The organism is Catellatospora bangladeshensis, from assembly GCF_016862575.1.
GTDB classification, from domain to species: Bacteria; Actinomycetota; Actinomycetes; order Mycobacteriales; family Micromonosporaceae; genus Catellatospora; species Catellatospora bangladeshensis.
On sequence record NZ_BONF01000008.1, the window covers coordinates 112,907 to 170,577 of the forward strand.

At 72.8% G+C, this 57,671-nt stretch carries 44 protein-coding genes (2 of these 44 running past the window's edge); 22 read left to right on the forward strand and 22 right to left on the reverse strand.

Features of this window, described 5'->3' with window-relative positions; all coding sequences use genetic code 11:
* A protein-coding gene (locus tag Cba03nite_RS05670) for a helix-turn-helix transcriptional regulator (RefSeq protein WP_203742747.1) crosses the window boundary here: on the forward strand, positions 1-48 show its end. The gene continues 900 nt to the left of window position 1, outside the view; the window shows 48 of its 948 coding nt (coding positions 901-948); its start codon lies off the left edge, out of view; the stop codon is at positions 46-48.
* 116 nt (positions 49-164) lie between these two features.
* On the opposite strand, the gene Cba03nite_RS05675 is transcribed toward Cba03nite_RS05670, so the two are convergent.
* Positions 165-575: an ester cyclase gene (locus Cba03nite_RS05675; protein ID WP_203742749.1), complete on the reverse strand. Its 411-nt coding sequence runs from the start codon at positions 573-575 to the stop codon at positions 165-167.
* 18 nt (positions 576-593) lie between these two features.
* A complete protein-coding gene (locus tag Cba03nite_RS05680) occupies positions 594-1,487 on the reverse strand; it encodes an NAD-dependent epimerase/dehydratase family protein (protein ID WP_203742751.1) in 894 nt (297 codons plus the stop codon).
* Between the two features lie 218 nt (positions 1,488-1,705).
* Here Cba03nite_RS05680 and Cba03nite_RS05685 point away from each other — a divergent pair, with 218 nt between their 5' ends.
* Complete coding sequence (locus Cba03nite_RS05685) at positions 1,706-2,893, forward strand: MFS transporter (RefSeq protein WP_203742754.1); 1,188 nt, start codon at positions 1,706-1,708, stop codon at positions 2,891-2,893.
* A gap of 207 nt (positions 2,894-3,100) precedes the next feature.
* On the opposite strand, the gene Cba03nite_RS05690 is transcribed toward Cba03nite_RS05685, so the two are convergent.
* From Cba03nite_RS05690 to Cba03nite_RS05710, 5 genes are all read right to left on the reverse strand, one after another.
* The gene (locus Cba03nite_RS05690; protein WP_203742756.1) at positions 3,101-4,273 is read right to left on the reverse strand and encodes a hypothetical protein; all 1,173 of its coding nucleotides are present in this window, start codon (positions 4,271-4,273) and stop codon (positions 3,101-3,103) included.
* Between the two features lie 143 nt (positions 4,274-4,416).
* Complete coding sequence (locus Cba03nite_RS05695) at positions 4,417-4,878, reverse strand: hypothetical protein (RefSeq protein WP_203742758.1); 462 nt, start codon at positions 4,876-4,878, stop codon at positions 4,417-4,419.
* 191 nt (positions 4,879-5,069) lie between these two features.
* Positions 5,070-6,332 (reverse strand): amidohydrolase/deacetylase family metallohydrolase, encoded by a 1,263-nt coding sequence (locus Cba03nite_RS05700; protein ID WP_203742760.1) that lies wholly within the window; start codon positions 6,330-6,332, stop codon positions 5,070-5,072.
* 18 nt (positions 6,333-6,350) lie between these two features.
* Positions 6,351-7,253 carry an HAD family hydrolase gene (locus tag Cba03nite_RS05705; protein WP_203742762.1) on the reverse strand — a complete coding sequence of 301 codons (903 nt, stop codon included), beginning with the start codon at positions 7,251-7,253 and terminating at the stop codon, positions 6,351-6,353.
* A 1-nt stretch (position 7,254) separates the two neighbouring features.
* Positions 7,255-9,030, reverse strand: a complete 1,776-nt coding sequence (locus Cba03nite_RS05710; RefSeq protein WP_203742764.1) for an arylsulfatase — start codon at positions 9,028-9,030, stop codon at positions 7,255-7,257.
* A 113-nt stretch (positions 9,031-9,143) separates the two neighbouring features.
* Here Cba03nite_RS05710 and Cba03nite_RS05715 point away from each other — a divergent pair, with 113 nt between their 5' ends.
* The 6 genes from Cba03nite_RS05715 (at position 9,144) to Cba03nite_RS05740 (ending at position 15,959) form a co-directional block, all read left to right on the forward strand.
* Positions 9,144-9,851, forward strand: coding sequence for a ZIP family metal transporter (locus tag Cba03nite_RS05715; protein ID WP_203742765.1), 708 nt, complete (start codon positions 9,144-9,146; stop codon positions 9,849-9,851).
* Between the two features lie 97 nt (positions 9,852-9,948).
* Entirely contained in the window at positions 9,949-10,650 is a 702-nt protein-coding gene (locus Cba03nite_RS05720) for an HdeD family acid-resistance protein (RefSeq protein WP_203742767.1), read from the forward strand.
* Between the two features lie 5 nt (positions 10,651-10,655).
* The gene (locus tag Cba03nite_RS05725; RefSeq protein WP_505661183.1) at positions 10,656-11,621 is read left to right on the forward strand and encodes a formylglycine-generating enzyme family protein; all 966 of its coding nucleotides are present in this window, start codon (positions 10,656-10,658) and stop codon (positions 11,619-11,621) included.
* A 71-nt stretch (positions 11,622-11,692) separates the two neighbouring features.
* Entirely contained in the window at positions 11,693-13,273 is a 1,581-nt protein-coding gene (locus tag Cba03nite_RS39545; RefSeq protein WP_239125492.1) for a trypsin-like serine protease, read from the forward strand.
* Between the two features lie 34 nt (positions 13,274-13,307).
* A complete protein-coding gene (locus Cba03nite_RS05735; protein WP_203742768.1) occupies positions 13,308-14,570 on the forward strand; it encodes a hypothetical protein in 1,263 nt (420 codons plus the stop codon).
* Positions 14,571-14,630: 60 nt separating this feature from the next.
* A complete protein-coding gene (locus tag Cba03nite_RS05740) occupies positions 14,631-15,959 on the forward strand; it encodes an ATP-dependent 6-phosphofructokinase (protein ID WP_203742769.1) in 1,329 nt (442 codons plus the stop codon).
* A gap of 149 nt (positions 15,960-16,108) precedes the next feature.
* Here Cba03nite_RS05740 and Cba03nite_RS05745 read toward each other — a convergent pair whose 3' ends face one another.
* On the reverse strand, positions 16,109-18,763 hold the full coding sequence (locus Cba03nite_RS05745; RefSeq protein WP_203742770.1) for an MGH1-like glycoside hydrolase domain-containing protein: 2,655 nt from the start codon (positions 18,761-18,763) through the stop codon (positions 16,109-16,111).
* Positions 18,764-18,886: 123 nt separating this feature from the next.
* Between Cba03nite_RS05745 and Cba03nite_RS05750 the strand changes: the two genes are divergently transcribed.
* The 10 genes from Cba03nite_RS05750 to Cba03nite_RS05795 all read left to right on the forward strand — a co-directional run bounded on the left by Cba03nite_RS05750 (position 18,887) and on the right by Cba03nite_RS05795 (position 31,870).
* A complete protein-coding gene (locus Cba03nite_RS05750) occupies positions 18,887-20,818 on the forward strand; it encodes an amylo-alpha-1,6-glucosidase (RefSeq protein WP_203742771.1) in 1,932 nt (643 codons plus the stop codon).
* Positions 20,819-20,963: 145 nt separating this feature from the next.
* Entirely contained in the window at positions 20,964-22,298 is a 1,335-nt protein-coding gene (locus Cba03nite_RS05755; RefSeq protein WP_203743269.1) for a glycosyltransferase family 4 protein, read from the forward strand.
* A 64-nt stretch (positions 22,299-22,362) separates the two neighbouring features.
* Positions 22,363-24,204: a 1,4-alpha-glucan branching protein GlgB gene (glgB, locus tag Cba03nite_RS05760; protein ID WP_203742772.1), complete on the forward strand. Its 1,842-nt coding sequence runs from the start codon at positions 22,363-22,365 to the stop codon at positions 24,202-24,204.
* A 219-nt stretch (positions 24,205-24,423) separates the two neighbouring features.
* Positions 24,424-26,643, forward strand: coding sequence for a sensor histidine kinase (locus tag Cba03nite_RS05765; protein ID WP_203742773.1), 2,220 nt, complete (start codon positions 24,424-24,426; stop codon positions 26,641-26,643).
* Positions 26,640-27,044 carry a roadblock/LC7 domain-containing protein gene (locus Cba03nite_RS05770; RefSeq protein WP_203742774.1) on the forward strand — a complete coding sequence of 135 codons (405 nt, stop codon included), beginning with the start codon at positions 26,640-26,642 and terminating at the stop codon, positions 27,042-27,044. The genes Cba03nite_RS05765 and Cba03nite_RS05770 overlap by 4 nt, the downstream gene beginning before the upstream one ends.
* Entirely contained in the window at positions 27,034-27,423 is a 390-nt protein-coding gene (locus Cba03nite_RS05775; RefSeq protein WP_203742775.1) for a DUF742 domain-containing protein, read from the forward strand. The genes Cba03nite_RS05770 and Cba03nite_RS05775 overlap by 11 nt, the downstream gene beginning before the upstream one ends.
* Positions 27,416-28,015: a GTP-binding protein gene (locus Cba03nite_RS05780; RefSeq protein ID WP_203742777.1), complete on the forward strand. Its 600-nt coding sequence runs from the start codon at positions 27,416-27,418 to the stop codon at positions 28,013-28,015. Before Cba03nite_RS05775 ends, Cba03nite_RS05780 begins: the two co-directional genes overlap by 8 nt.
* A gap of 92 nt (positions 28,016-28,107) precedes the next feature.
* Positions 28,108-30,207, forward strand: a complete 2,100-nt coding sequence (locus tag Cba03nite_RS05785; protein ID WP_203742779.1) for a hypothetical protein — start codon at positions 28,108-28,110, stop codon at positions 30,205-30,207.
* Between the two features lie 9 nt (positions 30,208-30,216).
* Positions 30,217-31,416: a YibE/F family protein gene (locus tag Cba03nite_RS05790; RefSeq protein WP_203742781.1), complete on the forward strand. Its 1,200-nt coding sequence runs from the start codon at positions 30,217-30,219 to the stop codon at positions 31,414-31,416.
* 40 nt (positions 31,417-31,456) lie between these two features.
* Positions 31,457-31,870 (forward strand): DUF7144 family membrane protein, encoded by a 414-nt coding sequence (locus Cba03nite_RS05795; protein ID WP_203742783.1) that lies wholly within the window; start codon positions 31,457-31,459, stop codon positions 31,868-31,870.
* Positions 31,871-31,938: 68 nt separating this feature from the next.
* On the opposite strand, the gene Cba03nite_RS05800 is transcribed toward Cba03nite_RS05795, so the two are convergent.
* Positions 31,939-33,501: a CocE/NonD family hydrolase gene (locus tag Cba03nite_RS05800; protein WP_203742785.1), complete on the reverse strand. Its 1,563-nt coding sequence runs from the start codon at positions 33,499-33,501 to the stop codon at positions 31,939-31,941.
* A 177-nt stretch (positions 33,502-33,678) separates the two neighbouring features.
* Entirely contained in the window at positions 33,679-34,437 is a 759-nt protein-coding gene (locus Cba03nite_RS05805) for an SDR family oxidoreductase (protein WP_203742787.1), read from the reverse strand.
* A gap of 250 nt (positions 34,438-34,687) precedes the next feature.
* Between Cba03nite_RS05805 and ddaH the strand changes: the two genes are divergently transcribed.
* Positions 34,688-35,497: a dimethylargininase gene (gene ddaH / locus Cba03nite_RS05810; RefSeq protein WP_203742789.1), complete on the forward strand. Its 810-nt coding sequence runs from the start codon at positions 34,688-34,690 to the stop codon at positions 35,495-35,497.
* Complete coding sequence (gene rocD, locus Cba03nite_RS05815) at positions 35,494-36,714, forward strand: ornithine--oxo-acid transaminase (RefSeq protein WP_203742791.1); 1,221 nt, start codon at positions 35,494-35,496, stop codon at positions 36,712-36,714. The genes ddaH and rocD overlap by 4 nt, the downstream gene beginning before the upstream one ends.
* A 73-nt stretch (positions 36,715-36,787) precedes the next feature.
* Here the strand turns inward: rocD and Cba03nite_RS05820 are convergent, their stop codons facing one another.
* The 6 genes from Cba03nite_RS05820 to Cba03nite_RS05845 all read right to left on the reverse strand — a co-directional run bounded on the left by Cba03nite_RS05820 (position 36,788) and on the right by Cba03nite_RS05845 (position 44,341).
* Entirely contained in the window at positions 36,788-37,840 is a 1,053-nt protein-coding gene (locus tag Cba03nite_RS05820; protein ID WP_203742793.1) for an FHA domain-containing protein, read from the reverse strand.
* A 69-nt stretch (positions 37,841-37,909) separates the two neighbouring features.
* The gene (locus tag Cba03nite_RS05825) at positions 37,910-38,413 is read right to left on the reverse strand and encodes an SHOCT domain-containing protein (RefSeq protein ID WP_203742795.1); all 504 of its coding nucleotides are present in this window, start codon (positions 38,411-38,413) and stop codon (positions 37,910-37,912) included.
* 61 nt (positions 38,414-38,474) lie between these two features.
* A complete protein-coding gene (locus Cba03nite_RS05830; RefSeq protein ID WP_203742797.1) occupies positions 38,475-41,951 on the reverse strand; it encodes an SCO7613 C-terminal domain-containing membrane protein in 3,477 nt (1,158 codons plus the stop codon).
* 133 nt (positions 41,952-42,084) lie between these two features.
* Complete coding sequence (locus Cba03nite_RS05835; RefSeq protein ID WP_203742799.1) at positions 42,085-43,644, reverse strand: hypothetical protein; 1,560 nt, start codon at positions 43,642-43,644, stop codon at positions 42,085-42,087.
* On the reverse strand, positions 43,641-43,898 hold the full coding sequence (locus tag Cba03nite_RS05840; RefSeq protein ID WP_275411544.1) for an SHOCT domain-containing protein: 258 nt from the start codon (positions 43,896-43,898) through the stop codon (positions 43,641-43,643). Before Cba03nite_RS05840 ends, Cba03nite_RS05835 begins: the two co-directional genes overlap by 4 nt.
* On the reverse strand, positions 43,898-44,341 hold the full coding sequence (locus Cba03nite_RS05845) for a DUF6325 family protein (protein WP_203742803.1): 444 nt from the start codon (positions 44,339-44,341) through the stop codon (positions 43,898-43,900). Before Cba03nite_RS05845 ends, Cba03nite_RS05840 begins: the two co-directional genes overlap by 1 nt.
* 79 nt (positions 44,342-44,420) lie before the next feature.
* Between Cba03nite_RS05845 and Cba03nite_RS05850 the strand changes: the two genes are divergently transcribed.
* Positions 44,421-45,026, forward strand: a complete 606-nt coding sequence (locus tag Cba03nite_RS05850; protein WP_203742805.1) for an HdeD family acid-resistance protein — start codon at positions 44,421-44,423, stop codon at positions 45,024-45,026.
* A 110-nt stretch (positions 45,027-45,136) separates the two neighbouring features.
* Here Cba03nite_RS05850 and Cba03nite_RS05855 read toward each other — a convergent pair whose 3' ends face one another.
* The 4 genes from Cba03nite_RS05855 to Cba03nite_RS05870 all read right to left on the reverse strand — a co-directional run bounded on the left by Cba03nite_RS05855 (position 45,137) and on the right by Cba03nite_RS05870 (position 51,379).
* Complete coding sequence (locus Cba03nite_RS05855; protein ID WP_275411539.1) at positions 45,137-45,952, reverse strand: patatin-like phospholipase family protein; 816 nt, start codon at positions 45,950-45,952, stop codon at positions 45,137-45,139.
* A gap of 135 nt (positions 45,953-46,087) precedes the next feature.
* Positions 46,088-48,691 carry a glycosyl hydrolase family 18 protein gene (locus Cba03nite_RS05860; RefSeq protein ID WP_239125493.1) on the reverse strand — a complete coding sequence of 868 codons (2,604 nt, stop codon included), beginning with the start codon at positions 48,689-48,691 and terminating at the stop codon, positions 46,088-46,090.
* Between the two features lie 505 nt (positions 48,692-49,196).
* Complete coding sequence (locus tag Cba03nite_RS05865; RefSeq protein ID WP_239125494.1) at positions 49,197-50,669, reverse strand: sensor histidine kinase; 1,473 nt, start codon at positions 50,667-50,669, stop codon at positions 49,197-49,199.
* Positions 50,666-51,379, reverse strand: coding sequence for a response regulator transcription factor (locus Cba03nite_RS05870; protein ID WP_203742807.1), 714 nt, complete (start codon positions 51,377-51,379; stop codon positions 50,666-50,668). The genes Cba03nite_RS05865 and Cba03nite_RS05870 overlap by 4 nt, the downstream gene beginning before the upstream one ends.
* Positions 51,380-51,688: 309 nt before the next feature.
* Between Cba03nite_RS05870 and Cba03nite_RS05875 the strand changes: the two genes are divergently transcribed.
* Positions 51,689-54,868, forward strand: coding sequence for an efflux RND transporter permease subunit (locus Cba03nite_RS05875; RefSeq protein WP_203742809.1), 3,180 nt, complete (start codon positions 51,689-51,691; stop codon positions 54,866-54,868).
* Positions 54,869-55,003: 135 nt separating this feature from the next.
* On the opposite strand, the gene Cba03nite_RS05880 is transcribed toward Cba03nite_RS05875, so the two are convergent.
* Complete coding sequence (locus tag Cba03nite_RS05880; RefSeq protein ID WP_203742811.1) at positions 55,004-56,911, reverse strand: cell wall-binding repeat-containing protein; 1,908 nt, start codon at positions 56,909-56,911, stop codon at positions 55,004-55,006.
* A gap of 133 nt (positions 56,912-57,044) precedes the next feature.
* A protein-coding gene (locus tag Cba03nite_RS05885) for a hypothetical protein (protein WP_203742813.1) crosses the window boundary here: on the reverse strand, positions 57,045-57,671 show its 3' portion. Its footprint extends 24 nt past the window's final position; only the last 627 of its 651 coding nucleotides appear in the window; its start codon lies off the right edge, out of view — the gene reads right to left on this strand; its stop codon occupies positions 57,045-57,047.

The window sequence follows — 57,671 nt, forward strand, 5'->3', positions numbered from 1 at the left end:
AACCGCTTCCAGGCCGGCGCCATCGCCGCCCGCCGCGGCTGGATCTGACCCCGCCCCTCCTGCTGCCGCCGCGCCCGGTCAGCAGTTTCGGGGAAAGTGCAGGCACCGGTCGCGTGATGCGTGCACTTTCCCCGAAACTGCGGCCGCCCAGCGGCGGTGTGGGGTCAGGGCTCCGGGGGGAGCATGCCGACGCCGAGCTGCTGGAGGAGCTGGAAGAGCTCGTTGACGCTCCAGACGTCGGTGATGCGGCCGTCGTCGTCGAAGGTCAGGATGGTAACCCCCGCGTAGGTGACGGCGCGGCCGGTGGGCGGGACAGGGCCGAAGTGGCCCTCCTGGGTGCCGGTGGCGTGCCAGCGCAGCGCCGCCTTCGGCCCGTCGGCGAGCACGTCGAGCAGCTCGTAGCGCAGGTCGGGGAAGGACGCCCGGCGGTCGCGGTGCCAGGCCAGGGTGCCCTCGGGACCGTGCGCGCCCAGCCCGGGGCAGTCGGCCGCGACCAGGTCGTACGCCGACTCCTCGCGGCCGCCGTTCCACACGTCGGCCACGAACCTGCGGGCCCTGTCCGCGTAGTCAGACATGGCCCGCAGCGTACCGGCTCAGGGGCGCGGGTTGCTCCGCACGAATTCACCGATGTACTCGTCCAGCGCGACCTTCGGCGTCCAGCCCAGCGCCCGGACCTTGCTGTTGTCGGCCCGGCCGTGCACCCGCTCGCCGCGCTTGGCCGGGATCATGACGTACTCGGTGCCGAACAGCTTCGCGACCTCGGTCAGCTCCCACTCCCGGCCGCAGCCGAGCAGGTAGCCGTCGCCCTTGCCGCCCTCGGCGGAGACCAGGATGCCGGAGATGATGTCCGAGATGTGGGTGAAGTCGCGGGTCTGCGTGCCCGGGGAGACCACGGTCAGCGGCTCGCCGGCCAGGTACTGCCGCTCGAAGATGCCGATCACGGTGGCGTAGGTGCCCGCGCTGATCTGGCCCGGCCCGTACGCGTTGTAGAAGTACGTGATCACGTAGTCGAGGCCGTACCACTCGCCGTAGTTCTTGATCAGCTCGACGTTCTTGGCCTTGGTCCACGCGTACGGGTTCAGGTGCTCGTCGCGGCCCTCGTTGCCGAACTTCGAGCTGGACGCGGAGTAGACGAGCCGGGCGCCGTGCTGGGCGCAGAACCGCACGACCTCCTTGGTGCCGTGCGTGTTGTACTCCCACGTCCGGTCGAACTCGTCGAACGACTGCACGATCCGGGCGTACTCCCCCAGGTGGAAGACCATCTTCGGGGAGTCCAGGCCGTGCTCGGCCCAGATCTTGAAGATGTCGACCGTCGAGCCGTCGAGGTAGGTGACGCGCGGGTCGTCGATCTCGTTCTCGTGCGTGCCCGTGAAGTAGTTGTCGACGGACACGATCCGCGCGGCGGGGCGGGACTCCAGCAGCGCGCGGATGAGGTGCGTCCCCACGAAGCCGGCTCCGCCGGTGACCAGCAGCGTCTCGTTCGTCATGATTCTCGGCTCCCGCAGCTCGACTTCACCGGCACCGCCCGGCGCGGGCCGGGGAGCGGGCGCGACCGCTCACCCGAGGCCTGGCCAGGGCAACTGGCAGCATACAGCCGGGGTGGCGGGCCCGGCCGGGCCGGTTCGCCTCATTTCGGCCCGACATTCATGATATTCGCAGTACGGCATGACGTCCCGGCACCCGCGCACCCCCTCGGAGCCCGCCTATGACCTCGCCCTCGACCGTCCCGCCCGCGGTGCGCCGCGGCCGCCTGGCCGTCTGCCTGCTGTTCGGCCTGTACGGCGTGATCCTGGGCACGTGGACCGCCCGCATCCCGGCGGTCAAGCAGGGGCTCGGCCTGTCCGACGGGCAGCTCAGCCTCGGGCTGCTCGCCTTCGCGGCGGGCGCGATCATCGGCATGCAGGCGGCGGGGCGGCTGGTCGACCGGTACGGCACCGGGCGGCTGCTGCTTCCGGTCGCGCTCGCCGACGGGGCGCTGCTGGTGTCCCCGGCGTACGCGCCGAGCCTGGCCGTGCTGGCGGCGTGCCTGCTGGCCTTCGGCATCACGCACGGGCTGCTCAACATCACCATGAACGCGGCCGCGGTCGAGGTGCAGCGTGCGCGGCAGGCGCCGATCATGTCCTCGTTCCACGCGGTGTACAGCGTCGGCGGGTTCCTGGGCGCGGCCGTGGGCGGGGTGTTCGCGTACGCGGAGCTGGGCGCGGCGCCGACGTTCCTCGCCGTCGCGCTGGTGGTGGCCGTGACCGCGGTGGCCGCCGCGCGGCTGCGCCTGGCACCGGCCGAGGTGCCCGCCGCCGAGGCGGCCGAGCGGGCGCCGGGCGGGCTGCGCGGGGTCACCTTCCTCGGGGTGCTGGTGTTCTGCTGCCTGGTCGGCGAGGGGGCGGCCGCGGACTGGAGCGCGGTGTACCTGCGCGACAGCCTGGGCAGCTCGCCGGGGTTCGCGGCGGCGGCGTACGCCGCGTTCTCGATCATGATGATGGCGGGGCGGCTGGTCGGCGACCGGCTGACCGCGAGGCTCGGGCCGGTGCGGCTGGTCCAGGGCAGCGGGGTGCTGGCCGGGGTCGGGCTCGGGCTCGCCCTGCTGGTCGGGCACCCGGTCGCGGGGGTGGCCGGGTTCGGGCTGCTCGGCGCGGGGCTGGCGTGCATCGCGCCGCAGGTGTTCTCGGCCGCGGGCTGCCAGGACCCGGCGCGCGCCGGGCAGGCCATCGCGCGGGTGGCCAGCCTCGGGTTCCTCGGCTTCGTCGTCGGGCCACTGGTCATCGGCGCGCTCGCCGAGTTCACGGGGCTGCCCGCCGCGCTGGCGATCCCGGCCGTCCTGGCCCTGTTCGTCGCGCTGGCCGCGCCGTCCCTGCGCCCGAGTCCAGCGGCCACACCTGCCACCGCCGAGGGCTGAGCCACCCCGTCCGCCCGCGCGGTGCCGCCCCGCGCGGGGCCGGGGGCATGATCGCTACTTCGTGTCGAAACCTAAGGCCCGGCCGCACCTTTTGACACGAGATACCGATCTTCGCGCGGAGAGTCGGTCTCCCGCCGGGTAGACGTCGGCGCCGGAGGTTAAGAAGGTGCCCTTCCTCTACGGAAAGCGTTAAGAAGGTGCCCTTCCTTACTTGAGGGTGGAGGAGGTGACGGTGGGGTTGCGGGCGCCGAGGAAGAAGATGCCGGGGTAGCCGCGGGTCTCGAAGCCGTCGCTGGGGTTGCGGCGCAGGGTGGAGCCCTCGATGGTCATCGTGCCGGTGCGGTCGTTGCTGACGAAGAAGACCGCGCCGCCGCCCTCCTCGGCGTGGTTGTCCTGGATGATCGTGCCCGCCAGGCGCACCGTGAACAGGTTGCCGTCGGTGTAGATCGCGCCGCCGCTGCCGCCGCCGGGCAGGCCCGCGCGCGCCGGATTGGCGCCGTGCCCGATCGCGCTGTTGTGGGTGAGCAGGCTGTTGAGCACCACCCAGGACACGCCGATGCTGCTCAGCGCGCCGCCGTTGGAGCAGCGCCCGCCGAGGCCCGGCCCGCCGCCGAAGGTGCTGTGCACGATGTACACCGGCAGGCCCTTCGACTGGCTGAGCACCCGGATCGCCGCGCCGCCCAGGTCCGGGCCGGTGCTGTCACAGCGGTTGCGGATGAAGCGGGAGTTGACCACCTTCAGGCGCCCGCCGCGTACGAAGATCGCCCCTCCCCCGCCGCCCTCCGCCGTCTCGCCGGTGGAGTTGCCGTCGGCGAAGGTCAGGTTCTGCACGGTGAGCTGCGGGTGGTCCTGGTCCTGGCAGTGCGAGGTGGTCCAGCCCTGCGCCTGGTCACAGGTGTTCATGTAGAGGATGCGCCGCTTGCCGCCCCCGCTCAGCGTGATCCTGCCGCCGCCGTCGAGCACGATCTTCGGCCCGTTCGCGTTCCTGACCTTCGCGGTGGCCGTCATGGTGATGGTGAGCGGGTCCGGCCCGCAGTCGAACGTGATGATCCCGCCCGCCGCGACCGCCGCGACCACGGCCTTCGAGGTGCAGCTCGCGGGCGTGCCGTTGCCGATCACCCGGGTCGGCTTCGCGGTGTTCACCGCCCGCGCCTCGGCCGGCACCACCGCCTTGCCCTTCGGGTTGCCCGGCGCGAACACGGCCGCGGCGGCCGACGGCGACGGCACGGCGGTGGCGCTCGGCGCTGCCGAGGGAGCGCTGCTCGCCCCCGCTCCGACCCAGCTCGGCTGTGGGTTGGCCGCGGGCGTCGCGGTGCCGCACCCCGCGAGCGCGAGCGCGATCAGGACGGCGGCAGGTGCGGTGAGGGCAGAGGTACGCACCGCAGGATGCTATTCCGTCCCCGCCCGGCCCGCGCGCCACACGACCTCCCGCGTCGATCTTGCGCGAACTGTTAGGGATTTGCCCGGAAGGGGCGTGTCGTACCCACAGTTCACGCAAGATCGGCGCGGGAGAGGGAGCCGAGTCAGCGTGGGGTCGGGGTGCCGGCTGAGGCGGCGCCGCAGATGGCGATCATCTGGTCGGAGAGGGCGTCGATGCGGGTCACGTCGAGGTTTTGGAGGGACTCGACGGTGGTGAGGCTCTTGCCCTGGGTTTCGAACTCGTCGGCGAGCTGGCCGAGGGTGGTCTTCACGTCGGCGGCGTCGGCGGTGGCGGCGTCGGTGCGCAGGTCGGCGGCCAGGTCGACCAAGGAGGTGCCGGCCTTCTTGACCGACTGGTCGGCGGCGGTCATGTCGCCGGAGTCGGCGGCCTTGGTGACGTTGGAGAGTTCGCGGGCGAAGACGGTGAGGCCGTCCTCGACGGTCTTGGCGGTCTTGGTGCACACCGCCGGGGTCGGTTCGGCGGCCGCGGCCGGGACGGCGCTGAGGCCGAGCGCGGCGAGGAATGTGGTGGTGAGGATGCAGGCAACTCGCGAGAGGCGTCGCATGACGTCCTCCAATCGGGGTTACGGTGCCGGCTGGGAGAGCCGGCCCCCAAGGAATCCATCCTCCGCCCTGGTCAGGGTGCGTGGACGGGCTCGGCGAAAGTCGCCCTGCCACGCCGCCGGGGGCGGTACATTGCCGCTCCTCCGGCCGGCGGACCCGCCGCGCGGGAGCGCGCGGCCTGGTCGAGCACCGGTCAGGGGGCGGTGGGGCGGGGGAACTGGTCGGCCAGCGCTTCGGGGCCGACCAGAGGGGTGGTGAGCAGGGCTCGGATCCGGCGGTCGCGGTCGGCGAGGGCGGCGCGCTGGGCGTCGGTGAGCGGGATCCAGGGGCGCGGGGGTGCGGGCAGGCGCGGCGGGAGCGGGCGGCCGGCGACGTAGGTGGCCTCGTTGCGCAGGCGCAGGGGCGCGGTGCGCTGCTGGCCGTGTACGTCGGCGACGGGGAACGAGCCGTGCTCGATGGTGAACACGGCGAGGTCGGCGGGGGCGCCCTCGGCCAGGGTGCCGGTGCCGGCGGGCAGGGCCAGCGCGCGGGCGGGGGCGATCGTCGCCGCCGCGACCACCTCGGGCAGGGTCATGCCCGCGGCGAGCAGCTTCGCCATGGTGGTGGGCAGGTCGAAGACGGGGCCGTGCAGGGAGCGGCCGTGCAGGTCGGTGGAGACGGTGTGCGGCGGCATTCCGGCGGCGAGCTGCTCCTCCAGCACGTCGAAGGCGAAGCCGCCGGAGCCGTGCCCGAGGTCGAACAGCACCCCCGCGTCGTACGCGCGGCGCACGGCGGGGGCCGGGGCGCCCCGGCCCATGGCGATGCCGCTGGCGCAGTGGGTGACGATGTCGCCCGCGCGCAGCAGCGGCAGCACGTCCGCGACGGCGGGCGGGGCGGCGCCGACGTGCACCATCAGCGGCAGTTCGCAGGCGCGGGCCACGGTGACGGCGCGGCGCAGCGGCTCCAGGCCGTGCGGGCCGACGGTCTCGGCGTCGATCCGGGCCTTTATCCCGTACACGAGGTCGCGGTTGGCGGCGACGGTGGCCACGGCCAGGTCGGCGTCGCAGTGCGCGAGGTCGCGCGACTCCCCGGTGCGGCCGGTCAGGCCGAGGGCCGAGATGTTGAGCAGCACCGGCACGCGTACGGCGTGCCCCCGCACCGCCTCGCGCAGCGCGGGCAGGCCGTAGGCGCCCGCCGAACCGGCGTCGACCCAGGTGGTGACGCCGGAGCACCAGGCGGCGGGGTCGGGGTCGATTCCCCAGTAGGTCGCGCCGGGGTGGACGTGCGTGTGCAGGTCGACCAGGCCGGGGGTGACCAGCCGCCCGGACACGTCGACGACCTCGCGCGCGCCGTCACGGGGCAGGCCGGCGGCGACCGCCGCGATCCGGCCGCCGGACACGGCCACGTCGAGCACCGCGTCCCGCCCACCGGCCGGGTCGAGCACGCGGCCGCCGGTGAGCAGCAGGTCGTACGCCACGGCACGACCCTACGCGGCTCAGGGCGGGAACACAGTGGCCCAGTCGTCGCGCATGCTGACCACGGTCCAGCCCTCGCGGCGGCCGATGTCGACGATCGGCTCGGTGTCGGTGGTGGTGACCCCGGCCGAGGCGTACGCGTACTCGCGCTCGCCGTCGTCGTGGTCGATCAGCAGGGCCAGGCTGGGCGAGCCGGCCGCGTGCGCGTACTCCAGCATCTCCCGGTCGCCCGCGGAGTTGCCCGCCGCGAAGATGGGACGGCGGCCGAGCTGCGTCTGGATGTGCTCGACCTTGGCCCGCCCCTCGTTGACCTCGCCGAGCGCCTGGGCGGTGCGCACCAGCGCCGGACCCTCGCCGCGCTCCTCGAAGTGGTACTCCACCAGCGTGCCGACCACGTCGTCGGGCGCTACGCCGTAGAGGTCGCGGCTGACCGCGCGGACGAACTCGGTGCCGCCGCCGGTCACGATGAACACCGCGAAGCCGTGTGCGCGCAGCGCCTCCAGCAGCTCCTGCATCGGCTGGTAGACGAGCTTCGGGTAGGGCACGCCCCGCTCCGGGTGCTTCTCGCTGTAGACGAAGTCGCGCGCCCGGCCGGTGAACTCGTCCGGCGTCCAGCCGGCGCACAGCTCCAGCAGCGCCAGTGCGACCCGCTGCAGGCCCAGCTCGCCGAGCGCGGCGTGGTCGCCGTCCAGCAGCGCCCGGTACTCGGCGCGTCCGGCCAGGCCCGGGTCGTGCTCGACCGCCTGGTGCAGGGTGCGCACCAGGAACTCGTACTGGATGTAGCCGGGCCGCTCGCACCAGAGCGTGCCGTCGTTGTCGAGCACCGCGACCCGCTGCTCGGGCGGCAGCGCCAGCGCCTCGTCGAGGAACGAGGCGACGGCGTCGCGCGTGGGGCCGGGTCGCCAGGAAGGGAGGAAGGCCACGTCAGTGGCTCCCTATGCCGTCCAGCATCTTCTCCATGATCTGGTCGACGGTGAAGCTGGCCGCCTCCTGCCGGGGCGGGAACTCCGCGAAGGTCGCCAGGAAGTCGCCGACCAGCTTCTGCGCCGCCGGCAGCATGTACGCGCGGTCGAGCACCCACTCGTAGTAGGAGTTCGAGGTGATGTCGGCCCGCTCGTAGGGGTCGGTGCGCAGGTTGAAGATCTTGGGCACCCGCAGCGGCGTGAACGGCTCGGCCCAGACCCGCAGCGTGCCCGGGGCGCGCTGCTCCATGAACACCAGCTTCCAGTTGTCGAACCGGAGCGCGGTGAGGTCGCCGTCGTCGGAGAAGTAGAAGAAGCCCTCGCGAGGGCTGTGCGGCTCGTCGCCGGTGAGGTACGGCAGCAGGTCGAACCCGTCCAGGTGCACCTTGAACGTCTTGCCCGCCGCCTCGTGCCCCCGCTTCAGCTTCTCGGCGATGTCGGGGTCCCCGGCCGCCGCCAGCAGCGTGGGCAGCAGGTCGAGGTGGCTGACGATCTCGTTGGCGACCCGCCCCGCCGCGATGCGGCCGGGCCAGCGCAGCAGCGCCGGCACCCGGTAGGCGCCCTCCCAGTTGGAGTTCTTCTCGTTGCGGAACGGCGTCATGCCGGCGTCCGGCCAGGTGTTCAGGTGCGGGCCGTTGTCGGTGCCGTACACGACGATCGTGTCGTCGGCGAGGCCGAGCTGGTCCAGCACGCCCAGCAGCTCGCCGACGATGCGGTCATGGTCGACCATCACGTCGTGGTAGTCGGACTGCCAGCGGCCCGCCCAGCCCTTGATCTCGGGCCGCGGATGCGTCTTGAAGTGCATGTGCGTGGTGTTGAACCAGACGAAGAACGGCGTGTCCGCGTCGGCCTGCCGCTGGATGAAGTCGGCCGCGTGCGCGAACACCTCGTCGTCGATGGTCTCCATGCGCTTGCGGGTCAGCGGCCCGGTGTCCTCGATCTTCTGGCCGCCGCCCGGCAGCGCCCAGCAGTGCAGCACGCCCCGGGGCCCGAACCGCTCGCGGAAGTCGGGGAAGGAGCGCGGATCGGGATAGTCGGCCTGCTCGGGCTCCTCCTCGGCGTTGAGGTGGTAGAGGTTGCCGAAGAACTCGTCGAAGCCGTGCGCGGTGGGCAGGAACTCGTCCCTGTCCCCGAGGTGGTTCTTGCCGAACTGGCCGGTGGCGTACCCGTGCGGTTTGAGCAGCTCGGCGATGGTGGGGTCGGCGGCATGCAGGCCCAGGTCCGCACCGGGAAGACCGACCTTGGACAGGCCGGTGCGGAACACCGCCTGGCCGGTCAGGAAGGCCGAGCGGCCCGCGGTGCAGCTCTGCTCGCCGTAGTAGTCGGTGAAGCGCACGCCCTCGTCGGCGATCCGGTCGATGTTGGGCGTGCGGTAGCCCATCAGCCCGTCGCTGTAGCAGCTCAGGTTGCTGATGCCGATGTCGTCGCCCCAGATCACCAGGATGTTCGGCTTGCGCCCGCGGCTGCCGCCGGTGGCGGCGGCGCGAGCGGCGGGGGTACGCGACGGGCCGCGTCCCGCCCGCGCGGCGGCCCGGCTGGGCGGGGCCTTCTTCGCCGCGGCGGGCGCCGCCGCCTTCTTGCCCGGCCCCGCCTTGCGCGCGACGGGCGCCGCCTGCTCCGTGACGGGCGCGGGCTTGCCGGTCGCCTTCCGGGCGGCGGTGCTCTTCTTCGCGGCGGGCTGCTTCGCAGGGGCCTGCTTCGCGGGAGACTTCTTCGCCGTGGACCGGCTCGGGGCCATGGTTCCTCCAGACGTCGTCCTACCGCGATCCAGTATTCCGCCCTATAAGAGCAATGTTCCTGTTTTCGGATGGATTGACTTGCTACCGTCGCGTGCAGACGATGGGGGCGCGCGTGACTGCGTTGGAGGCCGCCGCCTGGGGTGGCATAGCGGCGTTCTCGCTGGTCGTCGGCGCCTGGCTGGCGTTCCGCGAGCGGCCGGTGTCCGACTCGCGGGTCGGCCTGGTGATGGGCTTCGGCGCCGGCGCGCTGCTCGCCGCGATCGCCTACGAACTGGTGCCCACCGGGTTCAACCAGGATCTGCTCATGTTCTCCGCGTTCGGCCTGGGCGCGCTGGTGTTCTTCTTCGTGGACCACCTGGTCACCGGGCGGCAGAGCATGGGCGCCGCCTCCGCCGACCGGTCCATCGTGGTGGGCGCGCTGCTCGACGGCATCCCCGAGTCGCTGGTGCTGGGCATCGGGGTGGCCGCGGGCGGCGAGGTGGCGATCGCCTTCCTCGTCGCCGTCTTCATCTCCAACCTGCCGGAGGCGCTCGGCGCCAGCGCCTTCATGCGCGCCGCCGGGCACACCCGGGGCCAGGCGTACCGCGTGTGGTGGGGCGTCGTCGCCGTCTCGGCCGTGTCCGCCGCGCTCGGCGCCGTCGCGTACAAGATGGTGCCGGGCTCCGAGGGGGGTTACATCGAGGCCTTCGCGGCGGGCGCGGTGCTGACCATGCTGGCCGACTCGATGATCCCGGAGGCGTACAAGCTGGGCGGTAAGACGACCGGCCTGCTGGCCGTGCTCGGCTTCGCGGTGGCGGGCGCGCTGTCGGGGCTCGAATGAGCGCGTGGCGATCACGGACGAATTATCGAAATGCCGCATCACTGGATGAGCCGGTGCATAGTCTGCAAGCGGATGAAACTCACTTCCGGGAGGACAGATGAGCACCGCAACGCCCAGTCCCAGCACCGGGCAGCCCGGCATGAAGCCTGCGACCGGCGCGGCGACCGCGCCGACGGCCGCCAGGCCCGGCCCGGTGCCACCCGGCACCGCGGGCACGGACGTGTTCACCACGGGACAGGCGACGATGGCGTCGAAGGTGCCGTGGTGGCTGTTCCTCATCACCGGCGTCTGCTGGATCATCGTCAGCTGGTTCGTGCTGGCCTACAACCAGGAGCCGGTGCGCAGCCTCGGCACCATCGCCGCGCTGGCCGGGATCATCGTGCTGGTGGCGGGCGTGTTCGAGCTGATCCAGGCGTTCACCGCGCCCGGCTGGCGCTGGCTGCACGCCATCCTCGGCGTGCTGTTCGTGATCACGGGCATCGTCTGCTGGGTCAACCCCGGCGGCACGGTGTTCTGGCTGGCCGCCTTCATCGGGTGGTACCTGCTGTTCAAGGGAGCGGCCGACATCGTGCTGGCCTTCCTCACCAAGAAGGAGCACGACGGCTGGTGGCTCGGCCTGATCATCGGCATCATCGAGGTGCTGCTGGGCTTCTGGGCGGCGGGCCGCTGGTTCCGCTCGTTCGAGCTGCTCATCGTGCTGGTCGGTGCGATCTGCCTGGCCCGCGGCATCACCGACTTCATCATGGCGTTCCGCATCCGTGACCTGAACAAGCAGGCCAAGGCCGCGGGACTGCCGTGAGCGAACTGATCACGCCAACCCGCCCGGGACGCGACGGCGAGAAGCCGCCGCGTCCCGGCATGGTGTGGCTGCCCGGCGGCACGTTCCGGATGGGCTCCGACGCCCACTACCCGGAGGAGGCGCCCGCGCACACGGCACGGGTCGGCGGCTTCTGGATCGACCGGCACCCGGTCACCAACCGGGAGTTCCGCGCGTTCGTCCAGGCCACCGGGCACGTCACCGTCGCCGAGACCGCCCCCGACCCGGCCGACTACCCCGGTGCCGACCCGTCGCTGCTGGTGCCCGCCTCGGTGGTGTTCGTCAAGCCGCGGCAGCGCGTCGACCTGCGCGACATCACCAACTGGTGGCACTTCGTGCCGGGCGCGCACTGGCGGCGGCCGTACGGGCCCGGTTCCTCGCTCGACGGCCTGGACGACCACCCCGTGGTGCACGTGGCCTGGGCCGACGTCGCCGCGTACGCGGCCTGGGCCGGGGGCGACCTGCCCACCGAGGCCGAATGGGAGTACGCCGCCGGAGGCGGCGCCGCCCAGCCCGCCGAGTTCGCCTGGGGCGCCGAGCTGACCCCGGGCGGGATGCACCTGGCCAACCTCTGGCAGGGCGAGTTCCCGGTGCTCAACCTGGCCGCCGACGGCTACGAGACCACCGCGCCCGCCGGCTCCTTCCCGCCCAACGCGTTCGGCCTGTCCGACATGATCGGCAACGTGTGGGAGTGGACGTCGGACTGGTACGGCGCCCACCAGCCCGGCACGGCCGACGCCTGCTGCGCGCCCGCCGGCCCGCGCGGCGCCACGGAGCAGGGCAGCTACGACCCGGCGACACCGGGCGTGCGCATCCCGCGCCGGGTGACCAAGGGCGGCTCGTTCCTGTGCGCGCCGAACTACTGCCGCCGTTACCGGCCCGCGGCCCGCATGCCGCAGGCGGTCGACACCTCCACCTGCCACCTGGGGTTTCGCCTGGTGGTGCGGCCGTAACGAGCCGCGTTCGCGATTCGTCGCTATGATGCCCCGGTTGTCGAGAGACGCCTAGTACGGGGAGGTCAGGCGTGTCGCGAAACCGTCGCGTCATCATGTCCGTCATCGCCGCCACCGCGGTCGCCCTGAGTGTGGGCACCCTGGCGGCCGCAGGAGTGATCCCCGCCGCGTGGCACGAGCCCGCGGCCGAACCCGCCGCCGAGGCCGCACCGGCCGCCGGACCGCCCGGGGCGCTGCGCGGCGGCGCCGTCCAGCCGCTGACCGGCCGCAGCGCCGCGCCCGTCGGCCCGGCCAAGGACCCCACCACCGCCAACCCCGGCGCGCTCGCCGCGCCGCACTCGGTCGCCTTCCTGCGCACGCAGTACGGCATCACCGAGGCCGAGGCGGTGCGCCGGCTCGCGCTGCAGCAGTCGGCGCCCGCGCTGGCGCAGCGCCTGTCGGCGAGCCTGCCCGACGCGTACGCCGGGCTGTGGCTGGACCAGGAGGCGGGCGGCCTGCTGCGGGTCGGCATGACCAGGCCCGACCTGCTGGAACCCGCGCTCGCCGGGGTCGCCGACGCCGCGCACGTGCGGGCCGTGCCCGCCACCCGCTCGCTGAAGCAGCTCCAGGCCACGGCGGCGAAGCTGTCCGCCGACCTGGCCGGGCGCACCGACGTGGAGATCGCGGTGGACGCGCCGTCCAACCAGGTCGTGGTGACCGCCCCGGCGGGCGCCGACCTGACCGGGATCAGCCCCGCCGTGACCCGTGCGGGCGGCGCGGCGCGGCTGCACCGCAGCCCGCGCCCGGCCGGTGTGCCGAAGTCGTGCGACCCGCTGAACTGCCTGCAGCCTCCGCTGCGCAGCGGGATCCGGCTGGACGTCCCGCGGGACAACGGCACGGTCGGCGGCTGCACCACGGGCTACGTGCTGCGCTCGCAGAAGACCGGGGAGCGCTTCGTGCTCACTGCCGGGCACTGCGTGCTCAACCCCGCGACGCACAGCCGCATCGACGACACCTGGCACCGCTACCTGGTGGAGAAGATGCCCGTGGTGGTCGAGCACCCCGACGCCACGCTGCGGGCGGCGCTCGGCGAGAACATCGCCGGGGTCAGCCCCTACGACTACGCGATCATGCCGTACGCCGACACCCGCACGGCGAACTTCTGGAACGGCGGCCAGGTGCAGCTGCGCAGCGCGGCACGGTCCGTCTCCGGCGGCCTGATCAACGAGTGGTGCCCCGGCGGCTGTCCGGGCGGCGGCACGATCCCGGTCACCGGCGTCACCCCGCTGGCCAACGTCCTGGTCGGCTCGGTGGTGTGCGCCACCGGCTCGGGCTACACACCCGCCGCCGGGGAGAAGATCATCGACTCCGGCGCGGGCGCGGGCTACCAGCCCGGCACGCGCTGCGGCACCGTCGTGAAGAAGGGCGTGCTGATCTCCGTGAAGATCTGCGCCCGCCCCGGCGACAGCGGCGGCCCGCTGTTCACCGAGGCCGACGGCAAGGCGGTCGGCATCCTCAAGTACGGCGACCCGGGTCAGGGCGCCTGCACCAATGCCGACGAGTGGAACCACTACGCTCCGGTCGAGACCATCCTGTCGCGGGTGAACTCGCGTACCGACCTGCAGTTCGAACTGGTCACGGCCGGCACCGCGACGGGGCCCGCACCCCGGTAACCCCGTTCACGACGGCACCGGAGAGGATTCCTGCATGTCCTCCGCCCCCACCGCCGTGCTCGCCCCTGCGCCGGAGAAGGCGCCGGACGCCCACCCGGCGACGCGGCCGCGGCGGTGGCGGGCACGGGGCCGGGCGCTGCTCGCGCCGCTGCTGGCGTACCTGGCGAGCCACGCCCTGTACGCCGCGGCGGCGGCCGCCGTGTCCGAGCCGTACCTGCCGGTCGACGGCCGGGTGCGCGCCGACTCGGGGCTCTACGCGCTGGTCGCCTCGCGCGGCTACGAGCTGTTCCTCTGCGACAGCGACCCGGCGCTGGGGCCGATGTTCGCGCCGGGCGCCTGGTGCGGCACGGCCGGCTGGTTCCCGCTCTACCCCGCGCTGATCCGGGTGCTCACCTGGCCCACCGGGATCGGCGAGTACGTGGCGGGCCTCGTCATCACCGAGCTGTGCCTGCTGGCGGCCTTCGTGCTGCTGTGGCGGCTGCTGCGGGGCACCGGCACGGCGCGGCCGGTGGCGTGGGCCGTGCTGGCCCTGGCCGCGCTGCTGCCGTCGGGCATCTACCTGCGCGCGGTGTTCCCCATGGCGCTCGCCGTGGTGCTGCTGCTGGCCTGCGTGAGCGCGCTGCGCTCCGGCCGGTGGTGGTGGGCCGGGGTGTTCGGCGCGCTGGTCGCCACGGCGTACCCGATGGGCGTCGCGGTGGCCGCCATCGGCTTCGGCACGGTGGTGACCCTGCTCGGCCGGGGTGAGCTGCGCCCGCTCGCGGCGGCGCGGGCCGCGCTGGCGGTGTGCGGGCTGCCGGTGGCGGGGCTGCTGGCGGTGTTCGCGGTGCACCGGGTGACCGTGGGGCACTGGAACGCGTACATGATGATCCAGGAGCACTACGGCAACGGCGTGCACAACCCGCTGACCTCGCTCTACAAGCTGGCGATCGAGCCCGCCGTGATCCCGGTCGCCGAGCCCCGGCAGGACCTGCTGTGGGAGCTGGACGTCTACACCGACGCCGAGCTGTGGTGGTCGCTGGCGCTGGTGCTGCTCGCGGTCACCGCGGCGGTGATCGCGTCCGGGCGGGGCACGCTGCGCCGCTACGACGCCGGGCTCGCCCTCTACGCGGTGGCGATCTTCGTCGGGCCGCTGATCGCCGGACCGGCCGTGTCGCAGTACCGCTCGCACTCGCTGCTGCTGCCCGCGCTGCTGGTGCTGCGGCATCTCCCGGCGCGCCTGCTCTGGCCGTACGCGGTGGGCGCCGGGGTCATCGCCGTGCCGATGGGGATGCTGTTCTCGACCTGGCTGCTGTTCTAGGCGTCGCCGGGCGGACGCGGCCACGATAGGCTGCGGTCCCCTGAATCATGGAGGACGGCGATGGTTCCGCAAGCCGTTGACCTGACCGTACGCACCCTCGGTGAATGCCGCATCGAGTCTCCGCTGGCGCCGCTGCTGCCGGAGCCCGAGAGCACCGAGCACTACGTCGACGAAGACGACCGGGTGCTGTTCGACGACACGCGCAGCATGGTGGCCGCGCGTAAGACCAAGCTGGACGCGCTGCCCGGCTTCGAGCCCGGCGGCCCGCGCCGCAAGATCTTCTTCCAGCCCTCGAAGACCCGCGTCGGCATCGTGACCTGCGGCGGGCTCTGCCCCGGCCTCAACGACGTCATCCGCGGCCTGGTGCTGGAGCTGACCTCGCACTACGGCGTCACCAAGATCTACGGCTTCCGCAACGGCTACCAGGGCTTCATCGCCGGCTACGGGCATCCCCCGATCGACCTCGACGCCGAGGCGGTCAGCGGCATCAACGAGTACGGCGGCACCATCCTCGGCACGTCCCGGGGCAGCCAGGACCCGTACGAGATCGTCGACTGCCTGGAGCAGATGAGCATCAACGTGCTCTTCGTCATCGGCGGCGACGGCTCCATGCGCGGCGCGCTCACCATCGCCGACGTGGTCAAGGAGCGCGGCCTGAAGATCGCCGTGATCGGCGTGCCGAAGACCATCGACAACGACATCCCGTACATCGAGCAGAGCTTCGGCTTCCAGACCGCGTTCTCCAAGGCCACCGAGTCGCTGCGCAGCGCCCACGTGGAGGCCCGCGCGGTGCCCAACGGAGTCGGCCTGGTGCAGGTCATGGGCCGCCACTCGGGCTTCATCGCCTGCTACGCGACACTGGCCAACAACGACGCCGACTACGTGCTCATCCCCGAGGTGCCGTTCCAGCTCGACGGGGAGAACGGCTTCCTCGCCCACCTGCGGCGGCGGGTCGCCGAACGCGGGCACGCGGTGGTGGTCGCCGCCGAGGGCGCCGGGCAGGAGTACCTGGAGTCCGACGAGCCCGGCCAGGTCGACAAGTCCGGCAACCGCAACCTCAAGGACATCGGCCTCTTCCTGCGCAAACGCATTGCGGAGGACTTCGCCGCGCACGGCATGGAGTCCAGCCTCAAGTACATCGACCCCAGCTACGCCATCCGCAGCGTGCCGGCCAACCCGTACGACAGCGTCTACTGCATCCGGCTCGCGCACGCCGCCGTGCACGCGGCGATGGCCGGGCGCACCGCGATGGTGGTCGGCCGCTGGCGCGGCCGTTTCGTCCACGTCCCCATCGCCCTGGCCATCAGCAAGCGCAACCAGGTCGACCCCACCGGCGACCTCTGGATGTCCGTCCTCGAAACCACCGGCCAACCCCGCCACTTCGGCTGACCCACCGGCCCCGCCCCCGCCGCCGCCACTCCTGCCGCCGCCAGTTTCGGGGAAAGTGCACGCATCGCTTGACCAGCGCCTGCACTTTCCCCGAAACTGGCGGCCCCTCGTCGCCGAGGGAGGACGCGGAGGGCGCCGACCAGCGGGGCTTAGCGGAGGCCGCGGGGGTGGTGGCGGGTGAGGATGAGGTCGAGGACGAGGGCGGTCCAGCCGCACTGGTGGGTGGCGCCCAGGCCCGCGCCGGTGTCGCCGTGGAAGAACTCCGGGAAGGTGAGGTGGTCCTTCCAGTCCGGGTGGTCGGCGAGCAGCGGGTGGTCCGGCAGGTAGGGCCGGTTGCCGTGCCGGTCGGGCAGGAACAGCGCGATGAGCCGGTCGGACAGGTCGTCGGCGATCTGGTCCAGGGTGAGCTTCTGCCCGGACCGGGTCGGATACTCCACCTGCAGGTCGTCGTGGAAGAACCGGGCGTAGTGCCGGATCCCCTCGATGAGCAGGTAGTTCGTCGGGAACCAGATCGGCCCGCGCCAGTTGGAGTTGCCGCCGAACAGCCCGTTGGCCGACTCGGCCGGCTCGTACCCGACCGTGTAGTCGTGCCCGCCGAGCCGGATCGTGTACGGCTTGTCCAGGTGCCGTCGCGACAGCGTGCGCAGCCCGTACGGGGACAGGAACTCCTCGGTGTCCAGCATCCGGCTCAGGATGCGCCGCAGCTGCTCCGGCCCGACGACGGCGAGCAGCCGCTGCTGCTGTCCTCCGTCGGAGATCCGCCGCGCCCCGACGACCTCGGTGAACTCGGGCCGGTTGGTGAGGAACCAGCGCAGCCGCGCCGCGATCTCGGGCAACCGGACCAGCGTCACCGAGCTGAGCGTGGTGGTCGCGCACAGCGGCAGCAGCCCGACCACCGAGCGCACCTTCAGCGGCACCTCCCGGCCGTCGGTGCGGCGCAGCAGGTCGTAGAAGAAACCGTCCTCGTCGTCCCAGAGCCCCTGGTGTGACGCGGCGTTCGCGATGTACGCGAAGTGCTCCAGGAACTTGGTGGCGATGTCGGTCCACATGCGGTCGTGGGTGGCCAGGACCAGCGAGATCTCCAGCAGGTTGAGCGCGTACATCGCCATCCAGGCGGTGCCGTCGGACTGCTCCAGCACGCCGGGCACGGGCAGCGACGCGGACCGGTCGAACGGGCCGACGTTGTCCAGGCCCAGGAAGCCGCCCTCGAACAGGTTGTTGCCGCCGGTGTCCTTGCGGTTGACCCACCAGGTGAAGTTGAGCAGCAGCTTGTGCATGACCCGGGCGAGGAAGGCGTAGTCGCGCCCGCCGTCGATCTCGAAGACGCGCAGCGCGGCCCAGGCGTGCACGGGCGGGTTGACGTCGCCGAACGCCCATTCGTAGGCCGGGATCTGGCCGTTGGGGTGCAGGTACCAGTCGCGTAGCAGGAGCAGGATCTGCTCCTTGGCGAAGTGCGGGTCGACGCGGGCCAGGGCGACGCAGTGGAAGGCCAGGTCCCACGCGGCGTACCAGGGGTACTCCCACGGGTCGGGCATGGAGATGACGTCGAAGCTGGTCATGTGCCGCCAGGCGCTGTTGCGCCCGTGCCGGCGGCCCTCGGGCGGCGGTGGCGAGGCGGGGTCGCCGTCGAGCCAGCGGGCCACGTCGTAGTGGTAGAACTGCTTGCCCCACATCAGCCCGGCGACGGCGGCACGCACGACGTGCGCCTGATCCTCGGGTGTGCCGTGCGGGACCAGGTCGGCGAAGTACTCGTCGGCCTCGGTCCTGCGCGCGGCCATGACCTCGTCGAACTCGGCGCCGAGCGACGGCAGCGGCCGTTCCCGGCCGCCGGGCGCGGCGAGGTGGGTCAGGCGCAGCCGGATCCGCGCGGTCTCGCCGGACGGCACGGTGAGCACGTAGTGCAGCGCGGCCTTGGTGCCGGTGCGGTCCGGGTTGACCGTGGGCAGGCCGTGCACCACGTGGTCGGCGATGCCGTCCTTCGGGTAGTCGGGAGTCTCCTCGTACCCCCACAGCCGCCGCGCGTTGGTCTCGTTGTCGCACGCCAGCACGGTCGGCTCGCCCTCACCCTGGAGCATCAGGCGGCCGAGGATGCGGTGCTGCGCGCGCAGCTCGCCGCGCCCGCCGACCTGCTCGGCGACGATCTCGGGCTTGTCGTCGCGGCCGGGCAGGCCCCACGACCACGTGTTGCGGAACCACAGGGTGGGCAGCACGTGCAGGGTGGCCGGCTCGGGCGCGCGGTTGGTGACCGAGACGACCATGCACAGGTCGGTGGGACCCGCCTTGGCGTAGTCGACGGTGACCACCCAGTACCGGTCGTCGGCGAAGACCCCGGTGTCGGCCAGCTCGTACTCCGGCTCAGAGCGGTCCAGCTGCCGGTTGACCGCGACCAGCTCGGAGTACGGATACTCCCGCTGCGGGTAGTGGTAGCGCCAGGACATCCACGAGTGGGTCGGCGTGGAGTCGGTGTACCACCAGTACTCCTTGGCGTCCTCGCCGTGGTTGCCCTCGTTGCCGGTGAGCCCGAAGATGCGCTCCTTCAGGATCGGGTCGGCCTCGTTCCACAGGCCGAGCCCGAAGCAGAAGGTCTGCCGCTCGTCGCAGACGCCGGCCAGCCCGTCCTCGTTCCACCGGTAGGCGCGGGAGCGGGCGTGATCGTGCGGGAAGTACTCCCACGCGGTGCCGTGCTCGCTGTAGTCCTCACGCACGGTGCCCCAGGCCCGCTCGGAGAGGTACGGCCCCCACAGCCGCCAGGGCTCGGCCCCGGCGTCCGCGTCCGCCAGCCGCCTGCGCTCCGCCCCAGTCACACCATCTCCTCGCTGCCGCCCACGGGATCATTGTCGCCCCGCTTTGTTACACCTCTGCGTAACTTTGGCGGAGTCGCGTGATCGGTATCCCGATTGCCCCGGTTTTCTGCCAGAGTCGTCACCATGCGATTCGGTACGCAGGTATGCGGTGACCTCGCCCTGGGCGCGGCACGGGAGTGGCTGGTGGCCGACGGCCGCGGCGGTTACGCGATGGGCACGGTCAGCGGGCTGCGCACCCGGCGCTATCACGCGCTGCTGGTGGTCGCGGGCGACACGCCGGCGACCCGCCACGTCGGCCTGGCCGCCCTCGATCCGGTGGTACGCGTCGACGGCGGCCCCCCGATCCGGCTGGCCGTGCACGAGTGGGCCGACGGCGCCATCGCCCCCGAGGGGCACCTGCTGCTGGAGGAGTTCGCCCTGGTCGACGGGCTGCCCCGGTGGCGCTGGCGGATCGGCGCGACCGTCCTGGAGCGCGAGCTGGCCATGCGGCACGGCAGCTCGTGCGTCGCCGTGATCGACCGGCTGGTCTCCGGCGGCCCGGTCGAGCTGTCCCTGGAGGCCCTGTGCACCTGGCGCGACCAGCACGGCGAGCGCCGCGCCGGGCACCTGCCGCTGCGCGAGGCCGCGGGCGGCGCGGTCGTCGCCGACGCGTACCGGCTGCGCGGCTCGCTCAGTCACGGCGGCGTTCCCACCTCGGCGGAAGGGCCCGGCGCGCGCTGGTCGACGGACGGGACCTGGCTGCACGGCGTGCACCACCGGGCGGAGGCCGCGCGCGGCTACGTGCCGAACGAGGACCTGCTGCTGGCGGGCCGGTTCACCGCCGTGCTCAGCGAGCCCGGCGATGCGCTGGAGGTGACGGCGTGGGCCGGTGACCTGGGCGCCGAGCCGCCGCCCGCGACGGAGATCGTCGAAGCCGAGCGGGCCCGCCGCTGGTCGCTGACGTCGGGGGCGGCCGACACCGTGACCGCGACGCTGACCCTGGCCGCGGACGCGTTCGTGGTGACCACGGCGAACGGGCCGGACGTGGTCGCCGGTTACCCGTGGTTCGGCGCGTGGTCACGCGACACGATGACCTCGTACGAGGGCCTGTTCCTGGCCACCGGGCGCGCCGAGCAGGGGCGGGAGCTGCTGCGGGCGTACGCCGCGACGCTGTCGGAGGGCATGCTCGCCAACACGGCCGACGGCGGCGCGGTCGGCTACAACACCGCCGACGCGACGCTGTGGTTCCTGCACGCGGTCGAGCGGCACGTGCGCGCGGCCGGCGACGAGGACCTCGCCGCCGAGCTGCTGCCCGCGCTGGACGAGGTGCTGGCGGCGCACCTGCGCGGCACCCGCTACGGCATCAAGGTGGACGAGAGCGACGGGCTGCTCGTGCAGGGCGCCGACGGCGAGGCGCTGACCTGGATGGACGCGCGGGTCGACGGCATGCCGGTGACGCAGCGGGCGGGCAAGGCGGTGGACATCAACGCGCTGTGGTGCAACGGGCTGGCGGCGCTGGCCGTGCTGCGCGAGCGGGCCGGGCGGCACGCCGACGACGTGCGGCGGCGGCACGCGGTGACCGAGGCGGCGTTCCGGCGGCGCTTCCCGGCCCCGGCCGGGCACCTGTTCGACGTGCTCGATCCGGACGACGCCGCGCTGCGCCCGAACCAGCTGCTGGCGTACTCGCTGCCGTACGCGCCGATGGAGCCGGACCCGGCGGTGCTGCGCCGGATCGCCGACGCGCTGCTCACCCCGCTCGGACTGCGCAGCCTCGACCCGGCCGACCCGGCGTACCGGCCGTACCACGGCGGTGACCTGCGCAGCCGGGATCAGGCGTACCACCAGGGCACGGTGTGGCCGTGGCTGATCGGGCCGCTGGGCGACGCGCTGCGCAGGGCCGGGCTGTCCACCCGCGACCTGGGCACCGGCCTGGTCGCGCACCTGGGCGACCACGGCCTGGGCTCGGTCAGCGAGACCGCCGACGGAGCGGCGCCGCACCGGGCGACGGCGTGCCCGTTCCAGGCATGGAGCGTGGCCGAGACCTTGCGTGATCACCTCATGTCTACCGACCAGTAGCAGAGCGTAACAGACACGAAACAAAAGGTCCCCAGTCCGAAATCGGTATCAGTCAGACTTTGTACAACCCCAATGGCGTACAGGCACCGAGTGTCCGGTGCCTAGTTCCGTGTGCCCGGGTTGTCTGCGAGGGGGCCGCATGACCATGAACCTTCCCGTTCCATCGGGTCCGGCGTCGGCAGCGAAGCCGCTCCGGATCATGATGCTTTCCTGGGAATACCCGCCGGTTGTGGTCGGCGGGCTGGGCCGGCACGTACACGCGCTGGCCAACTCGCTCGTGATGGCGGGCCACCACGTCACCGTGGTCACCCGGCACGCGCCCGGCGCGCCGCTGGAGGAGTACGCTCCCCCGCCGGTGCCCGGCGTGCAGGGGGTGCGCATCGTGCGCGCGCCGGAGGACCCGCCGCTGTTCCCGCTGGCCACACCGACGCTGCTGGCCTGGACGATGGCGTTCAACCACACCCTCACCCGGGCGGCGCTGCGGGCCGCCGAGGCCGACGACTACGACGTGATCCACGGCCACGACTGGCTGGTCACGCACACCGCCGTCACGCTGGCCGAGCACCTCGGCAAGCCGCTGGTCGCCACCATCCACGCCACCGAGGCCGGGCGGCACCAGGGCTGGCTGCCGGAGGACCTGAACAAGAGCATCCACTCCGTCGAGTGGTGGCTGGGCCACCGCGCCTGCCGGGTGCTGGTCTGCTCGGAGTACATGCGCTGGGAGGTCACCCGGCTGCTCAATCTGCCCATCGGCAAGGTCGACGTCATCCCGAACGGGGTCGACGGCCGGGTCTGGAAGGCGCCCGCACAGAAGGTCAAGGAGGCCCGGTCCCGGTTCGCCGGGGACGGCCCGCTGGTCGGCTTCGCCGGGCGGCTGGTCTACGAGAAGGGCGTGCAGCACCTCGTGGACGCGGTGCCGCAGCTGGTCGACGAGCACCCGGGCCTGCGAGTGGTCATCGCCGGGGACGGCCCCTACCGCGAGCAGCTGGTCGAGGCGGCGCACGAGCTGAAGCTGGAGAAGACCATCAGCTTCATCGGCTTCCTGTCCGAGCGGGAGCTGCCGCCCGTGCTGGCGGCGACCGACGCGACCGTGGTGCCCTCGCTCTACGAGCCGTTCGGCATGGTCGCGCTGGAGGCGGCCGCGGCGGGCGCGCCCCTGGCCGTGGCCGCGACCGGAGGGCTGGCCGAGATCGTCGAGCCCGGCGTGACCGGCATGACCTTCCCGCACAGCGACCCCGACGCGCTGGCCGGCGCGGTGGGCACGCTGCTGGCCGAGCCGGTGAAGGCCAAGCAGATCGCCAAGCGGGCGCTGAGCATGGTGTCCAAGCGCTACGGCTGGCAGACCATCGCGGCCACCACGGCGCAGGCATACCGCAACGCCATCGCGCAGGAGCCCTCCTTCCAGGCAGAACGCCTGGCCGAGCAGGCCGGCGGCGACCGCCCGCTGATCGTCGTGCCCGACGGAAACCTGCTGCGGTGACCGTTCCTTTCCGATCTCCGTTCGTTGGTCAACGGGAGGCCAGCCGCAGCGCGAAGGGGAACCGATGAACCTGATAAGTGATCTCGACCTTTATCTGATCGGCGAGGGCAGGCACGAGCGGCTCTGGCAGGTGCTCGGCGCCAACCCGGTGGACGGCGGCGAGGGCTGGCGCTTCGCGGTCTGGGCGCCGAACGCCCGCGAGGTGCAGGTCATCGGCGACTTCTCGGGCTGGTGGCCGGACGACGGCATCGCCATGCACCCGCAGGGGGGCAGCGGCGTGTGGGCGGCGACGGTGCCGCAGGCGGCCGCCGGGCAGCGCTACCGCTTCCGGGTCCAGGGCGCGGACGGGCGCTGGACCTACCGCTCGGACCCGCTGGCCAAGGCCGCGCAGTGCCCGCCGGAGAACGCGTCGGTGCTGTTCTCCTCCGCGTACACCTGGAACGACGAGAAGTGGCTGGCCGGCCGCGCGAAGAAGGCCGACCACCACGCGCGGCCGATGGCCGTCTACGAGGTGCACCTCGGCTCATGGCGGCCCGGCCTGTCCTACAAGGAGCTGGCCGACGAGCTGGTGGACTACGTCACCGACCTGGGCTTCACCCACGTGGAGTTCCTGCCGGTGATGGAGCACCCGTTCGGCGGCTCGTGGGGCTACCAGATCACCGGCTTCTACGCCCCCACCGCCCGCTTCGGCGACCCGGACCAGTTCCGCCACCTGGTGGACCGGCTGCACCAGGCCGGCATCGGGGTGCTGCTCGACTGGGTCCCCGCCCACTTCCCCCGGGACGACTGGGCGCTGGCCCGCTTCGACGGCACGCCGCTCTACGAGCACGAGGACCCGCAGCGGGGCGAGCACCCCGACTGGGGCACCCTGGTGTTCAACTACGGCCGCCGCGAGGTGCGCAACTTCCTCGTCGCCAACGCGCGCTACTGGTGCGAGGAGTTCCACGTCGACGGCCTGCGGGTGGACGCCGTCGCGTCCATGCTCTACCTCGACTACTCCCGGCAGCCCGGGCAGTGGACGCCCAACGTCGACGGCGGCAACACCTACCTGGAGGCGGTGTCCTTCCTCCAGGAGCTGAACACCTCGGTGTACGCCGACCAGCCCGGCGTGATCATGATCGCCGAGGAGTCGACGGCCTGGCCCGGCGTGTCCAAGCCGGTCGAGTTCGGCGGCCTGGGCTTCGGCATGAAGTGGAACATGGGCTGGATGCACGACACCCTGGAGTACGTCAAGAAGGACCCGGCGCACCGCAGCTACCACCACCACCAGCTCACCTGGCCCAGCTGCTACGCGTTCGACGAGAACTGGGTGCTGCCGCTCAGCCACGACGAGGTGGTACACGGCAAGCGCTCGCTGATGGGCAAGCTGCCCGGCGACCGCTGGCAGCGGCTGGCCGGACTGCGCGGGCTGCTCGGCTACATGTACGCCTTCCCCGGCAAGAAGCTGCTCTTCATGGGCGCCGAGCTGGCTCAGGAGTCGGAGTGGAGCGAGCAGTTCGGGCTGGACTGGGCGCACGCCGACTACCACGGCGACGTCCGGGACCTGGTGCGCGACCTGAACCGGATCTACCGCGACAGCGCCGCGCTGTGGGCCCGCGACACCGAGCCGGGCGGGTTCAGCTGGATCGACCCGCACGACTCGGGCACCAACACCGTCTCCTTCGTACGCCACGGCAAGACGTCGAAGAAGCTGCTGGCCTGTGTCGCCAACTTCTCCGGCATCCCGCTGCACGAGCACCGGATCCGGCTGCCCCGGCCGGGCGCCTGGCTGGAGGTGCTCAACACCGACGGTGAGAGCTACGGCGGCTCGGGCATCGGCAGCATGGGGCGGGTGCGCACCGACGCCGACGGATACGCGACCGTCGCGGTCGGACCGTACGCGGCGGTGTGGTTCGTCCCCGCGTGACGACGGCCGTCAACGCGATGATCGGCATCGGTATCGGTGCCGGTCATCGCGTTTTCGTGTGCTACCTCGTGAACAACTGCCGACCGTGAGATGTGCCGGGGCCGTGAGATCAGTAGTATTTCCACGATTCCCCCGCGTGGTTCCCACCCCCGGCACGCATTCGAGGTCAGCATGCGACGCGTCTTCCCCCGGCGAAGCTGGTCGATCAGATCTCGGGTGATGCTGCTCCTGCTGGTGCCCCTGGTGCCGCTCGCGGGCATGTGGCTGTTCAGCACGAGCATCACGCTCGGTGCCGCCACCAACCTGATGGACGTCAAGTCCGGGGTGGACCTGTTCGGCAAGCCCGCCTACGACCTGGTCACCCAGCTCCAGGCGGAGCGCGCGCTGTCGGTGCGCTTCGTGGGCAGCACCGGCGCGCAGGTGGAGCTGGCCGACCAGCGGGCGGGCACCGACGCGGCGCTGGCCGAGTTCCGCAGGCTCACCGGCAGCGAGGACGCCCGCGACGCGGCCAGCCCGCTCACGCGGCAGCACCTGGACGCGGTCGGCAAGGCGCTGGAGGAGCTGCCCCTGGGCCGTGCGGTGGTGGACACCCGGCAGTACGACCGGGTCCAGATCCTGCGCCTCTACAGCGGGATCATCGACCGGGCGTTCGGCCTCTACGGCTCGGTGTCCGGGCTGGACGACGAGGCGCTGAACCGCCAGGCCACCACCGTGCTCGCGCTGACCGAGGCGCGCGAGCTGTACGCCCGGGAGAACGCCCTGATCTCGGCGGCCGTCGCGAACGGCCCGCTGACCGCCGCGGAGCGGGCCGAGGCCGTCCGGATCATCGCGCTGCAGCGGCGCGCGCACGACACGGCCACGCGTTACCTGCACCCCGACGACCGCGCGTCCTACCAGGGCGTGCTGGACAGCGCGGCGTACCTGCGCCTGCGCGCGATCGAGGAGCGGCTGGCCGACCTGACCAAGCCGGTGCCCGCCGTCGACGCCGGCCAGTGGGCCGCCGACTACACCACCGTGGACGGGCGGCTGTACGCGCTGGAGTCTGCGGCCGCCGACCGCACCATCAGCGCGACCATGCCCGCCGCCACCGCGATCCTGCTCCAGCTCGGCCTGGCCGGCGGGGTCGGGCTGGTGGTCATCGTGGTGCTGGCGCTGGTGTCGCTGCGGGTGGCGCGCTCGGTCATCGCCCGCATCAACGCCCTGCGCGAGCGGGCGCTGCACGTCGCCGGGCACAGCCTGCCCGACGTGGTCGCCCGGCTGCGGGCCGGGCACACGGTCGACGTGGACGCCGAGGTGCCCCCGGCCACCACGGTCGAGGACGAGCTGCACGAGCTGGAGAACGCGTTCGCCGAGGTGCAGCGCACCGCCGTCGGCTCGGCCGTGCAGGAGGCGACCCTGCGGGCCGGGCTCAACCAGGTCTTCCTCAACATCGGCCGGCGCAGCCAGCTGCTGCTGCACCGGCAGCTCGCGCTGCTCGACGCCATGGAGCGCCGCGTCTCCGACCCGCAGGACCTGGAGGACCTCTACCGCATCGACCACCTCGGCGCGCGGATGCGCCGCCACGCGGAGGACCTGGTCATCCTCGCCGGGGCGGTGCCCGGCCGGGGCTGGCGCCACCCCGTGCCGCTGCACGACGTGGTGCGCTCGGCGGTGTCCGAGGTGGAGGAGTTCACCCGGATCACGGTCGTGCCCGGACAGGAGCTGTCGCTGCGCGGCCGCGCCGTCAGCGACGTCGTACACCTGCTCGCGGAGCTGCTGGAGAACGCCACCGCGTTCTCGCCACGCGACACCAACGTGCTGGTCAGCGGGCAGCTGCTGCCCAACGGGTACGCGGTGGAGATCGAGGACCGGGGCGTGGGCATGCCCGCCGCCGCGGTCGACGAGGCCAACGCGCGGCTGGCCGACCCGCCGGACTTCGACCCCGCGCACAGCTCCCGGCTGGGCCTGTTCGTGGTGGCGCGGCTGGCCGCCCGGCACGGCATCCGGGTCACCCTGCGCCCGTCCCCGTACGGCGGGCTCACCGCGGTCGTGCTGCTCCCCCGTGACCTGGTCGTCGACGGGCAGGGCCCGCTGCCGCAGGTCACCCCGGCCGCGCCGCCCGCCGGTGCGCTGCCCGCCGCCCCGGCCGCGCCCGCCGAGGTCCCGATGAAGGTCGACGTCATCTCGTCCGACGACCCGGCCGCCCCCGCCGAGCTGCCGGTCCGCGCGCCGCAGACGCACCTGGCCGCGCCGCTGCGCGCCGAGCCCGTGGTGCCGCTGCGCGCCGGAGAGCCGTCCGGTGAGAAGCCGCCGCGCCCCGCCGAGCGCACCCGCAACTTCCTGACGTCGCTGCTGGCCGGTGCGCACCGGGGCCGGACGGCCGCGACGGTCCCCGCCGCGCCCCCGAACGCCGCTGACTCCCCCACAGTGGTGCCGACGCCAGAGGAGCCGACCCCATGACCACTCCCGCGAGCCTCGACTGGCTGCTCGACGACTTCGTGGACCGCGTGCCCGCGGCGCGGCAGGCCGTCGTGTTCTCCGTGGACGGGCTGCTGCGCGGCGCGTCCCGGGACCTCACCCAGGCCGACGCCGATCACATGGCCGCGATCGCGGCCGGTTTCGCCAGCCTGTCCCGCAGCGCGGGGCGGCACTTCAAGGCGGGGCCGGTACGCCAGGCCGTGATCGAGATGGAGGACGCCGTCCTGCTGGTCACCGACGCCGGTGAGGGCAGCTGCTTCGCCGTGCTCAGCGACGCGGACTCCGACATCGGCATGGTCGCCTACGAGATGGCCATGGTCGTCGAGCGCATCGGCCACAGCCTGGGCACCCAGCCCCGGCCGACCTCGGCCCATGCGCGCTGACCACGACGATGCGCACCAGTGGCTCGACGCCGACGCCGGGCCGCTGGTGCGGGCGTACGCCGTCACCGGCGGCCGGGCACGTCCCGGCGCGGGCCTGTTCGACCTCGTCACCTACGTGGTGGCGGCACCGGCGGGGCAGCGCCGCAACGCCGTGCATCTGCAACCTGAACACCGGGCGCTGCTCGAGCACGCCCGTGAACCGATTTCGGTCGCCGAACTCACCTCCCGCGCCGGGTTTGCCCTCGGTGTGGTCCGGGTGTTGCTCGCCGACCTGCTCGACGAGGGCGCCGTCATCCGCATGGCGCCCGCTGTGGCCCCCGGCCACGTCCCGGACGACGACATCCTCCAGGCGGTGATCCTTGGCCTCCGTCATGCGTGACGACCGAGCCCGGTCCGTTCCCACTGCGATAAAGATCCTGGTCGCGGGTGGGTTCGGCGCGGGTAAGACGACAATGGTGGGCACGGTGAGCGAGATCCTGCCCCTGCACACCGAGGAGGTGCTGACCTCGGCGAGCACCCACTCCGACGACCTGTCCGGAGTGGAGGCCAAGCGCACCACCACCGTCACCATGGACTTCGGTCGGATCACCATCGGCGACAGCGCGGTGCTGTACCTGTTCGGCACCCCGGGCCAGGACCGGTTCTGGTTCCTGTGGGACGAGCTGGCGATCGGCGCGCTGGGTGCGGTCGTGCTGGCCGACACCCGGCGGCTGGCCGACAGCTTCCCCTCGATCGACTACTTCGAGCGCCGCCGGGTGCCGTTCGTGGTCGCGGTGAACTGCTTCCACGGCAACCAGCAGTTCGAGATCCCGGCGGTGCGCAACGCGCTGTCGCTGGATCCGGACGTGCCGGTGGTGCTGTGCGACGCGCGGGACCGGCGCTCCGGCCGCGAGGTGCTGGTGACCCTGATCGAGCACGTCCGGGCGCTCACCCTGGGCCAGGCGCATACGGCGGTGGGCACGCCGGGCTGAGCCTTGTGGGCGGTTGAGCCGCCGCCGGTGTGAGCCCGGCCGCCCTCCCGGCGGGGCGGTGGCACGGGCCTGCCGCCGCTACGCTGCGGGGCGTGCCGACGACCACCGCACCGCGTCCGCCCTCGCCACCCCTGCCGCCGAGCACCACCGCCGCGCCCGTACGGCCGGTGCGGCCCGCCCGGCGGGACCGGCGGGCCCTGCTCGTCGTGATCGCCGTGGCGCTGGCCCCCGCGCTGCTGCTGCGGGAGCTGATCGGCGTGTTCACCGCCGGGGCCGGCAGCACCGTCCTGGACGGCTCGCTGCTGCCCGGCCCGGCGGAGTCCGCGGGCGGGGCAGGCAAGCTGCTGGTCGCCGTGGGCTGGATCGTCGCGTTCGCGGCGGGCACGATCGTCGCGGCGGGAGGCCTGCGCGGGCGGCCCGTATCGCCGTGGGCCGCGTTGCGGGTCGCCGTCCGGCGGCTGCCCTGGCTCCTCGTGATGCTGCTGCTCATCGCGATCGCCGCGCAGGGGCTCATGCTGTTCGGCAGCGCCGCCCTGGGCCCGGTCGGGGAGCGCGCGTCCGTATTCGAGTTCGCCGCGGTGTTGCTCCTGGTGCTCCTCCCCGTGCTGGCCGTGCTGGCGACCCGGCTGCTGGTGATCCCGGCGATCGTGCTCGGCGACGGCGCGGGCAACCGCCTCGCGCACGCGCACGCGCTCGCCTCGGGCAGGCTGGTGCGCACCGGCGCCTCACTGCTGCTCGGCGTGGTGGTCCTGCCGCTGCTGGCGACCGCGCTCACCGAGACGATCGCCATGCGCCTGCCCGTCGCGGCCGTGCCGCTGGAAGCGCTGGGCCTGGCGGCGGCCGCGCTGCTGCAGTCCCGGACCCTCGCGGACGTCTACCTGCGGCGGCGCCCTGCCGGGCAGGCAGGTCCCGAAGTGTCGCTGGACGAGGTGGACCGGCGGCTGGCCGAGCTGTCCGCCCCGGCCGCCCCGCGCCCGGCCGCCGTGGCCGGAGCGGTCGCGTTGCTGCTGGCCCCGATGCTCGCCGGGGGTGCGGTGGTGGTCGGCGACCCGTTCGGCGGCCCGCGCGCCACCCGCACCGACGTGTCGTGGAGTGGCGAAGTGCTGGCCACGGCGTGGCCCCAGGGCGGGCACCCGGTCGTGGTGACCACGTTCGGCCCGCACTGGTGTCTCGACGACGCGTGCGGGTCCGTGGTGTCCCAGTCCTCGGATCCGCTGGCGCTCGGCGGCCCGTACGCCGCGACCGCCGTCACCGCGGACGGCACCGTGGTCGCCGCGGGCATCCGCGGCCGCGAGATGCCGGGAGTGATCAAGACCGACGGCGACGACGCGGTGCAGCTGCAGCGCTGCTCGGCGCCCTGGGCCCCGGCGGACGCCAAGCCGCAGCCGGGCACCTGCGAGGACGGCATCACCCGTTGGCACAGCGGCGGCGACGAGGACGAGGCGCAGCTCGCGGTCGCGGCCGGGGCGGACGGCGCGATCGTGGTCGCCACCGCCCGCCCGCTGCTGCCCGCGGCTGACGGCAAGGCGCGGGTGCAGCTGGCGGTGACCCGGTGCACCACCGTCCACTGCACCGCCCGCTCGCTGAAGGTGCTGGCCACGCTGCCGCTCAGCCTCGACCTGCCCGACGGCCGGTTCGCACCCGCGCCGCTGCTGCGGCTCACCCTGGACGCCCAGGACCGGCCCACCGTGCTGCTGCGCGACCCCGCCGGAACGACCGCACACGTCGCCGGCTGTGTGCACGCGGACTGCGCCGAGGTACGCCTCAGCACCACGACCGCACCCGCCGACGGGGCCGCGCCCGCCGTGGCCGTGACCGGCGCGGACGGCATGCCGCGCCTGGCGGAGGTGCCGCCGCCCGGCGTAACCGGGGCCGACCCGGTGGCCCTGGTCGCCGGGAACACTTTGTACGGCCTGGGCGTCGAGCCGGTCCCCGCCGACGCGGGCTCGCTCACCGGCAGCCTGCCCGGACGGCGGCTGGTGCTCTGGCAGTGCCCGCCCGGCGGAACCGGCACGGGGCGGCGCACCGTGCTGGCCCCGATCGAGCTGGAGCCGCGCCAGGCCGGGCTCACCGTCGCGGCCGACGGACGGGTGTTCGTCACCTACGCCGACGACGGCTACCGGTTCACCATGCTGGTCACCGGTGCGGGCAAGAAGGCCAAAGGCGCCTACTGCCGGGGGTTCGCGGGCTAGTTTCGGCACATGGGAGCCGGTCACAGCCACGAGCCCAGCGAGACGCTCCCACCCGCGCCACCGGACCTGCGCCGGATAGTCACGCTGGTCATCGTGCCGCTGGTGGTGGCCACCCTGATCGGGCTGATCGTGCTGTGGCCGCGCGGCGAGACGGCGCAGCAGCCGTCGGACACCATGGCCCGCCTGCACGGCGAGGTGGTCGCGGCGACCCCGCCCTGCCCGCGCGAGGTGCCCGCCCAGCCGGGCGGCGACTGCGGCACCGCCCAGGTGCGGGTCGGCGGCGAGACGGTGGACGCCGTGGTCCCCACCGGGCCCAGCGCGCCCCAGGTGGCGGTCGGCGACAAGGTCGTGCTGATCTCCTCGCCCGACGCGCAGGGCGGGCAGCGTTACGCCGTGGTCGACCACGACCGGTGGGGCTGGCTGCTGGCGCTGGTCGCGCTGTTCGCCGCGGCGGTGATCGGCTTCGCCCGCTGGCGCGGCGTGGCCAGCCTGGTCGGGCTCGCGGTCAGCTTCGGGGTGCTGCTGCTGTTCATCCTGCCCGCCATCCAGCGCGGCGAGCCGCCGCTGGCGGTGGCGATCGTCGGCTCCGCCGTGATCATGTTCGCGGTCATCTACCTCACCCACGGCGTCAGCGTGGGCACGTCCATGGCGGTGCTCGGCACGCTCGCCGCGCTCGTGCTCACCGGCCTGCTCGGCCTGCTCTGCACCCACCTGCTGCACCTGTCCGGCGCGGGCTCGGACGAGGCCGCGATCCTCACCAACGTGCTGGCCGGGGTGGACCTGCGCGGCCTGCTGCTGGCCGGGATCATCATCGGCACCCTGGGCGTGCTCGACGACGTCGCCATCACCCAGCTGGCCATCGTCGGCGAGCTGTCGCTGGCCGACCCCACGCTGAGCGCCCGCCGCCTCTACCGGTCGGCGATCAAGGTGGGCCGCTCCCACGTCGCGTCCGTGGTCAACACCATCATCCTGGCGTACGCGGGCGCGTCGCTCCCGCTGATGCTGCTGCTGGTCACGGCGGGCACGCGTACCAGGGACGTGCTCGCCACCCAGGTCATGGCCGCGGAGATCGTGCGGGGCGTGGTGGGCACGCTGGGGCTGATCGCGGCGGTTCCCATCACGACCGCGCTGGCGGCCTGGGCGATCTCCCGCGCGCACCGGCACCGCGTTTCCGCCGTTCCGCCTGAGCAGGGGCTCACGCAGGGATAACGTGAAGGTGCTTCGTCCGTTTCGCACGAAGGTGGGTGCTATGTCGACCGTGGCGAAAGCGACCGATCGCATCGGGTCGGGCTGGCTGTCCTTCTCCGGTCTGATGATCCTGCTACTGGGGGTGTTCAACGTGGTGGAGGCAATCTTCGCGATCGTCAACGACCGGTACGCCGCCTACGCCACCTCCACGGGTGGGGAGCTGTACCTGTTCAACCTGCACACCTGGGGCTGGCTGCACCTCATCCTCGGCGCGGTGCTGATCGCCGTCGGCGCCGGCATCCTGGCCGGGCAGGAGTGGGCGCGCGGCGCGGGCATCGGCCTGGCCGGCGCGACGGCCCTGCTCCAGATGCTCTACCTGCCGGTCTACCCCTTCTGGTCGATCGTCAACATCGCCCTCTGCATCCTGGTCATCTACGGCCTCGTCGTCCCGCCCCGCGGCTCGATCGCCGAATGACCTCCCACTACTGATCACGGCTCCCGCCACGTCCTGGTACGACATGGCGGGAGCCGTGCCCGCGGGGGTCAGCGGGTGGGCAGGTCCAGCCAGGACTGGCCGGAGAAGGCGACGGAGCCGAGCCAGGCGTTCTCGTCGAGATAGAGGCCGTCGTGGCCGTCGATCACCAGCGCGAGGCGGTGGCCGGCGGGCACGTCCCAGCTGGTCGCGGGCAGGCGGATGTCGGCCGTGCGGGCCGTGTTGGCGGTCGCGTCGAGCCAGGAGACCGGCGCGTGGGTGATCAGGCGGCCGGTGCCCAGGGCGTCGACGTCGTAGAGGTACGCCACGATGGTGCCGCTGCGCTCGGTCGGGGTGAACCGGGCGTGCACCGTGGCGCTGCCGCGGATGCGTACCGTGGCGCCGGTCGTGTCGCCCAGCCAGACCCCGGCGTTGTCGCGGTCCACCGCGGGCAGCCAGGCCGTCGGCGGGATGCCGGTGAGCGCCTGCAGCCCGTTGGACAGCAGCACCACTCCCCCGGCGGCGACGGTGTCGTCGTTGAACCAGGCCCGCCGGGACCAGCCGGTCGTCGCGGTGCCGCCCAGGCCGCCGGTGCCGGTGAGCCAGTTGACTTCGGACAGGCCGTACCGGCGGGTGGTGGTGCTGGTCGCGGCCCAGTTCGAGTACGCCTCGACCGGCCCGCCGGTCATCGAGCGCAGCACCACGGACGGCTCGGTGTCGATGCCGTTCGCGATGCCGGACAGGTGCCGGTCGAACCAGCGCCGCACCGAGGTCCACACGTGGTTGTCCAGCCCGGCCAGGCCGGTGAGCTCCGGGATCGCGTGGTCGCCGGGGGCCAGTTCCAGCCGCTTCGGCCCGGCCAGCGCACCGTAGAAGTCGACGAGCTGGTTGGGCGGGAAGATCGTGTCGCCGTACCCGCTGGCCATGAGCACCGCCGGGCGGTTGGCGTTGAGCGCGGGCAGGTATGCCGCCGCCGAGCGGGCCTGCGCGAACGCCTTAACCCCGGGGATGTTCCGGTTGGCGTAGAAGTCGGCGATGACCGCGTCGAACTCGGCGCTCGTGTCGCCGAGCAACGCCGCCGCCCCGACCAGCAGCGCCGACGACTGCAGCCGCCGGGTGTCGCCGCCGTAGAGGGAGGCGACGAGGTCGCTCCAGCCGGACAGCGCCGCCACGGCCCGCACCCGGGCGTCGTGCGCGGACGTGATCAGGCTGATGCCGGCGCCGTAGGAGACGCCGGCCATGCCGATGCGGGACGCGTCGGCGGTGGTGTTCGCGACGAGCCAGTCGAGCACCCGGGACGCGTCGGCGACGTCCTTCGGCCCGGCGGTGTCGATCTCGCCGCCCGAGGCCCACCAGCCCCGCGGCGTGTACGAGAGCACGGTGTACCCGCCCTCGGCGAGCGCCCCGGCCTGGGCGACGTACTCCAGGTCGTTGAGGCCCCAGCTGGACGGGAAGACCACGGCGGGATGGCGGCCGGGACTGGTCGGCTCGATGACGTTGGCGTTGAGGACCACCCCGTCCGGGGCGGTGATGTCGATGAAGCGGAAACCGGTGGTGGGGGCGGCCTGGGCGGGGACGGCCCAGGTGGTGGCGGCCAGAACGGCCACCGCCAGGAGGGACAGGGATCTCCTCACGGTGCACCTCGCGGGGGTGTCAGCGGTGCTGCGACGAAGTTACCGAGAGGTAACCATGTCGTGAGCTAGATCACAATACCCGCGAGTAGCTTTTTATGGACGTTGGCCTATCTGGATGAGTTCGATTTTCGAAAGCTCATCCATATAGGCCAACGTCGATGACAGAACGGGGCTTGGTCAGCCGCGGGGGCCGCCGGCGACGTAGATGACCTGGCCGGTGACGAAGCCGGCGCCCTCACTGGCCAGGAACGAGATGGCGTGCGCGACGTCGGCGGGGGTGCCCACCCGGCGGACTGGGGTCTCCGCGGCGCGGGCGGCCTGGAACGCCTCGAAGTCGACGCCGACGCGCGCCGCGGTGGCGGCGGTCATCTCGGTGACGATGAAGCCGGGCGCGACCGCGTTCGCGGTGATGCCGAACGGCCCCAGCTCGATGGCCAGGGTCTTGGTGAACCCCTGCAGGCCGGCCTTGGCGGCGGCGTAGTTGGCCTGGCCGCGGTTGCCGAGCGCGGACGTGCTGGACAGCGACACGATGCGGCCGTACTTCTGCTCGACCATGTACTTCTGCACCGCGCGGCTGCACAGGAACGCGCCGCGCAGGTGCACCGACATGACGGTGTCCCAGTCGCTGTCGGTCATCTTGAACAGCAGGTTGTCGCGGAGCACCCCGGCGTTGTTGACCAGCGCGGCGGGTGCGCCGAGGGTGGCCGCGACGTGCGCCACGGCGGCATCCACGGCGGCGGAGTCGGACACGTCCGCGCCGACCGCGATGGCCCGGCCGCCCGCCTTCGAAATCGCCGCGACGGTGTCGGCGCAGTTCTCCTCGGCGAGGTCGACGGCGGCGACGGCGAATCCATCGGCGGCGAGCCGCACGGCCGTGGCGGCGCCGATGCCCCGGGCGGCGCCGGTGACGATCGCTACTTGCTGGCTGTCAGTCATGCGCCGCACTTTAACGACAGTTCAGCGCACTCCGGAACCGGCCCGCGCCCGGCGCGCCGCGCACGCGCGGGATCGCGGCGCGAGCGGTGGCGCGCTAGCGTCGGAGGCACGGGGAGGCGCACCGCCGAACGCGCAAGTGGATGTTGACGCAACGGATCGTTGGTCGACACGATGAAATGCGCAAGAAACCAAGGTCATGCGCATGGCCGAATGATGGTTACGCTGCGATCTTCCCCCTTAGCGTTAGATCATGCAGAAGCGCTTTCTGATGTGCCGGCCCACCCACTTCGCCGTCACCTACAAGATCAACCCCTGGATGGACCCGGCCGCGCCGTACGACACCACCCTGGCGATCAGCCAGTGGGAGAGCCTCAAGGCCACGTACGAGAACCTCGGCCATCAGATCGAGCTCATCGACCCCGTGCCCGGCCTGCCCGACATGGTCTTCGCCGCCAACGGCGGCACCGTGATCGACGGCCGGATGTTCACCGCCCAGTTCCGCCACGCCGAGCGCGCCGACGAGGGCCCGGCCTACCGCGACTGGTTCGACCGCGCCGGCTACGAGGTGCACGACGCCAAGCACGTCAACGAGGGTGAGGGCGACATCCTGCTCGCCGGGGACTACGTCCTGGCCGGTACGGGCTTCCGCACCGCGCACGCCTCGCACGCCGAGGTTCAGGAGGTCTTCGGCCGCCCGGTGATCACCCTGCAGCTGGTGGACCCGCGCTTCTACCACCTGGACACCGCGCTCGCGGTGCTGTCCACGGGCGCCGACGGCAAGCCCGCCAACATCGCCTACCTGCCCGAGGCGTTCTCGCCGGGCAGCCAGAGTGTGCTGCGTCAGCTGTTCCCGGACGCCGTGATCGCTAATATCGAGGATGCCGAGGTGCTGGGACTCAACGCGGTCAGCGACGGCGTCAACGTCGTGCTGCCGGTCCAGGCCACCCACCTCGCGGAGGAGTTGCGCAAGGCCGGCTACGAGCCGATCGGAGTGGACGTCTCCGAGCTGCGCCTGGCCGGTGGTGGACCCAAGTGCTGCACCCTGGAGCTGCGCTCATGAACTCGATCGTCGACAGCCGTACGCCCTCCGCGGTAGCCGAGGCGGAGCGGTACACGGCGCACAACTACCACCCGCTGCCGGTCGTCATCGCCGAGGCGGAGGGCTGCTGGGTCACCGACGTCGACGGGCGGCGCTACCTGGACTTCCTGTCCGGGTACTCGGCGCTGAACTTCGGCCACCGGCACCCCGGCCTGATCGCCGCCGCGCACGCGCAGCTGGACAAGCTCACGCTGACCAGCCGCGCGTTCATCCACGACCAGTTCGCCGAGTTCTGCCAGCGGCTGGCCGCGCTCACCGGCCAGGACCTGGTGCTGCCGATGAACACCGGCGCCGAGGCCGTGGAGACCGCGATCAAGGTGGCCCGCAAGTGGGGCTACCAGGTCAAGGGTGTGCCGGACGGGCAGGCGAAGATCATCGTGGCGGCGGACAACTTCCACGGCCGCACCACCACGATCATCAGCTTCTCCACCGACGAGGACGCGCGCGCCGACTTCGGCCCGTACACCCCGGGCTTCGAGATCGTGCCGTACGGCGACCTGGAGGCGCTGGCCGACGCGGTCGACGAGTACACCGTCGCGGTGCTGCTGGAGCCGATCCAGGGCGAGGCGGGCGTGCTGGTCCCGCCGGACGGTTACCTGTCCGGCGTACGGGCCCTGTGCAGCCAGCGCAACGTGCTGTTCCTGGCCGACGAGATCCAGAGCGGCCTGGCCCGCACCGGGCGCACGTTCGCCGTCGACCACGAGGACGTCCGGCCGGACATGCACATCATGGGCAAGGCGCTGGGCGGCGGCATCGTGCCCGTCTCCGCCGTCGCGGCCAGCCGCGAGGTGCTCGGCGTGCTCCAGCCCGGCCAGCACGGCTCGACCTTCGGCGGCAACCCGCTGGCCTGCGCGGTCGGCATCGAGGTCGTGAAGCTGCTGGAGACCGGCGAGTATCAGAAGCGCTCGACCGAGCTGGGCGGCCTGCTGCACGAGCAGCTGCGCGCGCTGATGGGCCGGGGCGTCACGGCGGTCCGCGGGCGCGGCCTGTGGGCGGGGGTCGACATCGACCCGGGCGTGATGAGCGGCCGGCAGGCGTCGGAGAAGCTGATGGCCCGCGGCATGCTCGCCAAGGACACCCACGGCACCACGATTCGGCTGGCCCCGCCGCTGGTCATCGAGGAGGACGAGATCTCCTGGGCGGTACGCCAGCTCGCCGAGGTGATCGGCGCCGCGTGACCAGCGCCTGAGGGGGCGAGGTTAAGAAGGGCACCTTCTTCTACGGATTCCGTTAAGAAGGTGCCCTTCCTTGTCAGAAGCCGGGGCGGAAGGTCATGGTGGGGGCGTCGGACATGATCGAGGAGCTGTCGACGGGGCGGCTGCTGGCGAGGGCGCCGACGCGGCCGATCTCGACGCCGGGGAACAGCTCGACGATGTCGGAGACGCCGAGCTGGCGGCTGGCGCCGCGGCTGAGCTGCAGCTCGCCGTCGGCCGCGCCGCCGAGGCGGACCAGGGTGCCGTTCATGCTCAGGTCGGTCACCGAGACGCCCTGCGGGGTCAGCGCCATCGACACGTGGGCGCGGCTCACCTTGGCCCGCGCGTCCTCGCTCAGCCACGGGCCGAGCTGTACGCCGATCTGCCCCTGACCGCCGTCGGGCGCGCGGCCCACCACGACCGGACCGGCCGCGGTCACCACGAAACGGGTCCGGATCACGCCGTCCACCCGCACCGCGAGCACCTGCTGCGGCGGGCGCGGGCCGTTGTCGCCGAGCGGCACCTCGTGCCGGCCGCAGACGGGCTGGCCGTTGCGCAGGCGGGGCACGGGCTGGCCGCTGCCGCGGCGGGCCGGGCCGAAGTTGGCGCAGTCGGGGTCCGGGCAGTGCCACCAGCGGGCCATCAGCTGGCGGCCGACCGGGGACGGGCCCGACGGCATCGGGCCGCGCGGCTGCAGCACGGTGCCGCCCGCGCCGGGCAGCGGCGACCACACCGCGGGCAGCACCCGCGAGATGATCGGCAGGCCGGTCAGCTCGGAGACCTCGATGACGCGCGGCGCGGCGCCGGGCACCACCTCGACCACGCCGTCGTCGGCCCAGCGGCGCATGACCATACGCTCGTTGGAGGTGAGGTCCTGGTTGGAGAGCAGGGACTTGTCGACGACGCAGTACGCCGAGACGTGCTCCTCGCCGACCTGGCGGGCCAGCGCGTCCACCACCATGCCCAGCCGCACCAGGTTGGCCGGGCGGCCGCCGTCCAGGTCGGCACAGTAGATCAACTCAGCCACGTCGAGCACGCCAGCGGCGAGCCCCGGGTCGGTGCCCAGCCGCCGTTCGATCGCATCCAGCACCTGACTGACCTCGAACCTCATAGGGACAGACCCTAGGTTCGCGGCGCGACCTGCCGCAACCCGCAAGATGGCTAGGTCACAGGCGGTGGTCTATGCGGTCGGGCCGAATCCGGCAGGCCGGGTCGGCGGCGTGCTGCTGGGCGGGGGCGGAGGCGGCGGTGCGGCGGGCGCCGCGGGCGGGGTGCCCGGCACGGGCGGCGGTCCCCCGGCGGGCGTGGCGGATCCGGCCGCCCGCGCCGCGTCGAGCACCCGCGCCTTCTCGGCGGCGAACTCGGCGTCGGTCAGCTTGCCCCGGTCGTGCAGGTCCGACAGCAGGCTGAGCTGCTGCGCGGTGTCGGTCGGCGCGTACTTCGCGACGAACTCACGGCTGGCCTCGTCCATCGCCTTCCGCTCCTGCGGGGTGGCCCCGGGCTGCCGAAAGATCAGGTAGATCAGGGTGCCGAGGAACGGCATCAGGATCACGATCACGATCCACAGCGCCTTCAGCCAGCCGGACAGGTCGTCGCGACGGAAGATGTCGATGATCGCGAAGGCCCAGATCAGCAGCAGCGGGATGAAGATCAGCAACAGCCAGAAGACATCCCAGAAGTCCATCTTTCCCCCTTTGTGGCAACTACGCCCATTCTGTCGGGCAGAGCTGCCGGAGGGGAGAGAACTACCGCATCCGGCCTACCGCGGCCCGCAGGCGAGCCACGTCCCGGCGGCTGCGCTCGTACGTGATGGCCAGCGCGAGCAGCACCGCGCCGCCCACCGCGATGGGCACCCAGGTCGGCAGCAGCCGCGACACCAGCAGCAGCTCGTGCAGCGCCAGCACCAGCAGCACGGCGCCGCCCAGCAGCACCGGCGCCTGCAGCCGCCGGACCGCGCCGAACACGGTCACCGCCAGCGCCCCGGCCCCCAGCAGCAGCCGCCGCAGCGGCGTGCCGCCCTCGTCGGTCAGCGCCCCGGCCAGGCTCGGCAGCAGCGCCGCGGCCAGCGCGGGACCGGCGAACAGCCAGCTCGACAGCTCCGGGCGGCGGCGTGCGGCATACCAGCCGACGCCGACCGCGAGCAGCGCCACCGGCAGCGTGTACGCCTCCAGCACCCCGACGCCCTCCGCGAAGAGGATCACCCACCAGGCCAGTGCCTCCAGCACCGCCGCGGCGGCCGCCCGGACCAGCCGCTCCCCCGCCGGGGCGCGCAGCACGGTCAGCCCGATCGCCACCCCCCACAGCGCCAGCACCAGCGCGCTCGGGCGGCCCTGCCCGTGGCACAGGGTCAGCGCGACCAGCGCCGCCGAGTGCGCCGCCGCCTCCGCCGCGGCCCGCTGCTCGCGCGCGAACGGCGCGTACGCCAGCCCCAGCACCAGCGCCGCGACCCCGAGCACCAGGTACGCGGTGAACTCGGTGCGCAGCTCGGCGGCCTCGCCGACGGCGATCGCCAGCAGCACCTTCACCGCCGCACCGGTCAGCCAGCCGGCCGTGCGCACGGCTCGCGCCCGCGCGCCCACCGCGATCGCGCTCAGCGCGACCGTCACCAGCGCCAGCCCCGCGATGGTGGACCACTTCTCGGCCAGCAGCCCGGCCAGCCCGACGCCCGTGAGCAGCACCCCGTAGAGGGCGCCGGGCAGCGTCAGCACACCGGCCGGGCGCAGCGCGACCAGCACCAGCAGCGCCGTGCCGAGCACCAGCTGCACCGCGCTGACCGTCGGCCAGGGCGCGTCCGCCGCGGCCAGCGCGACCAGCACGGCGACCCCGGCGGTCAGCCCCGCCGCCGCCAGGGCCGGCCGGAGGCCGGATGCGATCCTGCCCGCCGGTGCCTCCGCGTCCGCCGAGGACTTGCGAGCCGGTCGCCAGAACCAGAACGCCACTGCGGGCACCAGCAGGAACAGTGCGATCGCGGGCGCCCACGGCAGCTGATCGATCGGATACGCGCACAGCCCGGTCCCGGCCGGGTCACCCGCCCAGATGTGGGTGAGCCAGGTCAGCGGTTCGATGAAGACGCGGTGCAGGGCCTGCCCGCACAGCAGCAGGGTCAGCGCCAGCACGGCCTGGGCGGGCAGCTCGGCCCGCGCCCAGCGCGCCTGCACGCCGACCAGTGCCAGCGCGAGCGTGCACAGCGCCGCATAGACCGGATAAGCGTCCTGCCCCCAGGCGGCGGGCAGCGCCCACAGCGCGCCGACCAGCCCGCCGACCACCGCGAAGTCGCGCAGCCGGGCCGGGGACAGGTACACCCACAGCGGCATCAGCACGGCCGCGGCCAGCATCGCCCGGCGCGCCCACAGGTCGTCGACGCCCGCCGCGGCGACGATGCTGTGCACCGCGGGCGGCAGCAGCGCCAGCGCCACCGCCCCGGCCGACCCGCCGACGGCGAACGGCGCGCCGGTCCGCGTCCGCGCCACCGCGGCCGCACCCAGCCCGAGCAGCACCACCACGGACAGCGCCACGGCCGAGTGCACGGGCGAGCGCGCCCCCACCAGCAGCGCGTGCGCCGCCAGCAGCGCGGCCGCACCGCCCCACAGCGCCCCGTTGCGGCGCAGCAGCAGCGCGATCGCCAGCGCACCGGCCGCCACCACCAGGTCGATCACGAGCGGTGCCCACGAGCTGAGCGGCGGGTTGTCCGGCAGCGCCAGCGCGAGCAGCACCAGCGTCGCGGCCGTCACCCAGGCGCGCACCGGCAGCCTGGTCAGCGCCCAGGCCGCGCCGGCCGTCAGTACCAGCGCCACCAGCGGCTGCCAGGAGTACGCCCCCTCGAACGGCACGTGCATGGCGTCCCACCACGGCGTGGCGTCCACGACGGACCGCCAGCCGATCAGCAGCGCCCAGCCCGCGACCAGCGGCGCGGGCACGCACACCGCGACGATCGCGCCGACGCGCACGCCGTCGGCGACCATGGACAGGCGCTCGGGCAACCGCCGCCGCAGCACCACGGCCAGGGCCGCGACCAGCGCCGCCGCGACCGCCGCCACCAGCAGCCAGTGCTTCGGCCACCACACCATCGCCGGGCGGGCCACCGCGGCGAACAGCGCCAGCGTCAGCATGGCACCGGCCACCGAGCGGCTGAGGACGGCCGCGGTGCCGGTGACCTGCCACAGCCCGGCGGCCAGCACCCCGGCCGTCGCCAGCAGCACCAGCCCACCGGTCGCCGCGGTGTCCACCTCCGTGCCGAGCAGCCACGCGAACAGCGCCACCACCGCGCCCACCACGAGCGCGCCGCAGTAACCCAGCATCGCCAGCACCCGCAGCGCCACCAGCCCGGCCAGCGGCGCCGCAGGCACGGCAGCGCCATCCGCCGTCGCGGCCTCAGCGGTCGACGCCTCCTCAGCGGTCGACGCAGCCTCAGCGTTCGAGGCGGCCTCAGCGGCGGGCGCGGTCTCAGCGGCGGGCGCGGGAGCGCGTAGAGCGCGGTAGAGCAGGAGGTTGCCGAGCGCGACGGCCAGGAAGACCGCCGACCAGCCCGCGATGTCGATCGAGGATTCCACGAAGAACAGCGGCAGCACGGGCTGCGCTGCGAGCAGCGCGCCGAACCGCGTCGCGGCGGTGCCGACGGCCCGCGCGTATCCGTAGCCGAGCAGCGCGGTGAAGGCGGCGACGCTGCCCGCGTAGAAGGCCGGATCCCAGGTGTCGGCGACGCCGCCGAGGTTGACGTACCAGACGGCATACCCGTCGAGGACCACCAGCAGCAGGCCCAGCGCGGCGAAGGTCTCCGCGGTGCCGGTCAGCGCGCGGCGGCGCACCAGCGGCGGCACGGCCAGCATGCCGAGCGTGAGCACGCCCAGGATCAGCGCCCGGCCGGTGACGTCGAACGCCGCCCAGGCCACCGCGGTGAACACGATCGCGGCGATGCCCAGCAGCAGGCCACCCAGCACGAACAGCAGGTTCTGCACGGTACGCGGCGAGGACTCCGGGCCGCGCCCGGCCTGCGGCGGCAGTGCCGTCCCCGCGGCGGGCGGCCGGGTGGCCGTGGTCGGCGGCAGGGTGAGCAGCGTGGACTGGTGCGCGCGCTCGCGGGCGACCGCGGTGCGCACCGCCGTGGCGTGCAGCTCCCGGTCCCGGCGGACCTGCGCGAGCTGCGCCGACAGCGACTCGTACGCGCTGCGCGCCTGCTCCACCTGCGGCACCAGCTCCGCGATACGCGCGTCGTGCGCCAGCACCGCCGCGGCGTTCGCATCGGGCGCGCGACCACAACCTGGGCACGGTCCGGCCAAGGTCGCGGTCTGGCCGCACACGGGGCAGGGGTACGTCGACGCGGGCTCCATGCGCGACAGCATGCCGCAGCCGCGCCAGTCAGGAATCCCCCGGCCGGTCGGCTGCTCCGTTCCCGCTGGCGGTGGGTGGTCCGGCAGCCGGTGGCGGCTCCTCGGCCGGCGGCGGCGCGGGCGGTGGTTCGTCCACGACGGTCACCCCGTCCACGGCCGGGGGCACCGCGTACCGCACCGTCGGCGCGTCCGGGGACGGCTCGCCGCCCGGCGGGACCTCGGCCACGTCCGGGTGCGCGGGCAGCATGGAAGCCTCGTCCCCGGGGATCCCGGCGGGCGCGGGGGCGAGCACCGTGGCAGGCATGTGGCGGCCCAGGGTGAGCAGCAGCGTGGCGATCGCGGCGCAGACGAACGCCCAGATCGCGGTGGCCACCGACGGGCGGGCGAGCAGCCACCACGCGGCCAGCACACCCACCGCGACGGCGAACCAGCGGAAGTGGCGCCGCACGAACGCGCCCGCGCGCACCGCCCACGGCTGGCGGGCCAGCGGCACCACGGCCCGGTCGACGATCGCGTTGACGCCGCGGCGCAGCAGCACCGCGGGGCGCGAGGGCCCGGCCAGCAGCGCCCAGAGCACCCCGAGCAGCGCCGCCACCAGCACCGTCACGAGCGCGGTGAGCAGGAAACGGATCAGGGTGTCGTACACGTCGAGCGCGACGCCGGCGTTGAGCCCGCGTTCGGTCGCGCGCTGCATGACCCGGTCGCGCACCACCTGGTTGGTGAGCAGGGCAGCGCCGAGCAGCACAGCGCTGAGCAGCAGGCCGAGGATGAGCCCGCGCCGCCGGTTGGGCGCGGTCCACACGGCCAGGCCCAGCAGCGCCAGGGCCAGCGGCGGCAGCCAGGTGGCGCTGACGTCGAGCAGCCGGACGTAGCGCTGGATCTCCGGGAGCTGGTCCACCTGCGCGACGGTGTACGGGATGGACATGTCGGGGATGCGCGCGGCCAGGCCGAACCCGCGATCCACCAGCTCCTGCCGGGCTGCGGCGAGCACGGGGCCGAGGTCGATCACGATGTCGGTGCCGTTGGCGTGCAGCATCGGGCCGCCCTGCCCGGTGAGCAGGCCCGCCACGTTCTGGTGCGCCCTGCGGTTGACCTCGATCCACACGCTGGAGAAGCGGGGCGAGGTCACCACCTCGCCCACCACCTTGTGGATCTGGTTCTGCAGCCAGGAGCTGACGGCCGGGGTGACCAGGTCGATGATCGACTGTGCGCGCGGCAGGTCCACCGCCGCCGCGAGGTCGCCGGCGAGCTTCTCCAGCGGCAGCCGCGCCATGATCTCGTGGGTGACCCGGTCGGTGATCGCCGCCTGCACCTGCGGGTCGGAGGCCAGCGGGGCGACCGTCTCCACATAGCGGTCGGTGTCGAGCAGTTCGGAGCGGGCATAGCGAGCCGTCACCGACGCCACCACCAGCACCGCGGCGAGCAGGGCGAGCAGCGTCGCCCCGATCCAGCGCGCGGTCCGGGCCGGGCGGCCCCGCGGGGCGGGCGGCGGCTCCGGCGTACGCGCTTCCTCGGCGCTCGCCTCGGCACCGGCCAGCCGCTGCTCCCACGCCGTCCGCGACGGCTCGTGTACCGGCTCGTCGGTCATGTGCCCAGCAGCCTTGCCTTGGCGGCCGCGAACTCGGTCGCGGTCAGCACCCCGGCGGCGCGCAGGTCTGCCAGCTCGCCGAGCCGCTGGTGCTCGCGCACCGCCTGCCGGGCGGCCTCGCGCTGCGCGTCGTCGTGCCGTCCCCGGTCCGTCCAGGGGGTCGGCCCGCCCATCGGCCCCGCCACCGCGCAGGCGCGGGCGGCCGTGCCCAGCAGGCCCGGCCCGTACCGGGCCACCGGCGGCCGGCGCAGCATCACGGCAGCCTCCCGCCCGCGGCCACGGCGGCCTCCTCGATCGCGTCCACCACCGGTCCCGGGATGCGCTCGGCCATCACGATCTCGCCGCCCGCCTCGTCGATGACGGTGCGCAGGCTGCTCAGCCACAGGTGCTCGAACAGCAGCACCAGCGCCTTCGCGCCGGGTCTGATCGTCTCCGCGAGATCGTGCACGTCCTGTTCGGAGATGAGCCCGTCGACCGCCTGGATGGCCGCGTCGATCGCCTCGAACTCGGCGTCGCCCTCGTACGCGCTCAGCTCGTGCGAGGTGACCGTGCCGTCGGCGGCGCGGTCCACCACCACCATGTCGATGATCCGGACGATCTCCTGGTCGACCAGGCGGTGCAGCTCGGGGCCGAGGCGGCGCCCGGGGAAGCCGCCGGTGAACTCGACGACCACGAACTCCAGCGGGCCCCTCTTCATCGCTCTCCCCCTCACTCCAGCCTGAGGCTACTCATCCGAAAAGGGAGAATTCTGGGATATTGCGAGATATCTTCCCATCATGAGTGATCCGTACGGAGACGCCGCACTGGAGACCGCGGCACTGCAGTCGTTCAAGCGGATGGCGATCTTCGGCGGGCTCGTGTCGCTGGCCGCCGGGCTCTTCCTCATCTTCTGGCCGGACAAGACGCTGCTCTTCCTCGTCACGCTGCTCGGCATCTGGCTGATCCTGGTCGGCATCTTCCGCGTCGCGGAGGGCTTGACCAGCAAGGGCGTCAGCGGCGGGCACCGCACCCTGATCGCGGTGGTCGGCGTGCTCTACGTGATCGTCGGCATCCTGTGCCTGCGCCACCTGACCGGCACGGTCACCGTGCTCGCCGCGATCCTCGGCATCGTCTGGATCGTCGGCGGAGTGGCCGAGATCGCCACCGGCTTCGCCCGCACCCACGGCACCTGGCCGAAGATCGGCACCGTGCTGCTCGGCATCCTCAGCATCGTCGCCGGCCTGATCCTCTTCCTCTGGCCCGGCCCCACCCTGACCGTGCTCGTCTGGATCGCCGGCCTCTGGCTGATCGCCCTCGGCATCATCCAGCTCGTCCTCGGCATCGCCTCCGGCCGCTCCGCGAAGAAGACCACCTCCGGCCCCATGGTCCCCGGCGTCGCCTGACCCTCACCGCCCTTGATCGTCCGACTTGCCAGGCACATGGGGGTATGGCGCCGCAAGATACGCCCACCTGCCAGGCAAGTCGAACGATCTTGATGCGGACGGGCGGCGGGTCAGCGGCCGACGGCGGCGAGGTAGTCGCGGGAGGCGGCGTAGGCCTCGCTCACGCGGCGGCCCACGGCGGCGGCGTCGCGGTAGGCCCACGGGCTCTCGTCGGCGCCCGCGCCGCCGGGCAGGACGTGCACGCGCACGCCCTCGGGCACGGCGGCCAGCTCGCGGGTGAAGCGGACCCGGCGGGCGATCTCCATGGCGACGTTGGTCGCCTCCCACGGGCGCTGCGGCGGCTGCAGCGGACGCTCCAGGCGGCCCACCTGCAGCAGGAACACCTCGTCGGCGCCCAGCTCGATGGCCCGCGTGATCGGGTATGCCACCAGCCCGCCGTCGAGGTAGTGCTCGCCGCCCAGTTCCACCGGGGGCAGCAGGCCGGGCAGGGCCGCCGCGGCCAGCACCGCGTCCAGGACGCGGCCCTCGCTGAACCAGTGCGCCTCGGCGCGCTCGACGTTCGCGGCGCACAGGTGCAGCGGCACGGCCATGTCGGCGAAGGTGATCCCGGACCGCATCGACCGCTCCAGCACCCGCTGCAGCGGGGCGGGCGAGTGCAGGTGGGTGCGGGTGGCCAGGCGGCGCAGCTGGCGCGGCACCGAGTCGCCGTACACCTCGTTCATCTCGGGGGTGGCCCACAGGCGCACCAGCTTGTCGGTGACCTCGGGCTCGGGGTGCGCGGCGAGCAGCGCGGCGTTGACCGCGCCGATGGACACGCCCGTCACCAGGTCGGGGCGGATGCCGGCCCGGAACAGCGCGCGCAGCATGCCGACCTCGACGGCGCCGAGCACGCCGCCGCCGCCGAACACGAACGCGGTGGATCCCACGCCGCCATCATGCCGGATGCCGGCCCCGTCTGAGCTGTCAGACCTGCTCAGACGATGACCGGCATCACAGTTGGGCGGGATGGAGGGCCGTCCCGGCGCGCCGTTGGAAGGGGGGCGCGCCGGGACGGGCCGGTCCTAGACCGCCAGCCAGAGGGCGCCGACGTTCGGCGGCTCCCAGCCGACCAGCGAGGTGTGGTTCTGACGGCACTGCCAGGTACGGCCGCCGTAGGTGACCCGGACACCCGCCGCGTAGTAGGTGTTCGGCGCCCAGGCCGGGTAGGCCCCGGGCGAGGTGGACGGGCTGGCCGACGGCGACGTGCTCGGGCTCGGCGAGGCGCTGGGCGACACGCTCGGGCTCGGGGACGTGCTGCGGCTGGGCGACGGGGACGCCGACGGGGAGGCGCTGCCGCCCGAGCAGGGGCCGAGGTCGACCCAGACCGACGCGACGCCGGGGGTCTCGTTCTGCGTCCACCACTGCGCCCGCCACGACCGGCCGTTGTGCGACACGCGCTGGCCGCCGGTGTACACCTGCGAGGCGACCCACGCCGGGTCGGTGCAGGTGGCCGGGGTGCTCGGCGAAGCGCTCGGCGAGGTCGGCGTGCTCGGCGAGGCCGTGCCGGACGGGGTGCCCCCGCCGCGGCCGCGGTTGACCGACAGGTTGTAGGTCTGGCCGCCGAAGGTGAGCGTGTAGTTGGACGGCGACCCGATCGGGAGCACGTAGTTCAGCGTGATCTCGACGCTCGCGCCCGGCGCCACCGACAGGTAGCTGGGCACGGTCACCTTCGCGTGGTGGAAGTCGCCCTTCAGGCCGCCCACGTTGTTGCCGGTGTGGCCGGGGGTGACGGTCATCGTCCAGCCGGACTGCTGGCTCATCGTGCCCGGCGCCGAGGTGCCGTAGTCGAAGTCCAGGACCGCCCCGCCGGGGATGGTGGTGGTGGAGTTGTTCGTCAGCTTCAGCTTCGGGTTGATCGGGTAGTTCGAGTCGCCGAGCGCGAACTGGCCGAGCGACACGTCCACGTTCAGCGTCTGGGCGGGCAGCGCGGTGTTGGACCGGCTGGCGCCGTACGGCGACGCGGTGGCGAACTTCGACGCGATGGTGTTGGTGAGCGTGTTGCCCATCCGGTACTCGCCGGCCGCGGTGTCGAAGGCGTAGTCGCCGGCCAGCTCCCAGATCATGATGCCGCCGATGCCGCGGTTGACCACGTAGTCGGCCTTGGCCGCGATGGACTGCTCGTCCTCGGTGGACAGGAACACCTTCTTGGTGGCGTTCCACAGCCACGGCGCGACCAGCGTCGCCGAGTAGTGCCGGGTGTAGGTGCCGGTCAGGTTGTCGTTCGGGTCGGTGGCCGGGGTCAGCCCGTACGCCGTCCGGTAGGAGCCGGCGATGCCGTTCTCCAGGTTCTTCGCGTGCCACATCGGGTTCGAGCCGGCCGGCTCCTCGTTGCCCTGCGGGTCGAGGTCGTGCCACAGGTTGTCGATGCCGATCGCGCCGTTGCCGCACGGGCTCTGCGTGCCGATCGGGCAGTTCGCGGTCTTCGCCGCGGTGCCCCAGAGGCCGTTGGTGCCGCCGGTGACGTCCTTGTGGCCGCGGGTGTAGTACGGCACGCCGATGTTGATCCGGCCGCTCTGCACCGCGCCGCGGTAGTAGTGGTACGCCCAGTCGGTGTTGAGGTAGCCGATGCCGGAGTAGGCGCTGTAGACGCCGCCCGCGGTCAGCTCGTTGTCGGCGCCGTCGTCGAACAGCGACGCGTTCGGGCCGACGTACTGGTTCCAGGCGCCGTGCAGGTCGTACGACATGATGTTGATGTAGTCGAGGTACTGCGTGGCCTGGTAGGACTCCATGCCGCGCAGCAGCCAGCCGGAGGCCGGGGCGGCGACGGTGACCATGTAGTACTTGCCGTCGCTCGCGGCGGCGGTGTCCAGCTTCTCGCGCAGCGCCTTCATCAGCACCTGGTACGACGCGTTCAGGCCGGCCCGGCGCGCGTTGGACTGCTGGAAGTCGAGCGGGTGGCCCGCGTCCTTGTTGGACGTCGGGTACTCGTAGTCGATGTCCACGCCGTCGAACCCGTACGTGCGCAGGAACGACACGACCGAGTCGGCGAACGTGTTGATGCCCGCCGTGTTGACCGAGCCGTCGGCGTTGGTGGTCATCCGGTAGAAGCCGCCGGAGTCGATGCGGGCGCCGCTGGCGTCGAAGTACGCGCCGGTCTCCGCCCAGCCGCCGACGCTGACCAGCGTCTTGACGTCCGGGTACTGCTTCTTGAACTTGTTGAGCAGGTTGAAGTGGCCCGTGTACGGGAACGCCGGGTCCATCTCCGCGCCGGCCACGCCGGGCCAGGTCATGTTCGTCGAGGCGTTGTTCGCCGCCGCCGGATCCCCGATGGAGATCTTGTTAGCACCGTCGACGTGCGCGAACGCGTAGTTGATGTGCGTGATCTTCGTCCACGGGATCTGGTTCGCGAGATACGCCGGGGCGCCGTTCTTACCGGTCCGCCAGCTCGTGAAGTAGCCGATGATGCGCCGCGGGTGACCGGCGCCCATCGCCTCGCGGCCGTTGGTGTCGTAGACGTCGCAGTAGGGCACGGCCACGTTCGGCGTCTGATAGAGACCGTCCGGCCGGCACGCGTTGTGGTCCACCACGGCGCCCCCGGCGGTCCCCGCCACGGCCACGGCCACAGCGGTCCCGACCAGCGCCGTCGCCGTGGCGACGAAGAGATTGAGTAGCGGTTTACGTTGCACGATCACCCTCCTGATGGGCGGCTCAGCAATCACAAGGAAACCGTTAGTTAAGTTTGCTAAAAGTTAATCCCGTGACCCCGACCACACAAGAGCCGACGCCCCATCTTTAACCCACCCTTAAGGTCCCCACCCACGCCCACCCCCTTACGCGCTGATCATGAACTTATGGGCGGGTTCGACGGCGTGTCGCCACCCTGGCGCCGTGATCGACACTGGGCTGGGTGTGTCCGGTGGGGATGATCGGTGATTCGTGTCGGGAAGTGGGGCTGGGCCGCAGGTTGTGACACGAGACCGCGATCATGCGGCAGGATCCGCGCGGCGGGAGGCCGAGCGGTCGGCCATGATCGCGGGTTCGTGTCGAAACCTATGGTCAGAGCGCAGGTTTCGACACGAAGTGGCGATCTTCGCAGGACCGGCCCCGACGGCAGGACCAGCCCCGACGGCAGGTCACGCCCGACGGCAGGTCGCGCCTGGCGGTTGGTCGCGGCCGGGGACGGGTGGGAGGTCAGGCCAGCGGGAGGGTGACCCGGAAGGTGGCGCCGCCGCCGGGGGTGGCGCGGTGGCAGACCTCGCCGCCATGGGCCGTGACCAGGGCGGCCACGATGGACAGGCCGAGTCCGGAGCCGGCCGCGGGCGAGCGCTCGTGGTCGCGCGCCCGCGCCGGGTCCGCCCGGTAGAAGCGCTCGAACACCCGCTCGGCGTGCTCCGGTGCGAGGCCCGGACCCCGGTCGACGACCTCCAGCAGCGCCCGGTCGCCCTCGACGCCGACCCGGACCGTGACCGGCGTCCCGGCGGGCGTATGCGTGAGCGCGTTGCCGACCAGGTTGGTGACGACCTGCCGGAGCCGGTCCTCGTCGCCGCAGACCACGGGCGGCTCGCCGTCGAGCAGCTCCAGCCGCAGCGGCCGCTCCAGGTCGCGCAGCTGCGCCGCCTCGATCGCGTCGGCGGCCAGCGGCACCAGGTCGACGGGCTCGCTGCGCAGCGGGCGCTGCTCGTCGAGCCGGGCGAGCAGCAGCAGGTCCTCGACGAGCAGCCCCATCCGGGTCGCCTCGGTCTCGATCCGGGCGAGCAGCGCGGACACCTCGGCGGGGTCGGTGACGACGCCCTGCCGGTGCAGCTCGGCGAGGCCGCGGATGCCGGCCAGCGGGGTGCGCAGCTCGTGCGAGGCGTCGGCGACGAAGCGGCGCAGCCGCGCCTCGGACTCCGTACGCTCGGCGAACGACCCCTCGATCTGGGTGAGCATGGTGTTGAGGGTGCGCGACAACCGCCCCATCTCGGTGCGCGCGCCGGCCTGCTCGGGCACCCGGCGGGACAGGTCGCCCCCGGCGATGATCTTCTCGGCGGTCTGCTCGACCTCGGTGAGCGGGCGCAGGCTCATCCGGATCACCCAGACGCCGAGCGCGGTGGCCAGGCCCAGCACGGCCAGGGTCACCGCGATCTCGATCGCGCCGAGCCGGCCCATGGTCTTGGCGACGCCGGTCAGGTCGTACGCGATGACGACGCTGCCCTTGCCGCTCTCCCGCTCGCCGACGAGCACCTGGTAGCCGGGGTGCCGGTGGTAGGACTCGTCGTTGGGCACGAAGAACGGGGTGCCCGCACGCTCGCGCACCGAGGCGATGTCGAGCGCGGGCAGGGCTGGCTGGCCGCGCTGCTCGTCGCCTCCTGCGTAACGGACCTGCTGCCTGCCGTTCTCGTCGAGGAACTCCAGCACGTACGCGTCGAAGTAGGTCTTGCCCTTGCGCTTGGACTGCGACAGCAGCTCGGCCTCGGCGTCGGTGACGTCGGCGGGCTCCAGCTTGACCAGCTGCTGCATGGTCAGGTGCAGCTGCTCGTCGATGCGCTCGACGAGGTACATGCGCAGCAGCGCGACGCTGGCCATGTCGGCGACCACGAACCCGGCGCAGACCAGCGCCAGTACGCCCGCGAGCAGCCGCGCCTGCAGTGACCAGCGCTTCGGCCCGCGCACCAGGCGCCTCACGACCGGGGCAGCCGCAGCGAGTATCCGAACCCGCGCAGCGTGTGGATGAGGGGCGGGTCGACGATGTCGACCTTGCGGCGCAGCAGGGAGATGTAGGACTCGACGATGCGGGCGTCGCCGCCGAAGTCGTAGCGCCAGACGTGGTCGAGGATCTGCGCCTTGGAGACGACCCGGTCGGCGTTGACCATCAGGTAGTGCAGCAGCTTGAACTCGGTCGGGCTGAGCCGCACCAGCTTGCCGCCGCGGCGCACGTCGTGGGTCTCCTCGTCGAGTTCGAGGTCGGCGAAGCGCAGTGTGGAGTCGTCTGCGGGCGCGGCCGCCCCGGCGTAGGTGCGCCGCAGCACGGCCCGGATCCGGGCGACGACCTCCTCCAGGCTGAACGGCTTGGTGACGTAGTCGTCGCCGCCGACGGTCAGTCCGGTGATCTTGTCCTGGACGCCGTCGCGGGCGGTCAGGAACAGCACCGGCACGTGCGCGCCGTTCGCGCGCAGCCGACGGACCACCTCGAAGCCGTCGCAGTCGGGCAGCATCACGTCGAGCACCAGCAGCTCGGGCTTGAACTCGGCGGCCACGGCCAGCGCCTCGGCGCCGGTGGCGGCGGTGCGCACCTCGAAGCCGACGAAACGCAGGCTGGCCGACAGCAGCGAGACGATGGTGGGCTCGTCGTCGACCACGAGCAGCCGCCGCTGCTCGCCCTTCTCCGGCTTCATCGCCCGCTCTCCCATCGTCGAGTGCGGCAAGTGTGCCCGAGCCGTCCCGCATGCGCCCTGCAGGAAACCCGAATAAATGCTGAAAGTCATACGCGTCACGCCCGTTTTGAACCGGTTCGCCGGGCGGCGCTGCGTATCGTGGAGCCTCGTATCCCCCTGTCACCCCCGACAACTCCATGGAGCCCGGACCTGCGAGCGGCTTTCGGCCTGCTTTCAGCTTCAGTTCACAGTTCCTGCGCGTTGGCCTGGTTGACTGCGGCGGTCGTCCTTTCCCCCATACCGCTCGACCGTGAAGCTCCTGGAGTCGTCATGTCATTTCTGGCCAGGCTGAGCCTCGCCAACCGCGGGCTCGTCGCGCTGATAACCGTGGCGATCCTCGGCGCGGGCGCCTTCGTGCTGCCGCAGCTGCGCCAGCAGATGTTCCCGGACCTGCAGTTCCCCAGCGTCTCCGTGATCGCCGCCTACCCGGGCGCCACGCCGGAGATCGTGGAGCAGCAGGTGGCCGTGCCGATCGAGCAGGCGGTCGCCGGCGTCGACGGGGTGACCATGGTGACCTCCGCCTCGCGCAACGGCTCCGCCACGGTCTGGGTCAACTTCGACTACGGGGTGGACGTCGAGCAGGTCGAGGCCGACATCCAGCAAGCCCTGGCCCGCATCGACAGCCGCCTGCCCCAGAACGTGGACCCCACGGTCTTCGCGGGCACCACCGACGACATCCCGGTCATCCAGCTCGCCGTCAGCGGCGCCGGGGGCGACGACCAGGAGCTGGCCCGCCGCGTGCGGGCGTCGGTCCTGCCGGCCCTGAACAACATCGAGGGGGTACGCGAGGCGACCCTCTCCGGCGACCGCACCCCGCAGGTCACCATCGACCTGAACCCGGCGAAGCTGGCCGCGGCCGGGCTGACCGCGCAGGCGGTCACCGGCGCGCTGACCGCCAACGGCATCAGCATGCCCGGCGGCGTCATCGCCGACGGCGGCATGACCTACTCGGTCGCCGTGGGCAGCCGCTTCACCACCGTCGAGCAGATCGGCGACCTCTACCTCAAGCCGGCCGGCAAGCCCGCCGCGGGCGCCAAGCCCGCCGCGCTGCCGCAGCTCAAGGACGTCGCGACGGTCACCTCCGCGCCCGCCGAGGCGACCACGCTGACGCGTACCAACGGCAAGCCCAGCCTGGGCGTCGGCGTCACCGCGCTGCCCGGCGCGAACGCGGTGGAGATCTCCCACGCGGTCAACGACAAGCTGCCCGAGCTCAAGGAGCAGCTCGGCTCCGGCGGCGACCTGCAGGTCATCTTCGACCAGGCGCCCGAGGTGGAGCGCTCGGTCGACAGCCTCACCACCGAGGGCGCGCTGGGCCTGGCCTTCGCCGTGCTGGTGATCCTGGTCTTCCTGCTGTCGGTCCGCTCGACCCTGGTGACCGCCGTGTCGATCCCGGTCTCCGTGGTCATCGCGCTGATCGCGCTGTGGGCGGGCGACTACTCGCTCAACCTGCTCACCCTGGGCGGCCTGACCATCGCCATCGGCCGGGTGGTCGACGACTCGATCGTGGTGCTGGAGAACATCAAGCGCCACCTGGAGTACGGCGAGCCCAAGAAGCAGGCCATCCTGACCGCCGTCAAGGAGGTCTCCGGCGCGGTCACCGCCTCGACGCTGACCACGGTCGCGGTGTTCCTGCCCGTCGCGCTGGTCGGCGGCATGGTCGGCCAGCTGTTCGGGCCGTTCGGCCTGACCGTGACCGCGGCGCTGCTGGCCTCGCTGCTGGTGTCGCTGACCATCGTGCCGGTGCTGGCGTACTGGTTCCTCAAGGCGCCGCAGGGCACCGCCGAGGAGCTGGAGTCGATCCGGGTCCAGGCCGAGGCCAAGGAGCTGCGCAACCCGCTGCAGCGGGTGTACGTCCCCGTGCTGCGCTGGTCGCTGGGCCACCGCGCGATCACGCTGCTGCTGGCCTTCGGCGTGATCGCCGGCACCGGCTACCTGGCCACCCGCATCGAGACCAGCTTCATCGAGAGCTCCGGAAACTCGTTCGCGATCACCCAGACCATGCCCACCGGCACCTCGCTGGCCGCGACCGACGAGGCCGCCAAGCGGGTCGAGAAGATCCTCGACGAGACCGACGGCGTGAAGTCCTACCAGGTGACCGTCGGTGGCGGCGGCGGCCTGTTCGGCGGTGGCGGCGGCGCCAACACCACCCAGGCCCGCTTCCAGGTGACCTCGGAGAGCGAGACCGACCAGCAGGCGCTGACCGATTCGCTCCGCGACAAGATCGACGCCCTGGACGACAGCCAGGTCGGCGAGGTCGTGGTCGGCGCGGTGCAGGGCGGCTTCGGCGGCAGCGGGCTGGAGGTCGCGGTCGAGGCCGGCGACGAGGACACCCTGCGCGCCGCCGCCGAGCAGATCCGCGCGGCCGTGTCCGAGCTGGAGGGCGTCACCGAGGTCGACAGCGACCTGGCCGCCAGCACCCCGCAGGTGCAGGTCGCGCTGGACCGTCCCGCCGCCGCGCGGGCCGGGCTGTCCGACGCCGCGCTGGGCCAGCTGGTCGGCAACGCGTTCCGGGGCACCACGCTCACCCGCGTCGTCATCAACGGCATCGAGCAGCCGGTGGTGCTGCGCACCGGGGCGGCCCCGGCCGACCTCGCCGCGCTGCGCGCCCTGCCGATCGGTCCCGGCGTCACCCTGGACGACGTCGCCGACGTCACCACGGTGGCCGGCCCGGCGCAGATCAACCGCGTGGACCAGGTCCGCACGGCCAAGGTCACCGGCACCCCGAGCCAGGAGGCGCTGGGCACCATCAACGCCAAGCTGGACGCGAAGCTGAAGAGCCTGGACCTGCCCGAGGGCGCGTCGTACTCCATCGGCGGCGTCACCGAGGCCCAGCAGGACGCCTTCGGCGACCTGGGGCTGGCCATGCTGGTCGCCATCGCGCTGGTGTTCATCATCATGATCGCCACGTTCCGCGGGCTGGTGCAGCCGCTGATCCTGCTCATCTCGGTGCCGTTCGCGGCCACCGGTGCGCTGGGCCTGCTGGCGATCACCGGGCAGCCGCTCGGCCTGGCCGCCATGATCGGTCTGCTGATGCTGGTCGGCATCGTGGTCACCAACGCGATCGTGCTGCTCGACCTGATCAACCAGTACCGCGAGGACGGCTACGGCGTCCGCGAGGCGATCATCGAGGGCGGCCGGCGCCGGCTGCGCCCGATCCTGATGACGGCCGTGGCGACCATCTTCGCGCTGCTGCCGATGTCGCTGGGCCTGACCGAGTCGAGCGCGTTCATCTCCCAGCCGCTCGCCGTGGTCGTGATCGGCGGCCTGGTCAGCTCGACGCTGCTCACCCTGGTCCTGGTGCCGGTCCTCTACTCCCTGGTCGAGGGCTTCAAGCAGCGGGTCAAGCGCCGCCGCGGCGGCAGCGCCAAGCACGCGGCCCCGCGCCACGAGCAGCGCACCGAGGAGCCGACCACCGGCCTCGGTGAGGAACTGGCCGAAGCCCTGCGCTGACGCCGTGAACCCTGCCCGTCCCGGGGCCGCCTCCCCGGGACGGGCAGCCAAGCAAGGAAGGGCACCTTCTTAACGCTATGCGTTGTAGAAGGTGCCCTTCTTAACGTGCAGCGGCGAGCGTGCCCGCCGGTGGCATCAGGCCGCGAGCTTCGGGTTCTCCGCAGTGGTGAAGCCGAGCGGGCCGCCGGCCAGGGCGCCGTAGCTGCCGGCGGTCTCGTCGCTCACCGCGCCGGCGGTGTCCACCACCCAGACCGTCGAGATGCCGGACGCGGACGCGTCGAGCAGCGTTCGCACCGTCTCGGCCGGACCCGCCTTCGGGTCGATCACCAGCACCGCCGTGTTCCAGCCGCCCAGCGTCGAGGCCACCACCGCGTCCGGCCCGGCGGCGTCCACCAGGACCACCTCGTGCAGCTGCGTGACGAAACGCTGCGCCACCAGCACCGCCGTCGCCGCGTCCGAGTCGCCCGCGACCGCGGCGGTGACCTTCGGCTTGCTGCCCGGCATCGCGGCCAGCGCCTTGGCGGCGTCCGCGCCGACCGTGTAGACCTCGGTGTTCAGCCCCTGCGCCCGCTGGCGGGTCAGGTACGCCGCCGTGGCCTGCGGCATGGTGGCGCCGTCGGTCAGCAGGACGGCGTCGTTGCTGTTGGCGATCGTGGACGCCGCCGTCACCGAGGCCCGGTCCGCCGCCGACACCAGCAGGATGCGGCCCGGATACTCGGACGCGGCCTTCGCCGCCAGCGCGAACCTGTCGCCGGTGACCCGCTCCACCAGGTAGTTGAGCTTCTTCAGCCGCTGCTCGATCGCGGCGGGGATCTTCGAGGTGTCACCGACCAGCTGCACGGTCGGGTTGCCCATGCCCGTGCCCACCTTGCCGAACAGCCGGACCAGCTCCTGCTCGGTCCGCGCGTCGAGCGTCGCGCCTCCGGTGAACAGCACCGGGCTGCGGCTCGCAAGCGCCGCGGCGACCGGGGCCGCGTCGGCGTCGTCGGCGGCCACCAGCACGGCCGAGAAGGCCCACGCCGGGCACTCGCACATCATGAACTGCTTGGGCTGCGTCGCCCAGCGGGCCTGCGAGGCCGCGATCGCCGTACCCACCGGATCGGTGCCCTTGATCCGCACCACCCGGTCGGCGGGCGCGCCCAGCAGGCTCGGCACCCCCGCGATGTCGGAGAGCTTGGTCGCCGGGTTCTCCTTCGCGCCCGCCTTGACGCTCGCGGAGACCGACTCGATGCCGCTGTCCGTGCGGTAGGCGATGCTCCGGCCGTCCGGCGTCCACACCGGATCGGTCGGCTTGGCCGCCCCGAAGGTCACCTGCACCGGCTTCGCGTCGTACTTCGCCGCGATCACGCTGAGCTGGCCGTTCTTTCCGATGAACGCCACCTGCTCGCCGTCGGGCGACGGCGCCGGGTCGGACCCGGCGACGAGTTTGAACGGGGACGGGTCGCGCTGGTTCAGGTCGGCGATCCACACCTCGGGGCCGGACGCGCCCTGGTGCTGGTACGCGACATCGGCCGTGCCGCTGTCCACCGCGCTCACGCTCAGCGCCGAGTTGCCCGTACCCTCCGCCGCCCCGCTGTCCAGCTGCTTGCCGGGCGCCCTCGCGGGCACCTCGACCAACTTCGGCTTGCCCGATCCGGCCCGCTCGGTGAACGTGATCGTGGTGCCGTGGTCGGTCCACGCCGGACCGCTCGCCTTCGCCCCGGCCTTGCCCTCGGTGAGCCGCACCACGTCCGAGCCGTCGGGGCGGGCGGTCGCGACCACGCCGTCACCGAGCACGAAGGCGATCCGGCTGCCGTCCGGCGACCAGACCGCGTCCCGCACCGGGCCGGGCAGCGCGACCTTCCGGCCGTCGATGGTCACACCCTCGCCGCCGTCGGACACCAGCAGCGCGCCGGCCTTGATACCCGCCGGCTGCGCCTGCCCGGACGGCGACGCCGACGTCCCGGGCGCAGGGGCCTTGCCGTTGCAGGCCGCGACGAGCGCGAGCGAAGCGGTGAGGATCGCCGCGCCGGCGGCGCCGCTGCGGATGGACCGTGTACGCATGTTCTTCTCTCTCCAGAACCTCAGGGTCAGGACAGGATCATGCGCGTACGGTCTTCAAAAACCCTGTAGCCCGCTGTAATCGCTGCTGAGCAGCGTGTCCATAGACGACGGTGACCGAGCGGCCATGGCCTGGTCAGCCGAGCAGCTCACGGCACCGCCGTTCGGCCGAGTCCTCGTCCGCGCCGAGATAGTCCACTACGGACAGTGTCGTACCGTCCTCGGCGGCGAGCGCCTCCCGCAGCGCGGGCAGCTGCTCGGCGCCCTCCCGGTGCGGCAGGAACTCGTGCAGTCCGCCGAACCGGAACAGCACCACGTCGCCCTGCACCCGGAATTCGTAGCCGTCGAAGCCGACGACGGCCCCGCCCTCCTGGCGGCGCTCGCCGCGCTCGGCGGCCAGCGTCGGGGTGACCGCCGCGGCACCCCGCCGGGCGGTCGCGAAGGCGAGGTACGGGCAGGTCACGGCGGCGTACAGCATGCAGGTGCGGTGGCCGGGCGCCTCGACGGTGGCGGCCTGGTTGCGGTACGGCGTACCGGCGTCCAGCGCCGCGCTGATCGCCTCGGCCTCGGCGGCGGCGACCACTCGCCATACCGGGCCGGGCGCCATCTCGGTGCCGCATACCGAGCAGCGCCGCTCGACCGCGCAGATGTAGGTGCGGGCCGTCCCGGTGGACGCGAACCGCGGCTCCCCGCCCTCCCACGGCGTGATCGCCGGGACCGGATAACCCCGGCCGTCCCGTGGCCGGGCGGCGATCACCGCCGG

Excerpts from the sequence above, each read along its gene's own strand:
- Cba03nite_RS05875 (WP_203742809.1), top strand. The coding sequence starts at position 51,689 with ATGTCATTTCTGGCCAGGCTGAGCCTCGCCAACCGCGGGCTCGTCGCG.
- Cba03nite_RS05845 (WP_203742803.1), bottom strand. The coding sequence starts at position 44,341 with ATGAAGAGGGGCCCGCTGGAGTTCGTGGTCGTCGAGTTCACCGGCGGC.
- Cba03nite_RS05790 (WP_203742781.1), top strand. The coding sequence starts at position 30,217 with ATGGGAGCCGGTCACAGCCACGAGCCCAGCGAGACGCTCCCACCCGCG.
- Cba03nite_RS05825 (WP_203742795.1), bottom strand. The coding sequence starts at position 38,413 with ATGGACTTCTGGGATGTCTTCTGGCTGTTGCTGATCTTCATCCCGCTG.
- Cba03nite_RS05750 (WP_203742771.1), top strand. The coding sequence starts at position 18,887 with ATGCGATTCGGTACGCAGGTATGCGGTGACCTCGCCCTGGGCGCGGCA.
- Cba03nite_RS05870 (WP_203742807.1), bottom strand. The coding sequence starts at position 51,379 with ATGAAGCCGGAGAAGGGCGAGCAGCGGCGGCTGCTCGTGGTCGACGAC.
- Cba03nite_RS05710 (WP_203742764.1), bottom strand. The coding sequence starts at position 9,030 with ATGGCCCCGAGCCGGTCCACGGCGAAGAAGTCTCCCGCGAAGCAGGCC.
- Cba03nite_RS05675 (WP_203742749.1), bottom strand. The coding sequence starts at position 575 with ATGTCTGACTACGCGGACAGGGCCCGCAGGTTCGTGGCCGACGTGTGG.
- ddaH (WP_203742789.1), top strand. The coding sequence starts at position 34,688 with ATGCAGAAGCGCTTTCTGATGTGCCGGCCCACCCACTTCGCCGTCACC.
- Cba03nite_RS05805 (WP_203742787.1), bottom strand. The coding sequence starts at position 34,437 with ATGACTGACAGCCAGCAAGTAGCGATCGTCACCGGCGCCGCCCGGGGC.
- Cba03nite_RS05835 (WP_203742799.1), bottom strand. The coding sequence starts at position 43,644 with ATGACCGACGAGCCGGTACACGAGCCGTCGCGGACGGCGTGGGAGCAG.
- Cba03nite_RS05780 (WP_203742777.1), top strand. The coding sequence starts at position 27,416 with ATGCGTGACGACCGAGCCCGGTCCGTTCCCACTGCGATAAAGATCCTG.
- Cba03nite_RS05740 (WP_203742769.1), top strand. The coding sequence starts at position 14,631 with ATGGTTCCGCAAGCCGTTGACCTGACCGTACGCACCCTCGGTGAATGC.
- Cba03nite_RS05840 (WP_275411544.1), bottom strand. The coding sequence starts at position 43,898 with ATGCTGCGCCGGCCGCCGGTGGCCCGGTACGGGCCGGGCCTGCTGGGC.
- Cba03nite_RS05685 (WP_203742754.1), top strand. The coding sequence starts at position 1,706 with ATGACCTCGCCCTCGACCGTCCCGCCCGCGGTGCGCCGCGGCCGCCTG.
- Cba03nite_RS05680 (WP_203742751.1), bottom strand. The coding sequence starts at position 1,487 with ATGACGAACGAGACGCTGCTGGTCACCGGCGGAGCCGGCTTCGTGGGG.
- Cba03nite_RS05765 (WP_203742773.1), top strand. The coding sequence starts at position 24,424 with ATGCTGCTCCTGCTGGTGCCCCTGGTGCCGCTCGCGGGCATGTGGCTG.
- Cba03nite_RS05775 (WP_203742775.1), top strand. The coding sequence starts at position 27,034 with ATGCGCGCTGACCACGACGATGCGCACCAGTGGCTCGACGCCGACGCC.
- Cba03nite_RS05695 (WP_203742758.1), bottom strand. The coding sequence starts at position 4,878 with ATGCGACGCCTCTCGCGAGTTGCCTGCATCCTCACCACCACATTCCTC.
- Cba03nite_RS05850 (WP_203742805.1), top strand. The coding sequence starts at position 44,421 with ATGAGTGATCCGTACGGAGACGCCGCACTGGAGACCGCGGCACTGCAG.
- Cba03nite_RS05820 (WP_203742793.1), bottom strand. The coding sequence starts at position 37,840 with ATGAGGTTCGAGGTCAGTCAGGTGCTGGATGCGATCGAACGGCGGCTG.
- Cba03nite_RS05720 (WP_203742767.1), top strand. The coding sequence starts at position 9,949 with ATGAGCACCGCAACGCCCAGTCCCAGCACCGGGCAGCCCGGCATGAAG.
- Cba03nite_RS05795 (WP_203742783.1), top strand. The coding sequence starts at position 31,457 with ATGTCGACCGTGGCGAAAGCGACCGATCGCATCGGGTCGGGCTGGCTG.
- glgB (WP_203742772.1), top strand. The coding sequence starts at position 22,363 with ATGAACCTGATAAGTGATCTCGACCTTTATCTGATCGGCGAGGGCAGG.
- Cba03nite_RS05755 (WP_203743269.1), top strand. The coding sequence starts at position 20,964 with ATGAACCTTCCCGTTCCATCGGGTCCGGCGTCGGCAGCGAAGCCGCTC.
- Cba03nite_RS05735 (WP_203742768.1), top strand. The coding sequence starts at position 13,308 with ATGTCCTCCGCCCCCACCGCCGTGCTCGCCCCTGCGCCGGAGAAGGCG.
- rocD (WP_203742791.1), top strand. The coding sequence starts at position 35,494 with ATGAACTCGATCGTCGACAGCCGTACGCCCTCCGCGGTAGCCGAGGCG.
- Cba03nite_RS05880 (WP_203742811.1), bottom strand. The coding sequence starts at position 56,911 with ATGCGTACACGGTCCATCCGCAGCGGCGCCGCCGGCGCGGCGATCCTC.
- Cba03nite_RS05770 (WP_203742774.1), top strand. The coding sequence starts at position 26,640 with ATGACCACTCCCGCGAGCCTCGACTGGCTGCTCGACGACTTCGTGGAC.